This is a genomic window from Caballeronia temeraria, from assembly GCF_001544795.2.
GTDB classification, from domain to species: domain Bacteria; phylum Pseudomonadota; class Gammaproteobacteria; order Burkholderiales; family Burkholderiaceae; genus Caballeronia; species Caballeronia temeraria.
In genome coordinates this window covers 392,857-447,978 of record NZ_FCOI02000004.1, presented here as the reverse complement: position 1 = coordinate 447,978, position 55,122 = coordinate 392,857, and the positions used below count along the sequence as shown (strand labels likewise).

Here is a 55,122-nt window from a genome sequence, read left to right as displayed (position 1 = left end):
CGGCGCCGCCCGTGTTCGAATCGGCGACGCGTACGCTCGATCCGGCTCAATGGAAATGCGTGCTGGAATCCGTCGAGCGGGCCGAGTACTCGTTCGCTGCACACCGCGACAAATTGGCTCTGCTTCTCGCTTACGCCACCGGCTTGCGTCGCGCGGAACTTGCCGCCGCAACCACCGACGCGCTCAGCGCCGGGCGTCTTTCCGGCGTCGACGGCGTGGTCTGGCGTCTCGCCGTCGCGCAAGGCCGCGGCGAAGTGCGTACGGTGCTTTTGCCGCCCGTCGTCGCTGAGACCCTGCAGGAAAACCTCGCATTGCGCGGCCTGCCGCCCGCGCTGGATTGCCCCGACGGCACGCCGGTTCTCGCGCAGGCGCGCGGCGGGCAAGCGCTGTCCCCGGACGGTGTTGGGAAACTCTTCAAACGGATTTTCTCCAACGCGGCTGCGCTCATGGAATCGCGCTCCGCCGGGAGCGGCCGCCATTTGACACGCGCCAGCACGCATTGGCTGCGCCACACGCACTCGATGCACGCGCTCGGGCACGGTGCGGAATTAGGCGAGGTCAGCGCCGGACTCGGTCATGCCGACCTTTCGACGACCGCGCTCTATCTGAAAAACGAGGACGCGGGCCGTTTTCTGGGCATCGAAAAGCTGATCCGCACTGCCTCGTTAACGCGAAACTCGTCAGAGCCGTCCTAATTTTGCGTTTACACAAGCGGCCGGCGTTGTAAAAATGTCCGTCGCGGGCACTCAAGTACTTCAGAGTTTACTTGAGGTTTACCGGTTCGACGTTTATTCTTCGGTTTGCAGCTTGTTTTCCACAAACCGAAGAATTATTTGCTTACCCAGGCCCGCCAGTGACTGCGAATTCCATGCTAAGCGCTCGGCTTCCCGAAGTCGACCAATCCGTTTCGATCGAAACGCTCTTGGGGGTGGCCGCCCAAGCCACTGACATTCTCAATCAGATCCGCGACGCAATGTTGGAGCCGTATCCGCGCAAAAGCGCGCCGACATTCACGAGCGCGCAAGTCGCGTCGCTGTGCGGCATCGACAAGCAGCGGTTCCAGTATCTGACCACCAAGGGCGATCTCCCCGCGGGAACCTCCAAGGGTGCGGGCCGGAGCAAGGAATTCACGCTCGAGGAAGCGCTCACCTGGATTCGAGCGACTAAGGAGCGGCCACGCAGGCCGGAAGGCAGGCGTGGGCGAATCGTGACGGTCGCGAACTTCAAGGGCGGTGTCGCCAAGACGACGACAGCGGTCTCGGCCGCGCAGGCGTTGACGCTGCTCGGTCGCCGGGTGCTCGTGATCGACTGCGATCCGCAAGGCACGACGACGCAGTTGTGTGGTTGGGCGCCGGATGCCGAGATTTCGGACGATCAGACCCTTCTTCCGCTCGTCTACGGCGACCAGCAGACGCTGCACTATGCCGTGCAGGAAACGTACTGGCACAACCTCGATCTCATTCCGGCGTCGTCGTCCCTCTTCGACGCTGAATTCGAAATTCCCGCCAAAGTTCTGAACGACAGTACGTTCGAATTCTGGGAGATCGTTCGCAAGGGCCTCATGCCGCTCGCAGACGAATACGACGCGATCGTGATCGACACACCACCGGCACTCAGCTATCTGACCATCAACGCGCTGTTAGCGTCCGATGCAATTTTGCTGCCCTGCCCGCCCGAGGCACTCGACTTCGCAAGCTCGACACAGTTCTGGCATCTCTTCGCGGATATCGCCAAGAAGCTGCCGGGCGTGCTTGAGCAGAAGCGCTTCGACTTCGTGAACGTAATCATGACGAAAGCTAAATCCGATGACGTTTCGCGCGTCGTGCGCGGGTGGCTTCAGAAGGCGTATGGCGATCGCGTGTTGCCGTTCGAGATTCCGGAGTCAACGGTGCCGAAGGGCGCCTCGGCGCAGCTTTCGACCGTCTATGACCTGTCGAAGCCGGACGGCAGCACGGCTGCATACAACCGATTCAAAGAGCCGCTCGATCGGCTCGCTGAGCATCTCGACGCGCAGTTTGCCCGCGCGTGGAATCAGAGGGAGGATTAAATGGGCATCGGGGACAGACTCCTCGCCAAGACAGCGAACATCGGCAGCAAGCCAGCGGATCCGGCGCAGCCGCGTCCGGTCAACACTGAGCCGAAAACGTCGCCTGGGCGCTTGATGGATGCACAGCATCGCATCAATACCGCGCAGGCGCGGATCAAGGAACTCGAGTCGCAACTCGAGGAGCGGGCGGCGCTTGAAGTGCCGCTCAATGCATTGGTGGAAGTGACTGGGCGGCGTCGCAAACTCACCGCTGAACAGTTTCAGGAGCTGAAGAGCAATCTGGCTCAGCACGCCCTCGCCACGCCGATTCTGGTGCGGACGCTGCCGGAAGGCCGCTATGAGATCGTCGCAGGACACAACCGTGTGGCGGCGTACCGAGAACTCGGGCGATCGACGATTCGCGCGAATGTCGCATCCATCGAGGAAGGCGAGATCGAATTCGCCGCGTTCTTTTCGAACCTGCTGTCGCCGTCTCTTACGGACTTCGAGAAGTACTGGAACTTCAAGCGGCTTCAGGAGTTGAGCGGACTGTCGCGCACCGAGATTTCGGAGAACGCGGGTTTGAGCAAGAGCCACGTCACCCGAATCTTTTCGTTCGATGCCCTGCCGGAAGCCGCCAAGATCGCTCTGGCAGAAAAGCCCGAACGGCTCGGCAGTAATGCGGCGCAGAAGCTTGCCGCGTTGACCGAAGCAGGGAAGTCGGAGAAGGTCGTCGAGGCAGTTCGCCGCCTGATCGACGACGAGAATTTCACGCAAGACAGGGCAGTTGCGCTCGCCGCGGAAAAGCCGCGAGCGGCAGCGCCAAGCGCGACCGTGGTTCGATCAGGGCGGCGAAAAGTCTGCGAAGTCTCTACCAGAAACGGCGTGGTTGGCGTTCGGTTTTTCGAGAAAGACGCGACAGATGCCGAGCAGTGGGGCCAAAGAATTGTCGACTTCATCAACAAGACATTGAGCGAGTCGGAGCAGGACTGAAACTCTACTAGAGTTTCCTTTGAAATCAACGACTTAAAGAATTGAAGTAAAGGCCGGCTCAGCGAGCCTAGTAGAACTTCCTTATAAATCAACGGCTTGTTGATTCGGCACCGAAGAGGATGCTATGTAACGAACATGCTTCAAAAAGACAAAAGCCTTCGGCGCCAACCGAAGGCTTTTGAATATCGGGCTTAACTGCTTATTGCCCGTTCCGCTTCCCGACGCCAATCGGGTCACGAGTACGCACCTCGAAGTTTAGCGGAACGCGATCGGCAGTCAAGCGTTTGTCTTCCATTTTTCGAAATGGACGTATTTGACATGCATATCGCGCAACATTCCGTTGCAGGCGAGGCTGTATCTCGCCCTGAAAACTTCAAGTCTTTGCCTGCGGCAGAGGATCAACAGGCTCTCGATGATTACGCCTGCGATCGAACTAACCTGCCTTGGGTGATCTTTCGGGCCGCGCATCGCGCCACACACACGGCCGCCCTGCCCGCTCGCGCACGCGCTTTGTTCGCTGCCTTGGCTCGGACAGTCGACGCCGCTCGTCCCTTCGCGGCCATCTTTGCGCGCCGCGAGTTGCTTACGGGACGCGCACAACAATCGATGCGCACGTTCTATCGCAGCATGGACGATCTTGAAGCGGCGGGTTTCATCACGCGGCCGCCGCAGACGCGTTATGGTGCTGCCGGGCTGTTCGGTCGTGCCTATATCCACCTGACGAAGAAAGCCGCCGAATTGCTCGGTCTCGTCGAGCCAACCGCAGACGCCAGCGAGCAACCCCCTTCGCCAACGGAACAGCCCGCTGAGGCCGACGCGGCGCCTTCTTTCGTCCCTCCGTCTGTCACCGTGGCAGACGGCGCTATATATAAGGATCTAATCCCTGATACTCAAAAGAGACAACCAGGGCGACTCCCCGCGGATCTTCGCCGCCTGCTGTCTCTGGGATTTCGTGAATTTCTGATCTTCAAGCTGATGCGCGAGGCGAAGGCTCACGGCAAGCTTCTGTCCGACGTCGTTGAGGCGAGCTGGGCTCCATTGCGGCAGGCGACGCATCCCATCAGCTATCTCCGCACACTGCTGCGCGCGCCGGTCGATTTTGCCTACCGTGCGCGTACTCAGCGGGACGCACAAGTCCATGCGCAAATCGAGCGCGCTCGTTCAGAACGTACCGACACGGTCATCGCCGGGCTCGCGGGTCAGTCGTTCGTCAGCCGAGACGGATTGCGTCGCTATCGCGTATCCGACGATGCGCGCACCATCCTCATTCATCATCGCGACGAAGTGCAGCCTCGCGTCCACGCCGGCGCGTGGGCACCGGATTTTGTCGCTGCGCTCGAGGCTGGGCATATTCAGCCCGCGAGTACCGACATGCATCAAGACGCAGAGAGTCATTCCTTGCAAGACTCACTTGCGCGTCCGCCTGAGCTTCGGCGTAAGTCTGAAACGCACCTGAGCGACTTGAAGGCGCTTCTGCGCTTGAAGACAGCCGATATCATCCCATCTGCTACATCGAGGGAAGTTCCAAAACCGCTGCACCACGGCGCGTCAGGTTCGTCGCCTCTGAGTTCGCTCTTGGAGACGATATCGCGAGTGGCCGCATCGAAGGAACTTCGCAATTTGCCGGGACTAAAGGCGTGAGTGCACGGCTGAGTATCTCGGCAGGTAAACATCAGACGAATACCAGACGCTTGCGCTGTCGAGAAAACTTTTTTGAAACAGGCTGCTGCGTCGCAGCATATTCTGGTATACTCTAAGGTTGCGCCTTATTGGGCGATTGGAAAACGCAATAACCGCGTGCATGCGGTTTGCGTGCTTTGCTCGATGCGATTTTCAGCAAGCCGTCCGTGGTCGAAGCTGTCATCGAAATCATCGCGAGCCGTTACGCTCGCTACCGGGGATCTGTCGTCGCCGAGCAAACCTGTCGAGGAGAAAGTATGGCAAGTTTTGATCGGGAAGATTCGGAGCTGGATATCGTCGCGCCGGCGCGTAAGGCACCGGGCCGGCGGGCGAACAAAGGGAAGGGCCAGGCCGGCACGATACAGCCCGATGTCGCAATGACCGCCGAACAGAATGAAGAGCGTCAGCGTCAGATGCGCGCGCTCATCCAGTTGGGCAAAGAGCGCGGCTACCTCACGCACGCCGAGATCAACGACCACCTTCCGGATAATTTCGCGGAAACGGCGGCGATGGAAACCATCGTCAGCACGTTCCACGACATGGGTGTCGCGGTCTACGAGCAGGCGCCGGACGCCGAAACGCTGCTGCTGAGCGATAACGCGCCGAGCGTCGTCGCGGACGAGCAATCCGAGGAAGAAGCGGAAAACGCGCTCTCGACCGTCGATTCCGAATTCGGCCGTACGACCGATCCCGTTCGCATGTATATGCGCGAAATGGGCGCGACCGAGTTGCTCACGCGCGCGGGCGAAATCGCCATTGCGAAGCGCATCGAAGACGGGCTGCACGAGATGATTCAGGCGATCGCGGCCTGTCCGTCGACCGTCGCGACCATTCTCGCGGATGCTGCGCAAGTCGAATCGGGCGAGCTGAAAATCGACGAACTGGTCGATGGCCTCAAGGAAGAGGACACGGCTGACGAAGAGATTTCGGCTCCGGATACGACCGATTCCGCCGACATCGAGACGGATACCGATGAATCCGACAGCGACGAAGATGACGACGACGATCTCGACGGCAGCGGCGACGCCGGCGCATCGAACGAAGCGCGTCTGAAGCAGCTCAAGGCCGATTGCCTCGAGATCTTCGCCCGCGTGCGCGAACTCGCGGAACAAGCGAGCACTGCTAAGGGTTCGGGCGCGGCTGCGACGAAGGCTGTCGAAAAGGCGCGCACGGAAATTCAGCGCGAGCTCGGTTCGATCCGCTTCACGGCCAAGACCATCGACCGTTTGTGCGCCGACGTTCAGCAACAAGTCGCGCAAGTGCGTGAATTCGAGCGTCGCGTGTTGCAGATCGCGGTGGATCGTTGCGGCATGCCGCGTGAGAAGTTCGTCGAATCGTTCGTCGGTCATGAGACCGATCTCGAATGGACCGCGCGCGCGGCGGCGTCGTCGAAGCAATACGGCGCGTCGCTCGAGCGCAGCCTGCCGGCGATTCAGGCGGAGCAGCAGAAGCTCATCGACATCGAAGGCGTCGTGCAGATGCCGCTTCAGCAACTGAAGAAGATCAACCGTCAGATGACGGCTGCCGAGCTGAAGATGCGTCAGGCGAAGCGCGAAATGATCGAGGCAAATCTGCGTCTCGTGATTTCGATCGCGAAGAAGTACGTGAACCGCGGCATGCAGTTCCTCGACCTGATTCAGGAAGGCAACATCGGCCTGATGAAGGCAGTGGACAAGTTCGAATATCGCCGTGGCTGGAAGTTCTCGACGTATGCCACGTGGTGGGTTCGTCAGGCTGTGACGCGTTCGCTCGCCGACCAGGCGCGCACGATCCGCGTGCCGGTTCACATGATCGAAACGATCAACAAGCTGAACCGCATTTCGCGCGAGATCCTGCAGCAGACCGGTCAGGAAGCGCATCCGTCGGTGCTGGCCGAGCGTATGGAAATGCCGGAAGAGAAAATCCGCGGCATTCTCAAGATCGCGAAGCAGCCGGTGTCGCTCGAAACGCCGGTCGGTGAAGATGCCGATGCGACGCTCGGCGACATGATCGAAGATCAGGGCGCCGCGTCTCCGGCCGATGCCGCCGTGCACGCGAACATGCGCGCCGCGATCGACGATGCGCTCAACGCGCTGTCGCCGCGCGAGGCGAAGGTGCTGCGCATGCGCTTCGGTATCGACACGGCTTCGGACTACACGCTCGAAGAGCTGGGCAAGCAGTTCGACGTGACGCGCGAGCGTATTCGCCAGATCGAAAGCAAGGCGATGCGCAAGCTCATGCATCCGAGCCGCGCCGACAAGCTGCGTCCGTTCCTGGATCGCTGATCCGCCGGGCCGCCTGAACTCACGTTCGGGCGAACTCGAAAGCGCGTGCCGCCAGAGATGGCGGCACGCGCTTTTTTATTTCCGCGATAGCTTCAGCCGTGCGTCGTTCCCTTAGGCATGCTTGATGATGCGCATGCCTGTAGTGCGACGATCGCCTTGTTTGCCAGCGTGAGCGTTTCCTCGCAGGCGAGACGGTCGCGGAAGATCGAACATCCGCCGCCGGCGTTGACTTTCGCCACCGCGTTGCGCAATTTATCGAGCGCGGATTGCGGCGATCCTGCATCGCGGATAGCCGATGCGAGATCGAACGCGCTGCCGGCATCGGTTTCGACGTAACCGGGACATTGAGTCTGCGCGTGGGCCGCTGCGCAGATCATGCCGATCGCGGCGATCAAAGAAAAACGCCGCGCGCGAAAGGAACGAGGAGGGGAGTCGAAGAGAACCATGAGCGTCACCATCGTCAGAAATCGCATCGAAGAACTATGTGTCCGGCGAATTCGTGGCGGCTCGAAACGACGAATGCTTGTCCACAGAAACAGTGGGCAAGCATGTGGATATCCTGAGCATCGCCGGGCCAAGCTCTTGATGTGTAACGCTTTTAACCCGGCGGACGAAATTCGCGCGTTGCTTCGCTTTCCATTCTGAACCCGTTGGAAAAATCGCGCCGGGCGCGTGAAAGCGACGGCTAAACCTGGAACGCCTGAACCGTCTGTCCGAGTCCGCGCGCCTGCGCATCGAGCGAGAGCGCGGCCGTCGCCGCCTCGTTCACGAGGGCCGCGTTCTTTTGCATCAGACGATCCATCTGCGATACGGCATCGTTCACTTCGTCGATGCCGCTGCTTTGCTCGCGCGACGCCGTCGCGATCGCTTCGATGAGTGCCGATACATCGTCGACGGAATTGAGCAGATCGGCGAGCGTCGTGCCCGCGCGTTTGACGGTCGAGCCGCTGGATTCGACGTGCGCATTCACTTCGCGCGTCAATTGCGAGATTTCCTTCGCCGCACCGGACGAACGGCGCGCGAGTGCGCGCACTTCTTCCGCGACGACCGCAAAGCCGCGTCCCAGCGATCCCGCGCGCGCCGCTTCGACCGCGGCGTTCAATGCGAGCAGATTGGTCTGAAACGCAATCGATTCGATCACGCTCGTAATTTGCCCGATCTGCGCCGAACGCGACGACAAATCGGTCATGCGCGCAATCGCATCGGCGACGGCGCGTTCACCGTCCTTTGCCCGTTCCGATGCCTCCTTCGCAAGCTCGCGCGCACGATTCGCGTGATCGGCGTTCGCGCGCACCGTCGATGCAATCTGCTCCATGCTCGCCGACGTCTGCTGCAGACTCGCCGCGTGTTCCTCGGTGCGCGCCGACAGCGCGTGATTGCCTTCGGTGATGTCCGCCGCCGCGATGCCGATGGTCTGCGTCGAACGCTTGATGTCGCCGACCATCGACGCGAGCTGGCTGCGCATCAAACTCATCGCGTGCATGACGCTTTGCGTGTCGCCGCGCGCGACGGGCACCTCCGTCAGAAGATCGCCTTGCGACACGCGCCGCGCGACGCTTGCCGCGAGTTCCGGCTCGCCGCCGAGCTGGCGCATGAGCGAGCGCGCCATCGAAAAACACAGCCAGCCGACGAGCGCCACGCCCGCGACGATGCACGCGCCCACCGTCCATTGCACGATGCGGCTCACGCGCTGCGCGTCGTCGTATTCCTGCTGCGCGGCGGTGAGCTGAAACGCGCGCAGATCGGTGCTTTCCTTTTTGACCCGTTTGGCTTGCGGCTCGATTTGCTGCGTCACGATCCACTGCGCTTCGGAGAGATTGCTGGCGCCGAGCAGATCCGTCGACGGGCGGAAGCCTTTGTCGCGCAGCGTCGCCCAATCCGTGGCGAGGCGGTTTGCGAGCGGCGCTTCGCTCGAATCGAGCGGATAGCGCAGATAGCGGCCGAGCAGGGCATCGATATTCGCGATGCGTTCCTTCGTCGACGCGACCACGGCCTGAGTCTTTTGCGCCGATGGATCGAGCACGGCGTCGCTGATCGCGAACTGACTTTGCGTGATCAGTTCGTCGATGCTCGAGATGGTCTGCAGCGCCTGCGCGCGGCCTTCGAACACGTGACGCAGCGCGGCGTTGCCTTGCTGGACGCCGAATAATCCGACGCTGCCGACGGCGACGAGCACGGCGGCGACCGCGCCCGTGACGATCGCGAGGCGCGCCTTGACTGTGAGCTTTGACATTTTCGGTAGAAGAGAGAAGTGCGCGGGGACGTCCGGCGGCCCCGGGTCGCCGCGTTGCACGGCGCGAAGTGGCAATCGTCAGACATTTGTGGAGAGCGCAATCTACCGGTCGTTCGAGACGGTTTCGTGACAAGCGTCGGCCGGTACGCGCCGCAACCGTTTGCGTGCGCGTTTCCAACAGCAAGGCACGACACGGGCGCGATCAGTCGCGCTTCGGAATCTCCAGGCCGCGCTTCACGGCGGGGCGCGCGAGGAACGCATCGAGCACGCGCTCGACGTTCTTGAACTCGTGAAAATCGACCAGCTCGCGCGCTTCGTAAAAGCCGATCAGATTGCGCACCCACGGAAACGTCGACATATCGGCGATGCTGTATTCGTCGCCCATGATCCAGTCTCGGCCTTCGAGCCGTTTGTCGAGCACGGCGAGCAGCCGCTTCGATTCCGCGACGTAGCGCGCACGCGGACGCTTGTCCTCGTATTCCTTGCCCGCGAACTTATGAAAGAAGCCGACCTGACCGAACATCGGGCCGACGCCGCCCATCTGGAACATCAGCCATTGCAGCGTCTCGTAGCGCTTCGCCACATCGTCCGGCATGAATTGGCCGCTTTTCGCTGCGAGATAGACGAGAATCGCGCCGGATTCGAAGAGCGGCATCGGCTCGCCGTTCGGCCCGTCGGGATCGATGATCGCGGGAATCTTGTTGTTCGGATTCAGCGACAGAAACTCATCCGACATCTGATCGTTCTTGTCGAAACGCACGAGATGCGGCTCGTAGGCCAGGCCGGTTTCCTCGAGCATGATCGAGACTTTCACGCCATTGGGTGTCGGCAGCGAGTAAAGCTGGATGCACTCGGGATGTTGAGCGGGCCATTTGCGGGTGATGGGGAAATCGGCAAGCGCGGTCATGTAGGGTCCTCGAGGGTCGAATCGCCGAATATAACGACTTCACGGAATTCGTGCCCGAAGACACCACGGCGCGCGTTGTCATCGGCTCGACGCATCGAAGAGAAAAGATTGAGGGATCTCGTACAGACGACTTTTGTCGAAGCGCAGAATCTGTCCTTACCTCGACTACAAAAGCGATTGTAGGAATCGCTGCACGAATACGAGGATTGCGCGTAGCGCCTCAGGTCAAGAAGTCAACCAACAACGAAGAAACCAGGCCCCTTCCGGGAACGATGCAGCGCTAACGCGGCGTGCGGGCCGGCTCACTGGCTCGCTTATTGCATCGATTCGGATGCCCGTGCATCCGTGTCGGTCTGACGAACCGTTGGTTACTGCTGCCATGAAAACCGCTCCTCTCGCAAAGCTCACCGCATTCGCTGCCGTGGTCGGGGGACTGCTGCCCAGCCTGTGCGCCGCGACACCGCTCGAAAGCCAGCTCGACTGCAAATCCAGTGCGCACAGCTTCATCGCGCCGCTCGTCGCGGATAAGTCCATCGATGCGCACCCGATGCGAGTCGAGGCGAACTCCGTCAACGCGTTCAAGCCGACGAAGGACAGCGGCCTCACCGCCTACGGCTTTCGCGTCTACGCCGTGCTCGGCTACGAGCAGGGCGACGACCTGTTCAAGCGCGGCAGCGGCCAGCCGGTCAACGATTCCGCATACGGCGTCGTCGTGCTCGGGGCATCGGAGACGGTGGAGGCGAAAGTGCGCGAGTCGGGCAGTACGGCCGTCGTGAAACAGGTGATACCGATGCTGATGACCGCCGTGTTCTGCGATGGCAGCGGCGTGCGCAATACCGCGACGGCGGGCCCGGTCACGACAGAGGCATCGCGTAATCGCTGATTCATCGTCGATAATGTTCTCCCGATTTCAGCGCGCGGCAGGTGTCGCGCGCACCACGACAGGAGAACGCCGATATGTCTGACGCAGCCAACCAGTCTCAACGAATCGCCATCGTCACCGGAGCGGGTAGCGGCATCGGCCGCGCGGCGGCGCTGGCTCTGCTCGGCGACGGCTGGTCGGTCGTGCTGGCGGGACGGCGTCCCGCGCCGCTCGAAGCGGTGATCGGCGAATCGAACGCGGGCGAGCGCGCGCTCGCCGTGCCGACCGACGTGTCCGATCCGCAATCGGTCGAAAAGCTCTTCAAGGCGGCGGTCGAGCGTTTCGGCCGCGTCGATCTGCTGTTCAACAACGCGGGCGTGACGAATCCGCCCGGGCCGTTCGAGGACTGGACGCCGGAGCAATGGCGCAATGTCGTCGATATCAATCTGAACGGCATGTTCTTCTGCCTGCAGCAGGCGTTCCGCACGATGAAGGCGCAAACGCCGATGGGCGGCCGCATCATCAACAACGGCTCGATTTCCGCCAGCGCGCCGCGCCCGAACTCGGCGGCCTACACGGCGACGAAGCACGCGGTGCAGGGCCTCACGAAAACCGCATCGCTCGATGGCCGCAAGTACGACATCGCGGTCGGCCAGATCGATATCGGCAATGCGTTCACCGAGCTGTCCGAGCGCATGTCGAAGGGCGTGCCGCAAGCGAACGGCGAGATCGCCATCGAACCGATGATGGACGTGAAGATCGTCGGCCAGTCGGTGCTCTACATGGCGAATCTGCCGCTCGAAGCCAACGTGCTGTTTCACACCGTGATGGCGACCAAGATGCCGTTCGTCGGCCGCGGCTGACTTTCCTGCTACGCGGTGCGATACCAGACGCGAATCCCCGAATACCAGTGACTCACGCTGGTATCGTCGCCGGCGCCGAACGTCGAGAGGCTCTCGACGTTCAGCACGTCGACATCATTCTCCGCAATCCACCTGTTCGCGCGCTCGACCAGCGCCGTGCCGTTCTCGTACACATTGCCCTTGATGAGGTGATGCTGCACGATCTGTCGCTCGAAGTCTTCGTAAGCGATCTTCGCCATCCGCTGTCTCCTGTGTTTTCATTTTTGATGCGCCGAGTATCGGCAGCCGTTTATGTTGCGGCGCAGCGCTATCGCCGCATGACGCATCCTGCCGATTCGAGCATCATATGGCCTGAGACACGCTCGTGCGAATTGGTGAATTCCGCGTGCGGGCGGCATAGGAACGCCAAGGAGAGCGCGATGGACATGCGGCAACGCGAGCACATCGAGGCAGTGGTGGCGGCGACGACGCGGGCGGACGCGCTCGGTTCCGCGCGCACGCACGACAGCATCATCCAGTCTTCGTGGCGGCGTTGCGTGCATCAGTACGGGCTCGATCCGTCGCGCATGCAGGAAGCGCGCATCCTGCCGCAGACGCGTTTGCGGGAGCATCAGCAGCGCATCGACGATTTCGCGCGTATCGCGCGTCACGGGCTCGAAACGCTGTACGAGCAGGTCGCGGGCATGGGTTACGTCGTGTTGCTCACCGACGCGCTCGGCGTGACGGTCGACTATATCGGCGATGCGAACACGGATTCCTCGCTGCGTCGCGCCGGGCTCTATCTCGGCGCGGAGTGGAGCGAGGCGGGCGCGGGCACGTGCGCGGTCGGCACGGCGCTCACGACGGGCCAGGCGCTCACGGTCCATCAGATCGATCATTTCGATGCGACGCACATTCCGCTCACCTGCACCGCCGCGCCGCTCTACGACTCGCGCGGCGCGCTGTCCGCGATCCTCGACATCTCCGCGCTCGTGTCGCCGCAAGCGCGCGACAGCCAGAATCTCGCGCTGCAGCTCGTGCGCATCTACGCGGGACACATCGAGAATGCGAACTTCCTGCGCACGCATCGGCAGGACTGGATTCTGAAGCTGAACACATCGCCGGAATTCGTCGATGTGAATCCCGAATATCTGATCGCGCTCGATGCGGGCGGCCGCATCGTCGGGCACAATCGGCGCGCGCACGCGATGCTCGCGGCGGAAATCGGCCGGCCGATCGCGCCGGGCGAGACGGCGGCGTCGCTGATCGGCGTGCCCTTCGATGCACTGTTCGATGCGCGCATCGAAGAGCTGGGCCGTTTCGTGTATTCGCGGCCGAGCGAATTGCGTGCGGTGCCGCTCGCGAAATCGGGCGCGTTGCTCTATCTGAGCGTGATGCCGCCCGCGCCGTGCGTGACGCCGGCCACGCACGCGGATGCGCCGCGCAGCGTGCAAGTGCCCGCGCCGCTCGCTGCGCTATGCGGTGGCGATGCCGCGCTCGCGCGTCAACTGGAACGCGCCGCGAAGCTCGCCGATTCGCCGATCAATCTGCTCGTCAACGGCGAAACCGGCAGCGGCAAGGAATATTTCGCGAAGGCGCTGCATCGCGCGAGCGCGCGGCGCGCGGGGCCGTTCGTCGCGGTGAATTGCGCGGCGATTCCGGAGACGCTCATCGAAAGCGAATTGTTCGGGCATTTGCCGAACAGCTTCTCGGGCGCGGGCCCGAAAGCCAAACGCGGACTGATTCAGGAAGCCGACGGCGGCACGCTCTTTCTCGATGAAATCGGCGACATGCCGCGTGAGCTGCAATCGCGTCTGCTGCGCGTGCTGGCCGAGGGCGAAGTGCTCGCGATCGGCGCGTCGCGGCCCGTATCGGTCGATGTGCGCGTCATTTCCGCGACCCATCACTCGCTCGACGCGCTCATGCACGACGGACGTTTTCGCGAGGATCTCTACTATCGGCTGAACGGCGCGCGCTTCACGCTGCCGCCGTTGCGCGAGCGAAGCGACCTCGACTGGCTCATCGACAAGTTCCTCGAAGGCGCGGTTACGTTGTCGCCGGGCGTGCGCGAACGGCTGCATCGGCATGAATGGCCGGGCAATCTGCGCGAGCTTTGCAACGTGCTGCGCTATGCGCGCGCGGTGTGCTCGAACGGTTCGATCGACATCGACGATCTCCCGGAAGGATTCGGCGGCGTGCCCGCGCCGGCCGAAGCGCCGCGCGTGGTCATCGAGGATTTCGATCCGCATCGGCTGCCGCCCGAAGGCATGCTGCTGATGCAGTATCTGCGCGCGGCGAGCTGGAACCTGAGCGCGGTGGCGCGGCAAATCGGCGTGAGCCGCATGACGCTGTATCGGCGCATGGCGCGCTATGGCATCAAGTCGCCGAATCAGCGCGACGCCAGCGGCCACTGAAACACGCGATACGCCTGTCCCCCCGCCGATACACCTGCCGCTGTGACACCTGTCACGGCGGCGCCCCGTACACCCCAGAAAGCGCCCGTTTTCTGCGGGTAATCCCTCGCTTTTTCGCGCTTGTGAGCGGCTTTCCGATTGGCATAGCGCTTGCCTTTATCCGCCGCACAAAACACACAACGGAGACACAGGCATGCGTGACAGCGCGGCGCCGCTCGTCGGCATCATCGCCAATCCTGTTTCGGCGCGCGACATCCGGCGCGTCATCGCGAATGCGAACAGCCTGCAGCTCGCGGATCGCGTGAATATCGTGTTGCGGCTGCTGTCGTCGCTCGCGTCGTGCGGCGTGAAGCGCGTCTCGATGATGCCGGATCGCGAAGGCCTCAAAGTCATGCTCCAGCGCCATCTTTCGCGCAAGCAAGGTCCGGACGCCGCGCTCGCCAAAGTCGATTTCCTCGATATGCCCGTGACCGCGCGCGTCGACGACACCTTTCGCGCCGCGCACATGATGCGCGAAGCGGGCGTCGATGCGCTCATCGTGCTCGGCGGCGACGGCACGCATCGCGCGGTCGTGCGCGAGTGCGGCCAGGTGCCGATCGCCGGGCTTTCGACGGGCACGAACAACGCCTATCCGGAAATGCGCGAGCCGACCATCTCGGGACTCGCCACGGGTCTCTACGCAACCGGCCGCGTGCCGTCGAACGAAGCACTCGCATCGAACAAGCTGCTCGAAATCGAGATTCGCGATGCGAAGGGCGGCGTGCGCCGCGACATCGCGCTCGTCGATGCCGTGATCTCGCACGAGCATTTCATCGGCGCGCGGGCGCTGTGGAAGATCGATACGCTCGCCGCCGTCTACGTCTCTTACGCCGATCCGCAGGCGATCGGCATGTCGGCGATCGCGGGTTTGCTGGAGCCGCTCGGCCGGCATGACAAGGGCGGACTCGCGATCGAGCTCGGCAGGAAAAGCGCATGCGAATTCGAACTGCATGCGCCGATCGCGCCGGGCCTCGTCGAAGCCGTGCCGATCGCGAACTGGGCGCGTCTCGCCGATGGCGTGCCGCATCGCGTGAAGCAGACGAGCGGCATCGTCGCACTCGACGGCGAACGCGAGCTCGCATTCGGCCCCGGCGACGAAGTGACCGTCACGCTGAGGGAAAACGCCTTTCGCAGCATCGATGTTGCCGCGTGCATGCGCTACGCGGCGGCGTCCGGACTGATGCGTCAGTCCAGCAGCAACATCCGCTAGACCCACCAAAGGAGACAGAGATGACAGCGACGCAACATGCGGGCGGCTTGCCGCTCTCCAAGGACGAACTGTTGAGCGCGTATCGCAAGATGCGCACGATCCGCGATTTCGAAGAGCGCCTGCACGTCGATTTCGGGCGCGGCGACATTCCCGGCTTCGTGCATTTGTACGCGGGCGAGGAGGCGGCGGGCGTCGGCATCATGACGCATCTGAACGATGGCGACCGCATCGCGAGCACGCATCGCGGACATGGACATTGCATCGCGAAGGGCGTCGATCCCGTCGCGATGATGAAGGAGATCTACGGCAAGAAAGGCGGCTCGTGCAACGGCAAGGGCGGCTCGATGCATATCGCCGATCTGTCGAAAGGGATGATGGGCGCGAACGGCATTCTCGGCGCGGGCGCGCCGCTGATCTGCGGCGCGGCGCTCGCGGCGAAGTTTCGCGGCAAGGGCGAAGTCGGCATCACGTTCGCGGGCGATGGCGCGTCGAATCAGGGCACTTTTCTCGAAAGCCTGAATCTCGCGGCGGTATGGAATCTGCCGGTGATCTTCGTGATCGAGAACAACGGTTACGCGGAGTCGACCGCGCGCGATTACGGCACGGCGGTCGATAGCTACGTCGATCGCGCGGCGGGCTTCGGCATTCCGGGCGTGACTGTGGACGGCACCGATTTCTTCGCCGTGTACGAAGCGGCGGGCGAGGTCATCAAGCGCGCGCGCGAAGGCGGCGGTCCGGCGCTGCTCGAATGCAAGATGATCCGCTTCTACGGCCACTTCGAAGGCGATGCGCAGACGTATCGCGCGCCGGGCGAAATCGACGATATCCGCTCGAACAAGGATTGCCTGAAGAAGTTCGCGGCCGCCGTCACGCAAGCCGATGTGATCTCTCCGGGAGAACTCGACGCGATCGACCGCGAGGTCGCCGCGCTGATCGACCGCGCGGTGCAGGAAGCGAAGGACGCGCCTTTGCCGACCGCCGCCGATCTGCTCACCGATGTCTACGTCAAATACTAAATCGAGGAGACAAGCATCATGGCCCGCAAACTGAGCATGAAGATGGCGATCAACGAAGCCATCGATCAGGAAATGACGCGCGATCCGAGTGTGATCGTGCTGGGTGAGGATATCGTCGGCGGCGCAGGCGCGGACGGCGAGAAGGACGCGTGGGGCGGCGTGCTCGGCGTCACCAAAGGTTTGTACGCGAAGCACGGCGATCGTCTGCTCGACACGCCGCTCTCGGAGTCCGCCTATGTGGGCGCGGCGATCGGCGCGGCGGCGTGCGGCATGCGGCCCGTCGCGGAACTGATGTTCATCGACTTCATGGGCGTGTGCTTCGACCAGATCTTCAATCAGGCGGCGAAGTTCCGCTACATGTTCGGCGGCAAGGCGGAAACGCCCGTCGTGATCCGCGCGATGGTCGGCGCGGGCTTTCGCGCGGCGGCGCAGCACAGCCAGATGCTGACGTCGCTCTTTACGCACATTCCGGGGCTGAAGGTCGTGTGTCCATCGACGCCGTACGACACGAAAGGACTGCTGATCCAGGCGATCCGCGACAACGATCCGGTCATCTTCTGCGAGCACAAGAATCTCTACGGCTTCGAAGGGGAAGTGCCCGAGAACTCGTACGCGATTCCGTTCGGCGAGGCGAACGTCGTGCGCGACGGCAAGGACGTGTCGATCGTCACGTACGGATTGATGGTGCATCGCGCGCTGGAGGCGGCCGCGACGCTCGCGAAGGAAGGCATCGAAGCGGAAGTCGTCGATCTGCGCACGCTGTCGCCGCTCGATATCGACACGGTGATCGAGACAGTCGAGAACACGGGACGGCTCGTCGTCGTCGATGAAGCGAATCCGCGCTGCAACATCGCCACGGACATTTCGGCGCAGGTCGCGCAGCAGGCGTTCGGCGCGCTGAAGTCAGGCATCCAGATGGTCTGCGCGCCGCATACGCCGGTGCCGTTCTCGCCGACGCTCGAAGATTTGTACATCCCGAGCGCCGCGCAGATCGCCGACGCCGCACGAAAAACCATGAAGGGAGGAAAGCACTGATGTCCGCAATCACACCGATCGTGATGCCCAAATGGGGCTTGTCGATGAAGGAAGGCACGGTGAACGAATGGCTCGTGGAGGAGGGCACGGAGATCACCGTCGGCATGCCGATTCTCGATGTCGAAACCGACAAGATCGCCAATGCCGTCGAAGCACCCGACGCGGGTTTGCTCAGGCGCCGGGTCGCGTCGGCGGGCGATACGCTGCCGGTGAAGGCGCTGCTCGGCGTGCTCGCGCCGTCCGAGGTCAGCGACGCCGATATCGACGCCTACGTGTCGTCCTACGTGACGCCCGCCGACGACGAAAAGGAGGGTGAGGAAGCGGCGGCGTATCACTTCGTCGATGTCGACGGCATCCGCGTGCGCTACGCATCGCGCGGCGGCGACGATGCGAGCAGAGCCGCGGTGCTGTTCATCCACGGCTTCGGCGGCGATCTCGACAACTGGCTCTTCAATCTCGATGCGCTCGCCGAGAAGAACCGCGTGTTCGCGCTGGATTTGCCCGGCCACGGGCAGTCGACGCCGACAGTGCCGGGGACTTCTTTGGCGGACTTGGCGGGGTTCGTCGGCAAGTTCATGGACGCGGTCGGTCTGGACAAGGCGCATCTCGTCGGGCATTCGATGGGCGGCGGCATCGCGGCGCAGATGGCCGTCGATCAGCCGGCGCGCGTGCAGTCGGTATCGCTGATATCGCCGGCCGGTTTCGGCGATGAAGTGAACAACGCGTACACCGAAGGCTTCGTCACGGCCGAATCGCGGCGCGAACTGAAACCGGTCGTCGAACTGCTGTTCGCGAATCCCGAACTCGTGAGCCGCCAGATGCTCGACGATCTGCTGAAGTACAAGCGGCTCGACGGCGTGAGCGACGCGCTGACATCGCTGAACGGCGGCTTGTTCGCGGGCGGGAAGCAGAGCGCGCAGCCGGGCGGCAAGCTGGGCGCGTCGGGCAAGCCGGTGCTCGTGATCTGGGGCGGGAAGGACCAGATCATTCCCGCCGCGCACGCGAAAAATGCACCGGAAGGTGCGACCGTTCGTGTGTTCGACGACGCCGGGCATATGAGCCAGATGGAGAAGGCGAACGAAGTGAATGCGTTGTTGAAGGAGCAGGTGGGCAAGGGCGGCTGATCGCTTTTCGCCCGCACGCGCCCCGCCGGAGAAGGCCGCCGACGGGGCGCGTCGCATTTCGCGGTTCATTTCGGCGATATTGGCTACCATGCTGGGATGGCGTCGTTCGCGACGCGTCCGGACATCGATTCCATGCCCTTCCAACTGATCGATCCCGCCTCGCTTTCCGGCGATCCGCTCGACGCCGAAGAAGCGCTGCTCGCGCGCGCCGCCGCGGGCGATGCCGTCGCGCACGTCTGGGAAGCGCCCGCATCGCTCGTCGTGCCGCGCAGCTATCAGCGTTACGCTGCGCTCGCCGATGCGCGCGAGGCCTTCGCACAACGCGGCTGTCCCGTGTGGCTGCGTCTGTCGGGCGGCGGCCTCGTTCCGCAAGGTCCGGGCATTCTCAACCTGAGTCTCGCGTACCCGGTGCACGCGCCGATGGGCGCGCTGTCCGAAACCGTCTACGTTCATCTGTGCAGGATTCTCGCGGATGCGCTCAACTCGCTCGGCGTGCTGACGCATTGGCAAGCCGTCGAAGGGTCTTTCTGCGATGGCCGCTTCAATCTCGCCTGGGGCCCCGGCGACGACGCCCGCAAGATCGCGGGCACCGCGCAATACTGGCGGCGCGTGCCGCACGCCGACAAGGACGCGCCGCTCTACGCGGTGCTCGTGCATGCCGTCCTGCTCGTCGATGCCGATCCGATCGAGATCAACGAGCGCGCCAACGCGTTCGAAGCGATGATCGAAAGCGGACGCCGTTACGAGGAAATGCGCATCGTGACGGTCGCGCAGGCGCTCGCCTACGAATGTTTTTCGATGCCCGCCGACTTGCGCGAGCGCGTGCGCGCCGAATTGATCGAACGCGTGAAGGAAGCGTCGCCGCCGGAACAATAGAAATCGCATCGAGGTGGCCATGCCGCTCAGAAGTGCTTCGAACGGGTTCTTCTTCGCGCTGTGGGTGGCCGTGTGCGCGGCCGCGCCGGAATTTCTGTGGCAAGGCCTTTTCTCCCTCTTCGGCCATTTCTCCCCGACCGATGCCGCCGCCGCGCTTCTCATCGGCGCGATTCTGGCGTTTTTCGTCGAACCGGTGCTGGAACGCCTGCGCGGCCTGTCCGACGCGCACGCGCATGCGGAGAAATCCCCGGCCTTCGCCGCGTGCGAGGCGTTGAGCTTCGCGATCGTCGCCGTCTGCGTGCACGAGGCGATCACCGTGTATGTCGCGGCCAGTCATTCGAACGAGCAGGCGAGCGAAAACCTCGTGAAAGCCGTGGCGCAGGCGCTGCAATGGGCGATCACGCCGTTCTTCATCACGATTGCGTGGATGGCGGCGCGCGCGCAGCCGTGGATCGCGTGGCCGGTCGCGGCGCTGTCGATCATCGTCGGCTTGTTCGTCGGCGTGATGTTCGGCTGGAGCGCGCACGTGCTCGCGACGAGCGCGATTCCCACGATAGCCGTGCTGATCGCGGGATGCATCATCGTGCGGGAACAATGGGATGCGCGCACGTTCAGGCGCTGCGCCCGCGCGACCGGTGTGATCGCGCTCGCCTGGCTCGTGCTGACGGGCGCGCTGCAACTCGTGCTATGGCTCGCGCACGTGCAGGCGTTTCGCGTCTACGAGCGATCGGAGTTCTGGAGCGACCTGCGGTTTTACATCGGCTGGGTGACGGGCTTGCTGGTCGCGCCGTCGTTCGTGCCCGATGCGCCATTGAGCGCCGGCGGCGATGACCGGCACGCGCGGCGCTGACTCAGTTTCTCAATACGTTCCGGGCGGCGGCTGCCAGCCCGGCGGCGGAGGCGGCGGTGGAGGCGTGGTGGAATAAGCGCCGCCGGATGGCTGCACCATTCGCGTGGCGCCGCGCACCGGCACCTTGTCACCCGCGGCATACATGCATTGCAGATACGAATAGTCGTAACGTTGCTGCACGTTATAGCCCGATGCCTGCGATGCCCCGACGCCGAACGCGCTGCCGGTCAACAGACCGGCGCCCGCGCCGATAGCCGCGCCCGAGCCGCCGCCGAACGCCGCGCCCGCCGCCGCGCCGAGCGCAGTGCCGACGACCGCGCTGCCGACTGCGCTGTTGGTCGCCGCCTGATTCGCGTCCACGCCGCCGACCTGCTGAAGGGCGAACTGGCGGCACGAGGCATCGTCGGCGCGGAACTGGTCGAACGTCTTGGTGCTGCCGGGCAGCGCCATCACGCTCGGGCCGGTAGGCATCACGGTGCAGGCAGAAAGGCCGATTGCGCCGATTGCCGCCAGTAAAACGCCAAGCCTTGAGTAGTTCATGGATTTCTGCAAATTCGCTTCGTTATCGGATTTCTGAGTGCCGAAAGCATCAGTTCGACGGCGGCGGCGTCGCCGGAACCGGACGCCATGCGTTGGCGCATTGCTTCACGTACGGGTAGTAGGCCCTGGCGGAGTCGCAGTAGTACCACATGCCCGGTTCCTGCGCGGGCGCGCCCGGATCGGCGGCGGGCTGGCCCTGCTCGACATACTGAGTCGGCGCGGCAGGCTGGACGACCACGGGCGGCGGCGGATAGTAGTAATACGGCGCCGGTGCGGGCGCGACGGGATACGGGTAATACACGGGTCCGCCGACCCACACGCCAACGTGCGACCAGGCGTACGCGTTGGCGGCCACGCCCGCGCTCGCGACCAGCGATAGCGCGACAAAAGCCTTGAGGCGATTCACGTCCTTCTCCAGAAGAAATTGTTTGCGATGTCGACGCCCATAACGGAATTCCGGCCTCCGCTGTTGACTGGACATGGCGCATCTTTCAACGCTATTCCCTTTGCTGGAGAAATTCAATTACACGAGCCGACGCGTATTTTTCGGCGCGTTACCCGGTAACAAAGTGTCGCTGATTCAGGCGCGCAGCACGGTTATTCCGGCTCGCTCGATCGGCTCGGTGAGCGTCGCGTCGGCGGCATCTTCGACGATGATCGTCTGCGCCAGTTCGATCCCGCCGATCCTGTACGCCGACGCCGCATTGAGCTTCGCCGCCGATGCGAGCACGACGGTTTCAGCCGCGCGCGCCGCGAGCGCCCGCTTGATGTGCGCTTCCTCGAAATCGCCGGTGGTGAGGCCGGCCGTCGGATGAACGCCCGTGACGCCCATGAAATAGATGTCGGCGTGGATGTGCGACATGGCTTCGACGGCGGCCGCGCCCACGGAGACGATCGAATGCTTGTAGAGCTTGCCGCCGATCAGCACGACGTCGACCGAAGCATGTTCCGCCAGCGCAACCGCGACGCTCGGGCTATGCGTGACGATCGTCGCGGACAGGTTGTCCGGAAGCTGACGCACGAGCAGCGCGGACGTCGTGCCGCCATCGACGATCACGACTTGCCCCGGCGCGATCATCTCCGCCGCTTTCTTCGCGATGCGCCGCTTCGCGTCCGACTCCATTGCTTCGCGCCGCGCGAAAGAGGCGAGCGCCGGCGAGGCGGGCAGCGCGCCGCCATGTACACGCTGCAACAGCCCTTCGGCGGCGAGTTCGCGCAGATCGCGCCGTACCGTGTCCTCGGAGATGCCGAAGCGCGCGCTCAGCTCAGTGGCGAGCACTTGCCCGTCGCGCTTGAGGGCATCGAGGATCGCTTTCTTGCGTTGGCTCGTCAACATTGTTTTGCACGAATTTTCTTGATATTGCACGAAACTGCACGCTACCATGAGTTCAACGACTTGTCGAACAGGTGAACCGATGGAAACGAAAGAGCGCGTGCGCATTCTCAAGACCGAAGTGCTGTCCGACGACTGGTACGTCCTCAGAAAAGTGACCTTCGATTTCCAGCGCCGCGACGGCGCCTGGCAGCGTCAAAGCCGCGAAACGTACGATCGCGGCAACGGCGCGACCATCCTGCTGCGCGATCGCAAGACGGGCAACGTACTGCTTACACGCCAGTTCCGCATGCCCGCTTTCGTCAACGGACATGACGGCATGCTGATCGAGACGCCCGGCGGCCTGCTCGACGACGCAACGCCGGAAGAGCGCATCCGCGCGGAGGTCGAGGAGGAAACGGGTTATCGCGTGCATCACGTCGAGAAGATCTTCGAGGCGTTCATGAGCCCGGGATCGGTGACGGAGAAGCTCTATTTCTATATCGGCGATTACGACGGCTCGATGCGCGTGTCGGACGGCGGCGGCGTCGAGGAAGAGGGCGAGGAAATCGAGACGATCGAAGTGCCGTTGCAGACGGCCATGCAGATGATCGAGCGCGGCGAAATCATGGATGGCAAGACCATCATGCTGCTGCAATACGCCGCGCTGAACGCACGCTCAGGCGAGTAGCGAGACCGCCTTCACCTGCGCCCACAGTTGCATGCCTTCGACGATGCTCAACCGGTCCAGCGAGTAACGCGTGACGCGCGCGAGCAGCGGCGAGCCGCCGACATCGAGCCGCACCACGGCCTGCGACGGATTCGCGTCCTTCGCCATGCCGACGACCGTCGCGGGCAGCACGTTGAGCACGCTGCTGCGCTCGTGTTCGTGCGTGCCGGTGATGAGACTCACGTCGCGCGCTTTCACGGCGACGCGCATCGTTTTGCCTTCGGCCATCGGCGCATGCACGACGGCGAGCTTCGCGCCGGAGCCGGGCAACGCCAGCGTGAGCAGGCCGTAGTCGCTGTCGTATCCGTCGACGGTACCTTCGAACACGACCGATGCATCGTCGGCGATCGCGAGCGGCAGATCGAGCCGCGCGAGCGTATCGGCGATCGGGCCGCTCGCGAGCGCGCGGCCGCCTTCGAGCAGCACGAGATGATCCGCGAGGCGCGCGACTTCTTCCGGCGCGTGGCTCACGTAGAGCACGGGGATATCGAGCTCGTCGTGCAGACGTTCGAGATACGGCAGGATTTCGAGCTTGCGTTTCTGATCGAGCGATGCGAGCGGTTCATCGAGCAGGAGCAGGCGCGGACTCGTCAGAAGCGCCCGCGCGATGCCCACGCGTTGCCGCTCGCCGCCCGACAATCCGGCGGGCATGCGGTCCAGCAGATGCCCGATGCCGAGCAGTTCCGCCGCCTGCGACAGGTCCACGCGCCGCTCCGCCGCCTTCACGCGCTCCAGCCCGAAGCGCAGATTCTTCTTCACGCTCAGATGTGCAAAGAGGCTCGCTTCCTGAAAGACGTAGCCGAGCGGGCGCTTGTGTGTCGGCAAAAAAATGTTGCGTTCGGTATCGAGCCAGATTTCGCCATTGACGACGAGCCGTCCGGCGCGCGGCCGCGCGAGTCCGGCGAGACAGCGCAGAAGCGTGGTTTTGCCTGAACCGGAGTGGCCGAAGATCGCGGTGACGCCGCGTCCTGGCAGCGCGAGATCGATATCGAACGTGAAGCCTTGGTGCTCGACGAGAAAGCGCGCCTCGATGGCTTGCCCGGTTCGGCTGTGCGCGCGGCCGAGCGTCAGACGGTTTGAAATGAGTTCAGACATGAGCCGTGACGGAGCGTCGGCCGGAATAGAGCAGCAGAAGAACGATGAACGAGAATATCACCATGCCGCCCGCGAGCCAGTGCGCCTGCGCGTATTCGAGCGCCTCGACGTGATCGAAGATCTGCACGGACACGACGCGCGTGCGCCCCGGAATATTGCCGCCGATCATCAGCACGACGCCGAATTCGCCGACGGTATGCGCGAAGCCGAGAATCGTCGCGGTGATGATGCCCGGCCGCGCGAGCGGCAGCGCCACCGTGAAGAACGTGTCCCACGGACCGGCGCGCAGCGTCGCGGCGGCTTCGAGCGGACGTCGGCCGATGGCTTCGAAGGCGTTCTGCAGCGGCTGCACGACGAACGGCAGCGAATAGATCAACGAGCCGACGACGAGCCCCGCGAACGTGAACGGCAGCAAGCCGATGCCGAGCGCCTGCGTGAATTTGCCGACATAACCGTTCGGCCCCATCAGCACGAGCAGATAGAAGCCGATGACCGTCGGCGGCAGCACGAGCGGCAACGCCACCACCGCGCCGACGATGCCCTTCAGCTTCGAATGCGTGTGCGCGAGCCACCACGCGATCGGCGTGCCGACGACGAGCAGCAGCGCTGTCGTCAGCGACGCCAGTTCGAGCGTCAGCGTGATGGCCTGGAGGTCGGGGCTATCGAGCGGCATCGGCGCAGTTAGAGTTGATAGCCGTAGGACTTGATGACTTCGGCGGCCTTTGGACCCTTCAGGTACTCGATGAACTGCTTCGCGACCGGATTGTCCTTGCCCTTGCTCAGGATAACGGCGTCCTGTTTGATCGGCTCATGAAGATTCGCCGGCACGATCCACGCCGAGCCGCTCGTGATCTTGCCGTTCTTGTAGATCTGCGACAGCGCGACGAAGCCGAGTTCCGCGTTGCCCGTCGCGACGAACTGCTGCGTCTGGGAAATGTTCTGACCTTCGACGACCTTCGGCTTGATTTCGTTGGTCAGGCCGAGCTTGTCGAGCGTCTGATAGCCGGCGAGCCCGTACGGCGCGGCCTTCGGATTCGCGATCGCGATGTGCCTGAAGTCGTTCTTCTTCAGTACTTCGCCCTTGTCGTCGACGTAGCCGTCCTTCGCCGACCACAGCGCGAGCGCGCCCGTCGCGTAGGTGAAGCGGCTGCCGGGCACGGTCGCGCCTTCGCTGTCGAGCTTGGCGGGCGTGGAGTCGTCGGCGGCGAGGAACACTTCGAACGGCGCGCCGTTCTTGATCTGCGCGTAGAACTGACCCGTTGCGCCGAACGATGCGACGACCTTGTTGCCGGTGTCCTTCTCGAAGTCGGCGGCGATGGCCTGCACGGGCGCCGTGAAGTTGGCCGCGACCGCGACCTGCACTTCACCGGCCAGCGCCGACGTGGCAGCGATGCCCGCGGCCAACGGAACGAACGCGGAAAGCAAAGCGCGCAAAATACGAGTCTTCACGTAAAGCTCCTTGAATCGAGTTGACATTCTTGTTATGGATCGACCTCGGGCGGCAACTGGAGGCCGCGAGCGTGTGGCCGTGCGGTTCGGCGAGCACCGTAATATATACGACTATATTACGTTGCCGCATGTCTGCTTAACGACATGTCGGACATAGCTCCCGTCGGATGATTGTCGTATGGCGAATTTGTGAGTGTTGCTCAAATGATTGAGTTGACCGTCTGTACCTTTTTCGACGACACTAACCAGCGAAGCACAGATTGCTAGACAATATAAATTGAGCGCTGCTCAATTCGAGTACCAGGGAGACGACACCATGACCGACGCGTCGAATCTGCAACGGCTGAAGCTCGGCATCGAAGGACACGTGGCGCGCGTGACGCTCGATCGCCCGGATGTGCGCAATGCTTTCGACGACGCGACCATCGTCGAGCTGACCGCCGCCTTCCGCGCGCTCGACGACGACACCACCGTGCGCGCCATCATTCTCGCCGCAAGCGGCCCGGCCTTCTGCGCGGGCGCGGACCTCAACTGGATGAAGCGCATGGCGGGCTATTCGGAAGCGGAAAATCGCGCCGATGCGCTCGCCCTGGCCACCATGCTCAACACGATCTACGCCTGCTCGAAGCCGGTCATCGCGCGCGTGCAGGGCGATGCGTACGCGGGCGGCATGGGGCTCGTCGCGGTGTGCGACATCGCGGTTGCGGCGGATTCCGCGCACTTTTGTCTCTCCGAAGCGAAGCTCGGCCTGATGCCCGCAACAATCGCGCCGTACGTGATCCGCGCGATGGGCGCGCGCGCGGCGCATCGCTATTTCGTGACGGCGGAGCGCTTCGATGCCGCCGAAGCGCTGCGTCTCGGTTTCGTGCACGAGGCCGTCGCCGCCGATCAGCTCGATGCGCGCGTCGAGGCGATCGCCGCGAGCATCGTCGCGAACAGTCCGAACGCCGTGCGCGAATGCAAGTCGCTGGTCGCGGATTTCGCGGGCAAGGACATCGACGAATCGTTGATCGGGGAGACCGCGGAGCGCATCGCGCGCATTCGCGCGTCGGACGAAGGGCGCGAAGGCGTGCGCAGTTTCCTGGAGAAACGCAAGCCGTCCTGGCTCGGTTGAGGCGACGGAGGCATCGACGTGATTACGCTGCATCACTGCGTGAGCGCGCGCTCGTTCCGGCCGCTGTGGGCGCTGGAAGAGATCGGCGTGCCGTATGACCTGAAGATGATGCCGTTTCCGCCGCGCGTGTTCGCGCGCGGTTTCAAGGACGTGAATCCGCTCGGCACGATTCCGGCGCTGACCGACGATTCCGACGATGCGGTCTTCATGACCGAGTCGTCGGCGATCTGCCAGTATCTGGCGGCGCGCTATTCGCCCGGCGCGCTCGATGTCGCGCCGCACGAGGCCGATTTCGCCCGCTATCTCAATTTCCTCCATTTCGGCGAAGCGACGCTGACGTTTCCGCAGACGCTCGTGCTGCGCTATGCGCATCTGGAGCCGCCGGAGCGTTTGCAGCCCCAAATCGTCGAGGATTACGCGCGCTGGTTCCACGCGCGCCTGCGCACGCTCGCGCCGCTTCTCGATGCGCAGCCGTATTTGTGCGCGGGGCGCTTCACGGCGGCGGACATTTCCGTCGGCTATGCGCTGATGCTCGCGGAACTGCTGGGTCAGAGCGAAGGCTTCGCGCCGTCGATCGCGGACTATTGGCTGCGTCTGCGGGAGCGCGAGGGCTTCGTCCGTGCGATGCAGGCGCAGGAAGCCGCCGCGCTCGCGCAGGGTGTATCGACCGTTCCCGCGCCGAAGTTGCGTCCGTAGACGTTACCCTCCTTCACGTCCCCCCGTCCGTAGGGCTGTGCGAAGCGCCGCGCAGCCGTACTCTTCACATCACGCGCTGACGTTCACGCGCGCCGATTCAGAGAGACTTTTCTTGACGAGGTTGGCGATGGTCGTTCTTTCCTGGTTCCTGTCGGTGGTCGTTGCGCTGCTCGCGACCGCCACCATTGCGATGGCGCTGCCGCGCTCCGCCGCGGACGAGTTGAACGCCACCGCGCCGCAGTCGATTTTCAGTATCGAGATGAATCGCATCGACGCGGTGCTCGCCGCCTGCACGCCGAATGCGGACTGATTCCGGCGCGCGAACGGGGCGTATTGCTGGGCGTCGGGTGTAAGTGTTTTCGAATCAATGCATTGCGGAAGAAAACGAAACGATATCCACAGGCTTGTGCACGATTTCTGTGGACAACATAAAGCATCGAGGCCTGAGAGCCTGGGAAGGTAACCCCAAGCCTTGCGCGAGGGGCGCGTCAGGAGACCACCGCAGACGCTGGAGCAAGCAAGACGGCTGCGCCTTAACGGGGAGGCGCAGTCGTCTTGCCTTTCGTGTTCCCCTTTGCCGTCTGTTTGTAGCCTGCTGGCTACCAAATCAACGATCTCGACCATTTTTGTATCCTGAAGGATACGTTTCCGAATAGCCAAGTTGTAGCAGCCGGGCTACAATTAAACCGGTTTGGGCGATTTCAGACGCCCCGGGGCTACACATGACGACATTGGCCGATATCGGAGAGATGCTGAAAGATGCCCGCCGCGCGGCGGGGCTTTCACAGAAAGAACTCGCGGAACGCGCGGGTGTCGCGCGTACGACGCTCGCGCGCATGGAAACGCTCGCGCGCGGCGACATGAGCGTGTCCGCGCTCGTTCGGCTTCTCGAAGCAGCCGGCTACGATCTGCGGGCCGTCAAGCGCGGCCACGCGCGCACCCTCGACGACGTCCTGACCGAACAACGCAACGCAGGAGGCCGATAGCATGCGCCTTCACGTGTACGTCAAGGGCAAACTCGTCGGGCATCTCTACCGTCAGGCAGACGATTACGCGCTGCGTTACAACGCCGACGCCACAACCGAAGACTTCGTCAGCCTCGCCATGCCCGTTCGCGAAGAAGCCTGGGTCTGGCCCCGCGACCTGCATCCCTTTTTTCGCCAGAACCTGCCCGAGGGTTTTCTCCTTCAGGTGATCCGCGAGGAGTTTGGCCCCTATCTCGACGGCACGGACCTTTCGCTGCTGGCCGTCATCGGTGGTTCGGGCATCGGCCGGGTGACCGTCGCGCCCGAAGGCGGCGAGCAGGGCGGCGAACTCGAGCCGCTCGACCTGAAGAGCCTGCTGCACGAAGACATCACGACCGAACACTTCGCCGAACTCGTGCGGTACTACGCGCGGGCCGCGATTTCCGGCGCGGTGCCCAAGTTTCTCGCGCCGGAACGCCCGTCGGCTCAGGCGCCGGTTGGAAAGCAGACGCTGCGCACGAGCCGGCACATCATCAAGGGCTCCGACGAGCAAACGCCTTACCTCGGATTCAACGAACATTATTCGATGCAAGTGCTCGCCAGACTCGGCGTTGCGCGCGTCGCGAAAACCACGATGTCCGACGATGGCCGCGTGCTCGTCGTCGACCGGTTCGACGTCGACGAGGAGGGCAAACCGGCATACGGCGTCGAAGATGCCTGCAGCCTGCTCGGTCTGCCTCCGCATGAAAAGTACCGCCCGTCGACGGAACAGGTGCTCAACGCAACGAAACCGTATATCGCCGCCGCGAACTGGCGGCGCGAGGCCGAGCAGCTCGGCTGGCTGCTCATCGCGAATTACGTCGTGCGTAACGCGGATTGTCACGCCAAGAACATCGCGCTGCTGTACTCGAACATCGACGATGTGCTCTACACGCCCGCCTACGACATCGTCACCACCGAGGCCTACCCGCGCTTTGCGAACAATCCGCCGGGGTTGAGCGTCGACGGCCGCAAGACGTGGGCGCCCGGACGGACGCTCGAACGCTTCTTCAACACGCGGCTCGGCATTGCGCCGAAGCGATATCGGGAGATGGTCGAAGCATTGTGCGATGCAGCCGTGTCGACCGGGAAAGACGTCGTCGAAGCGGCGAAGAACGAAACGCGATGGCACTGGATCGCCAGGCAGATGCTGCACGCGTGGAACGAAGGCATGGCGTCGTTGCGCAGCGCAAAACCACAGGTCGCGCTCAGGGCGCTCACGCCGGTCATCGAGGCGGCCGGTTTCTCGGATGCGGACAAGGCCGACACGGCGAAACAGGTGATCGGACGCTCGGAATTGCTCGCGAATCCCGGCAAGGAAAACTGACCGCGGAATCGTTTCGACGGGCGAAAAAAAAGCCCGCTTCAGTTGAGCGGGCTTGAATCCACATCGGTTGAGACATGGAGGAGACAGGTGTAAGTATAAACCCTTAAGCCTCCACGTCAACACCTAAAACAAAAAAAATCGCAATCGGGAATCGACCGCAGCAAATTTGCAACACATCGGCCGATGTCACTGTTTGCCCAGGCTGTGGTAATAGGCCGCCAGATTGGCGACATCCGCGTCGGACAAGGTTTTCGCCATCATCGACATCATTTCGTTCTTGCGCTCGCCCGTGCGGAAATCGTTGAGCGCCTTCACGAGATATTCCTCCGTCTGACCCGCGAGATTCGGGGCTTCCGGCAACTTCGACATACCGTCGATGCCATGACACGCCGCGCACGCCGTCGCCTTCGCGCGCCCCGCCTTGATGTCGCCGGCGGCGAACGACGCGTGCGGCGCCGCCGACAGCACGCCGGCCAGCATCATCGCCGTCAGCGCGCGCTTCACTTGGCCCCCGTATACGAGATGCGGTAGATCGCGCCCGCGTAGTCGTCGGAGACAAGCAGCGAGCCGTCCTGCAGCATCTGCACGTCGACGGGACGGCCCATATACTCGCCGCTGCCCGTGAGCCAGCCTTCCGCGAACACTTCCGTCTCGCCCGCCGTGCCGTCGTCCTTGATCGGCGTGAACATGATCCGCGCGCCGATCGGCTTCGTGCGGTTCCACGAGCCGTGCTCCGCATCGAAAATCCCGCCCTGATATTTCTGCGGGAACATCTTGCCGTTATAGAACGAAATGCCGAGATCGGCGGCGTGCGCGGCGAACTCGACCTGCGGGAACACGACGCCCGCAGGCGGATTCTGGTCCTTGTACTCGACCGTGCGCACCTTGCCGCCGCCGTACCACGGGAAGCCGAAGTTCTCGCCGCCCTTCGTCGCGTGATTCAGCTCGCCGGGCGGAATGTCGTCGCCCATGCCGTCGACCTGGTTATCCGTGAACCAGAGCGTCTTGTCTTTCGGATTGAAATCCAGACCGACCGAGTTGCGCACGCCATGCGCATAGACTTCGCGATTCTTGCCGTCCTGATCCAGCCGGATAATGCCGGCGAGCCCGTTTTTGTCGAGCTCGGCGAGTTTGTCCTTCGGCGGCACGTTCCACGGCTGGCCGAGCGCGATGTACAACTTTTTGTCCGGCCCGATGCGGCAGTAGCGCGCGCCGTGATTGAAGCTTTCGAACTGCGTCGGAATCAGCTTGCCCTGCGGCACGACGACCGCCGCCGCGACGTCCGGGCCGCCTTCGCCGAAAAACTGCGCCGCCGGAAAGCCGAGCACGCGATTCTGCTCGACCACGTAGAGCACGCCGTCCGGCGAGAAGCACACGCCGTTGGGCACCTTGAACGGCACCGATGACGCGAACTGCACCACATCGCTCGCGACGCGCTGCTTGGTCCGGTCCGTCACCTGCCACACGCGATTCTTGCGGGTGCCGACGAACACGACGCCCGTCGACGGCTCGATCGTCATGGCGCGCGCTTCGGGCACCACCGCATACAACTCGATCTTGAAGCCCGGCGGCAGCTTGATCTCGCTGAGATTCTTGCGCAGCGCGTCGGCGGTCTGGCCGGTTTGCGGGATGGTCTCCGGCGGCGTGGCGTTGCCGGTCTGACGGAAATTCGAAAGCGTGCTGACATTGTCCTGCGCGGCGTTCGCATACGGCAGGCAGGCGAACATCGCACTGGCTGCCAACGGCAAAAGCTTGAGCGTTGCGTTCATCTAGGTTGTCTCCTGTTGTTGTCGGCCGGATCGGGCGTGCGGTCGCCGTCGTCCGAACCCATGCAAACAAGACTGCTCTCGGAAATTGCACTGAACAACACACGACTACTTTCGCCGAAGCGCACAGCCAGGAAAGCAACCGACGCCAACGCCACGACGCTGCCTGCAGTGAAAGAATCTTAGGATAGAAAACGCTTATGTAAGCAATGGATGACTAATTTTCGCAGCGCCGCGCGGCCGCATGCGGCATCTATTTCCGGCCATCGAAAAGAAAGACATCCGAACGGTCCGGGCTCGGCAGGGCGACGAGCAAGCGCGCGCCGTCGAGCACCGCGTTACCGGTCACGGTTTTGTCGGGAAGCGGGCAGGGCGCGGGGCCGAAGGTCACCGAGACGTCGTAGGCGTTCGCGCCTTCGTGCGGCGCCGCCGTGCCCTTGAAGATGCAGCCGGATGTCGTCGTGCCGGCGAGATAGCCGTCGCCGGCGAGCGTGATGTGCGTCTGCGTCGTTCCGCCGAGCGCCATGCCGCGTCCGTTGTAAAGGCCGCCCGCGTTGGGGCGGGTCGGCGCGATGTCGAGCATCGGTGCGGCGCTGCCGGAGAACGCGAGACCGGCGCTGCCGTCCTTGTTCGCGACGGTTCCGTCGACCGCGGGCGCATGCGCGAAATTCACGCTGAACACAGCCGCCGATGCAGGCGCCTTGCCGATCCGATAGTCGAACGCGGAATCGCTGGCGAAGCGGCCGTCGCTCGACTGCGCGCCGTTCTTCGCGACCGCGACGCCCGCGAGTCCCGTGCCGCCCGTGCCTCCGTAGAACAGATAGGCGGTGCCGTCGAAGAGCATGAGAAGCGTGGCTTCGGCCGAGCTGCCGTTGAGCGTGCCTTTGTAGACGCCGCCCGAAGGCAGGGTCGTGGTGACGGTGCCGGGCGGCGGCGCGCTGCCGGGGCCACCGGTTGAACACGCAGCGAGAGCGATGGCGCAAACCACGATGGAAATCGCGTTTCTTGTCATTCGGGACTCCGGTCACGAGCGGTGAGTGATCTGTATAAGCGCTTCATTCATGCAGGTCAAGCGCGCCGCGCCCCCTCATTCGGCGCTCATTCAGCCTCTTTACGATGCGTCTCATGGCATCGCGATACACGAAACGCGAGCCGGGCCCAACAAGACAATCGTCCGACCTGAGGAGCAAGAACATGAACAAGTCGACCATCGCCGTATGCGCATTGGCCGTTGCCTGCACGCTCGGCATGAGCGGTTGCGCGTCGATGGGCAGTTCCGCCGACGTCTACGACAGCATGCAGACGCAGCACGAAGAAACCGTGCGCATGGCGACGGTCGAAAGCGTGCGCGGCGTGACGATCGAGAACAACGACGGCCACCCGGCTCCGTTCGGCGCGATCGGCGGTGGCCTGCTCGGCGCGGTCGCGGGCAGCGCCGTCGGAGAAGGGCACGGCTCCTTGCTTGCCGGTGTGATCGGCGGAATCGCGGGCGCGGTAGCGGGCGATCAGGTTCAGGATCATCTCGAACGGCAGAAGGGCCTCGAAATCACCGTGCGTCTCGACAACGGCGATCTGCGCGCGATCACGCAGGCCGCCGATGGCCAGATGTTCTATGCGGGCCAGCGCGTGCGTCTGCTGTCGAGCGGCGGGATCACGCGCGTGACGGCCTGACGTGAATCCGGGCGCGATTCGAGCGCCCGTTCTTCGTAGCGCATCGGTTCGAAAGAGGCGGCCGTGTCGACGGTCCTTTCTTCGGTCGATGCATCGTTCTTCGCGTCCGCCGCGATCAGCCATGCGGCGACGATGTGCGTCGGTTCGATCTTCATCTTTCCCTCCCGCGTGCGGCGTGTGAGGGAAGTCTGATGGGGCAGAGTTAGCGCATCGTGAGAGCGAGTTGCGGCGTCACGCTTTGTCTTCGAGCCAGTTTTCGACGGTCACGCCGGGGTAGTGTTCGAAGTCCTTGACGTTGTTCGTGACGATCGGCACGCCCAGCGCGACCGCGTGCGCGGCGATCAGCTTGTCGAGCGCGCCTCGGTTCCGTTCTCGCGACGCGTGTCTGATCGGGCCATACGCGGCGGCGGCATCTTCGCCGAACGGCGCGACCTCGATCAGCTCGACGAGCGACGCCAGATTGACACGCTCGCGCGCGGGGCTCGCGCTCGTCGCGACGCCGAATTGCAGTTCGGCGTAGGTGATCGAAGACATGACGACGTCGCCGACGTAGCATTGCGCGAAGCGCCGCGCCACCTGCTCGGGCTGATGCTTCATCAGATAAATGCACATGTTCGTGTCGAGCAGATAACGCGGCATCAGAAGAACTCCCGGTCGTCTTGTTGCGGCTCGTTGCGGCCGGACGCCATGAAATCGGAGTCGAAGCGCTTGAAGCGTTCGAGCGCGCCGGCAAGCGAACGACGCACCGGATGGATACGAAGCTCGTCGCCTACGCGTTCTATTTCGACTTCGGTTTCCGTGTCGGGGTACGCGAGTTCGGCGGGAATGCGGATCGCTTGCGAGTTGCCGTTGCGGAAAATTCGGGTGATGGGCATGACGGGTTTCCGTGTGTACGCTGGAGTGTACTTTAACAGAACGCCATTCACGGTGTGCAAGCTCAACATGTGTTCGACTCCAAATTCAGAATTTGAGGGTTCCTTACGAAGGACCCGTCCATGCTGCCGGATGACGCGTCGCGCGAACAGGTGGCCGTTTGGCTAACGCTGCTGAGTCGGCGAAGCGCCGGATCATCGTCTTCGGCGCGTTCGACCGCCACAACTTCGGCGACATGTTGTTCGCGCATGTCGTCGCGGCGCTGCTCGCGGAGCATCGGCCCGAGGTCAAGTTGCAATTCGCCGGATGCGCGCGACGAGACCTGCGCGCGCTCGGCGGGCATGACATCGCCGCGATTTCGCAAATGAGCGAGCGCTGGCGCGAAGAACCCGTGGCCCTGATTCACGCGGGCGGCGAGTTGCTCACGTGCGACGCGTGGGAAGCCGCCGTGATGCTGACCACGCCCGACGAAGCGCAAGCGTGCATCGCCCGATACGGCTCGCGCGCGACGGATCGCCACGCCTGGGCGCGCGCCGAACTCGGCACCGACGCGCTCGCGCCTTATATCGCCGGACGCGAGACGTTTCCGCAAGCGGCGTCGATCTGCTTCAACGCGATCGGCGGCGCGACGCTCGACGCCCTCGACGACGCCTTCCGCGCCGAAGTGCTGGCCAAACTTCGATCAGCCGATGAACTCAGCGTGAGAGACACGCACACGCAGTCCATCCTGAAGCGCGCCGGCATCGATGCGCGGCTCGCGCCCGATCCGGCATCGATGGTCGCCGAACTGTTCGATGCGCGCATCCGCGAGCGCCCCGACACGCGCCGCGCGTTTCCGCACGGCTATCTGGCGGTTCAGTTCAGCGCGGATTTCGGCGATGACGCGACGCTCGCGCACGTCGCGCATCAGCTGGATCTGATCGGGCAATGGACCGGCCTGGGCATCGCGCTCTTTCGCGCGGGCGCCGCGCCGTGGCACGACGACATCGCGGTTTATCGGCGTCTCGCGGCGCGCATGCGTCACGCTGGCGTGCGGATCGTCGAGTCGCTCGACGTCTGGGATATCTGCGCGCTGATCGCGAGGAGCGCGGGCTTCGCGGGCAGCAGCCTGCACGGCCGGATCATCGCGATGGCGTACGGCTTGCCGCGTGTGAATTTCCAGCACGCGGATGCCGCGAAGCAGCGCGCGTATGCATCGACATGGGAAATCGCGGGTGCGCCGGGCGTGGTGTCCATCGGAGAACTGCACGTGGCGATGCGCGAAGCCTTGTCGATGGGCCGCGCGGCGCTGCGCGACAAGGCATCGGCGCTTGCGAGAGCGCATCGCGCGGGATTCGAGCCGATCGCGCGATCCGCGCTTCGGTCATGAAGCCGCGAAATCCAGATACGCCTTGACCGCCGCCGCGCGCTCGAACCGGCGATACACCATCGCCACTTCCGACGGCACCGCTTTCCCCGCGATCTCCCGATACTCGACGCCCGGCACCGTCACGCATTGCGCGAGCGAACGCGGCACGACGGCGACATCGCCGCCGAGCGACACATGCGCGAGCACATCCGAGAGCGTGCCCGGCTGCGCGACGACCCGCGCCTTGAAGCGCCCGCGCCGCGCCACTTCGAGCGTGCCGGATTCCTGCTCGGGCACGACGAAGGACTGATCGCGCAACTGCGCCGGCGTGATGACGCGCGACGCCGCCAGCGGAGAATCGGCGGGCAGCGCGACGATGAATTCATCGCGATGCACGGTGCGCGCCTCGACGCCATCCGGAGACGGCACGGGCGGACGCACATATGCGATATCGATGCGGCCTTCCATCAACAGCGCGCCGGCTTCGCGCATCACGATTTCCTCGATGCCGATCTCGACTTGCGGATAGCGCGCCCGAAAGCCGCGCACCGTCGCCTGAAGCACGCCGGAATACACCGCCGACCCGACATACCCGATGACGATCTTCCCGAGCTCCCCGCGTTCGGCCAGCGCCGCGCGCTCCGCACCGCGCGCGAGATGATCGAGCGCGCCGACGGCCTCGGTCAGATAAGCCTCGCCCGCCGCCGTCAACGCGACCGAACGCTTCGTCCGATGAAACAGCCGCACGCCGAGCAGCCGTTCGGCTTCCTGAATCTGCCTGGTGAGCGCGGGCGGCGCGATGCCGAGTTCTTCGGCCGCGCGCGCGAAGTGCAGATGCCGTGCGACGCTCAGAAAACAGCGCACGTGACGGAGTTCGACGGGCATTTCCGTATTTACGAATTCGATAATTATTCCGCAATTCTATGCCAATGACAGGCAAGACGAGCGCCACTAGCATCGGGAGACCGTTCCGTCTTTTCCGCGCATCGATATGTCGAACACATCCGAAAGCCGCTTTGTCCTGCTCACCGCATCCGCGACGTGCGCGCTCATCACGCTCGATACGAACGTCGTCGCGGTCGCGCTGCCGTCCATCGCGCGCGACTTTCACGCCGGTTTCGCCGATGTCGAATGGGTCGTGAGCGCGTACATGGTCGCGTTCGCCGCGTGTCTGCTGCCCGCGGGCGCGCTCGCCGATCGCGTCGGCCGCAAGAAGATGCTGATCGCGGGGCTCGCGGCGTTCTTCCTCGCGTCGCTCGGTTGCGGGCTCGCGCCGTCGGCGCTGGCGCTGAACTTGGCGCGCGCGGCGAAGGGCGTCGGCGCGGCGATGCTGCTCACATCGGCGCTCGCGATCATCGCGAACACGTTCCACGAAGGCGCGGCGCGCGCCCGCGCGTGGGCGGTGTGGGGCACGTGCATGGGCGTCTCGACGACGATCGCGCCGCTCGTGGGCGGCGTCATCACGCAATGGGCCGGCTGGCGCTGGATCTTTCTGATGAATCTGCCGATCTGCGCGGTGCTCGCCGCGTGCGCCTGGCGCGGCATGCGCGAGTCGCGCAACCCCGACGCCGGATCGCTCGATCTCGCGGGCAGCGCGCTCTTCGCCGCCGCGCTCGCGCTCGGCGTCTGGGCGCTGATCGACGCGCAAGCCAGCGGCTGGACCGACTGGCGCACCGTCGCGCGGCTCGGCGCGTGCGCGGTACTTTTCATCGCGTTCGTGCGGGTGCAGCGTTCGCGCGAGCACGCGATGATCGATCTCGCGCTCTTTCGCCAACCGCGCTTCGTCGCCGCCGTGCTCGCGATGTTCGGCTACGCCGCCTGCGCGCAAGTCATGATGACGTTCCTGCCGCTCTATCTGCAAAACGCGTTCGGCCTGCCGGCGGTGCGCGCGGGCATCGGGATGCTGCCGTTCGCGATCGCGATGGTCGTGGGGCCGCGCATCGGCGCGTCGCTCGGCAGGCGCGTGCCCGGCATGACGCTGCTGACGCTCGGTCTTGCGACCATCGGCGTGGGGAATCTGCTGACGGCGCTCTTCGCGGGCACGGCGAATTACGCGCTGATCGCGGCGGGCATGATCGTCACGGGCCTCGGCGCGGGCGTGCTCAACGGCGACACGCAAAAGGCGATCATGGCGTGCGTGCCGGCGAATCGCACCGGCATGGCATCGGGGATCAGCACGACGACGCGTTTCACCGCGATCGTCACATCGGTCGGTGTGCTGGGCGCCGTGCTCGCGACGCGCACGCATGCCGCGCTCGATGCCCGCGCTTCCAGTCTCGCCGATGCCGCGAACGTACTCGACGCGTCGTTTCTCTCGCGCCTGCTCGCGGGCGATCTCGCGCATGCGGGCGAGCGCCTGTCCGGCGCGCAAGGCGCGGCGATCGTGGGAATCGCGCGCGAGAGCTTCGCGAGCGGCTTCGGCGCTGCGCTCGGCGTCGCGGGTTTGTGCGCGCTGACGATCGCGGCGGCGGTCTGGCTGCTCGCGGGCCGCGGCGCGGTCGAAGGCGGCGCGAAGGCATCGGGCGAGGCGTTGGCTGAATAAAGCAGGCGGATGCGCGCCGCGTTCCGTCCTATGCTTGAGCTGACGTCATCGAACGGAGCGACAACGCAATGGATAGCCTCGAAGGAAAGATCGTCGCCATCACGGGCGGCTTCGGCAGTCTGGGACTCGCGACCGCGCGCGTGCTCGCCGGGCGCGGCGCGCGCGTGGCGATGATCGGCCACGGCGCGGCATCGGAAGCATTGCCTGCGCCGCTCGACGATGCGTGCTTCGTGACCGGCATCGATCTGACGGATGCGAACTCGGCGCAAAAGGCCATCGATACGATCGTCGGGCAGACCGGCGGACTCGATGCGCTCGTGAACGTGGCCGGCGCATTCACGTGGGAAACGATCGCGGACGGCAGCGTCGACGCCTGGCAGTCCATGTTCGACGTCAACGTGAAAACCGCGCTGAACGCGTCGAAGGCGGCGCTCGCGCACTTGAGCGCGAAGGAAGGCGGGCGCATCGTCAATATCGGTGCGCTTGCGGCGATGAAAGCGGGAACGGGCATGGGCGCTTACGCGGCATCGAAGGCCGCGCTGCTGCGGCTGACCGAAGCGCTCGCCGAAGAACTGAAGGACAAGGGCGTGACGGTGAACGCGGTGTTGCCGTCGATCATCGATACCGCGCCGAACCGCCGCGACATGCCCACCGCCGATTTCTCGCGCTGGGTGCCCCCGGACGCGCTCGGCGCGGTGATCGCGTTCCTGCTGTCGCCGGATGCGCAATGCATCACGGGCGCGGCGATTCCGGTGACGGGCCGCGTCTGACGATCAGCGCGTCTGGGCCTTGAACGCCTCGCCGCGCATGCCCGCGCGATCCACGGCCGCGATGCGGTTGCGGCCGTTGTCCTTCGCCTGATACAACTGCGCGTCGGTCAGATTGATGAACGTCGTCACGTCGAGGCGCTCGCCCGGCACGACGGTGCCTACGCCGAAGCTCGCCGTCACCTGTTGATCGTGCGGCGAGCGCACGTGGGGAATCGCTTCGTCGGCGATCAGCGCGCGGCAACGTTCGGCGATGCGCATCGCGGCTTCGGCGTCGGTATCGGCGAGAATCAGCGCGAATTCCTCGCCGCCGAAGCGCCCGAGAAAGTGTTGCGGACCCGCCGCCTCGCCGAGCACGCGCGCGATGCGCTTCAGACATTCGTCGCCCTGAACGTGGCCGTAGTAATCGTTGTACGACTTGAAGAAGTCGATATCGATCATCACGAGCGACAGCGGCTTGCCCGATTCGCTGGCGGCGTGCCATTCGCGCGCCATCACGTCGTCGAAACGGCGGCGGTTGCCGACGCCCGTCAGGCTGTCGCTGAACGACAGGCGCTCGAGTTCCCGCTGCATCTGCGCGAGCTTTTCCTCGGTGCGCTTGCGTTCGCTGATATCGAACATGAAGCCGATGAGCGCCTCGACCTCGCCTTTCTCGTTACGCTCGACATGCACGACATCGCGCAGCCAGACGTAGCCGCCGTCGCGGGTGAGCGCGCGGTAATCGGCTTCGTGATCGGTGCCCGCCTGCGATTGCGAGACGCAGAAGTTGACTACCGCCTCGCGGTCCTCCGGATGCATGCGCTCGGCCCAGTCGTTCACCGTCTTCCACGACGACGGCGCCCAGCCGAGCAGCGCCTCGATCTGAGGACCGATGTAGGCGAATTCCATCGTGGCCCAGTCGATCTTCCAGGGAATCGCCTTGGTCGATTCGAGCAGCGTGCGATAGACGGCGTGATCGTCCTCGCCGAGCGCGCGTTCGGGCGGCGCGAGCGAGTCTTCATGCCGGAGGAAAGCGGCTTCGAGCGAACTTTGGGATGGGTCGCGATTCATCGTGTCGGGTGGCGATGCCTGGTTGATGTTTGCGTTTGTTATCGGCAATGCCCGGCGATTCTGAAGGCGCGCGCGATGTTTCGGACTTTACTGGTTTGAAGCGCGCGTGCAGTTGCCTATGCTCGCCGGGTAGCTCCATCGCTACACAAGGTGGTCTCGTACCCTTCGCCCCGGCTTGGTCGGGGCGTTTTTTATCGATTCACGCGCCGATAAAACTCGTCCGTTACCCTACGCCGCTTGAAGATCGCCCCCGCCGGCATGCCGACGAACAGAAGGAAAACGGCGACGCCAATCACGCTCAACGACCAGGCTGGACCGGCATCCAGTTCGATGGCGCAGAGCATGAGCAGGCAGGTGAGGCAACCGACTCCGGCAGAAATGGACCCTTCCCAAAAGTCGATTTCCGGCTCCTTGGCGTTCTCGACCGGCGCGTATTCGTTTCCAACGAGATTGAGGCGCAGGCCGTCCGCGTCAGGCATGCCGACGAGTTGTGGTCCTTGTCCATTGAACACGGCCTGCGCGGCGAGTGCTTGCAGCAGCATTGAACTGGCCGGCCCCGAGACGCCCAGCGCCTGATCGAGATCGAGCACGGTCAGTGCTGGCTCGCTGTCCTTCGCGATCGCTCTCACGACATGCCCATCGCGCTTGGCCAGATTGCTGAGCCACAGATTGCGCAGCCGCTTGAGAGGCGTCGGCTCCGCGGCGATCAGCGTTTTGAGCGCATCGGGAATCTCATCCGTCGCCGTGGGAATGGGGCGAAACAAGCGGGCCTTGGGCTTGAGCTTCGCGTCCTCGAGAAAGTGCCATGACCCGAACAGCAAGGCCACGGCCGCCTCGGAGGCGGGCGATGGCGTGGCGTGCTCATTGAGTTGGCAAGCGAGCACGAGACACAAATCCGGCATCATCGTTTGCCGTCGGTAGCCGTAACCGGGCCGCACCTTCTGATTGGCCATCCAATCATCGAGAAGGTTCGGAAGCGCTTTCGCTTCGAAGCGCGACATGGCGATGCTCGCGTGCGCGATGTCCAGTCGTTGCAGCACGCCGCGCAAAATTGCCAGATGTGTCTCGTTACCGGATTGAATCGCAATGTGGATGGTTCGCTTGCCGGCAAAGCGCCCAAGCGTGCCCGCGAGCGGCGTCACGAGTTGCGTGAGTATGTCGTCGATGCCGTTGCGAGGTAACGTCAGGATCTTGCCTGCGTTTGCGGGCGGCGTCCCCTCCAGCCCGAGCATGCGTTCGGCGAGTTCGGTTTCGGGCGCGAGCGTCACGACATCGAGAATCGACAGGTTCCACTGCGCCCAGCCGCGCCAATCGTTGAAGTGATCCTGGCGAAGGAAATTCCACCATGCCACGCGGTTATTCCAGTCTTCGGAGTGCAGGTAGAGAAAGCCACAGAACACGCCCCAAATCAGCACCGGAACGGCGAGCGCACAGGCAAAGAACCTGGCCGAGACGATGGATGTCCCTTGTTTCCAGTTGAGGAAGGTGAGGATGAAGCCCGCAATCAGGGCGATGAACAACGCGGCCGCGGCGATCCAGACCGAAGGCGGCTCGGTGGGTTCGCGCTCGGGCACGTCGGGGATGCGCCAGTCCATGCTCATGCGATGTCCATGCCCGTCGCCGTGGCTTTGACGGCGCTGCCGCATTGCGTGCGGCAGCCGTTCGCGACGAGCTTGCGGCCGTGCTCTTCGTAGCCGTCACCGCATTCGATGATCGGGTTGTCGCCGTGCATGGGACAGGTGACGATGTCATGCAGCAACGCGACATTGCGCCCGTCGATGTCGAACGAGGATGAGGCGGTCTTGACGACGCCGCCGTGCGAGGTGGGATCGCCTTTGCGGACAGGCTGTTTCATGTTTGCTTTCTTCGACGATGAACGGGATTGCCGGGGAAATACCCCCCGGTGTGGTCGGAATCAGGCGCTCAACCATTCCCAATAGAGTTTCGAGGCGGCTTCGTTCGACACTTCGAAAGCCGGAAGTGGATCGCCGATCTGAAAGCGCCGTTCGTACTGCGCGTGGGTCTGGTCGTCGGGATTCGGACTCCACTGCATCGTGCGCAGCACCCAGCGCCCGTCACGCGAGCACGCTTCGCCTGGTTTGCAGATCGTCGGCAGTGCGAGATCGGCTTCCCATTGCCACTGGTCCCACTTTGCATAGTCGAGCTTGGGCGCGGCTTGGCCGTCTTCGAGTTTGGTGACGAACGGGCTGCGGGTGCCGAATGCCGAGGTCATGCGGTAGTAGCCGGGCTCGGCGACGGTCGCGCCCGCAGGCAGCGCCGATACTTCCTTGGCCTTGTGCGCTTCGAACGCCTTCCACTCCTGCGGGGTTGAGGGGTAGTCGTGGTCGAAGGTGACTTTCGTGGGGTTCTTATAGTCGGAGTGGAAATCGACCAAGCCCATCGTATTGACTGGAAATTCTTTCGAACTGATGCCCATGACTACCGAAGCGGTCAAACTGTAGGTTCCTGCTTTTAGTTTGTTTTTTGGTACGACCAAAATCGTGAACGTGATCGCGCTCCGAGCGGGAATATTCGTCCACTCGTTAGGAAATTCTGATTTATTCTGAAGCCTCGAGCCGGAGAGCATGGCTACCCATTCATCGTCCTTCTCTTGTCCTTTGGCATTGATCCAAATTCCGTTAGGTAAATGCAAATTTTCTGGTGTTTTGATGCCAATATCATAGTCGCCGCTGTTGATGAATTTCACAGCGACAAGAAGATCTGCCTTTTGTCGAACGATGCTGTCCACAACTATGTCGAGCTTAACGTCTGCACGTGCTCCATCCAAATACGTGCTATACATGCGTCGATAAAATCGATACGCCGCATCGCGGAGGTCGGCAGGAAGGTCGTCAATCGAACCACGAAAATCAACTTCGTCGTTTCCATGCAAGCACGTCACCGAATAAACAGTTGCCGATTCTACGTGTTGCGTACCTGCATTGTCTTTTCGCTCCCCGATTTCACATAAGAGATGATGAATTTTGCGAGCTTCGTTTAAATCATCCGGAGACAATCGATTGACGAAGCTTCCTGCGCCACTAATTTCATCCTCGGTTATTGAGTGAGAGATTCCGATCCGAACCTTGCCATTCATACGAACGCCGATGCCATTCGTACCAAAAGTATGGCCGTCTAGAGCGCTAATTGCGAAGCCTTCAATGGCTTCTTTTGTCTCGGTCGCCTGTGCTGCTGGCATGTTAAGCAATCCTATAAAAATCAAGATTAATATGCTGATTATCTTTGAGACGTTCCTCATTCCAGTTCCTGTCAAAGTCTTGGTCTAGACTTCCCCTTCATATCCAATCTTCCAGTGCTTTCTTGTCATCTCGTAAAAGCTCTGTCGTACGTACTCAAGATAGTAAGGACGAACGGTTGCACTTGTACTGTTTGCGCCATAGCCCATGAGGTCGTTAGCCGAGTACATTTGCCAGGTGAGTTCACCGGACATTGCTTTCCCTCTTTCGAAATCAAGCTCTTCTCCGGTGATGTATTGCTTATGTACGAAACCGCCTCGTTGCCAATACTCATCGGGGCCACCGAAGAGATGCATACATTCATGCACAAGTACACTCGTCTGAAGTGCGCTTACATATCCCACGCCTATTTCTGTCGTTGTCGCGACTTCTTCACCCCATGCTCCTGATGTGGCGCGATGAGCTTTGGGGAACAAAAGCGTTTTGGGATCCACCGAGACTCCGCCCATCTCGCCGTTAATGTCCTTCTCAAGCTGAACTTCAAATCGCACTCTTACACGCCATCCGCATGCTGCGCCCCTGGTGCAGCCATCAAGGATTAGCATTCCCTTGTGGCTATTTAATTTCCCTTCAATTTCGCTTTTAAGCGCGGCCAGATCGAGTTTCGTATCCTCACGATGTTTAATCACCAGTCCGTTGTAGGGCTTATTCACTCCAAGCTTCAGAATTGTGGAGTGAGCAATTGCATCGTACGGCACAGATTGCGTCTGGCCATCTTTGATGACTGGATTACCCGAAGAATCTGCGATCAGGAGATCCACGGGTACGATCTTCACGCGAAGCGTTGCCGTTAAACATTTAGCTTCGGAATCAAGTTTGAGCCGGAACGCATAGTCAAGTTTGCCTCCCCCCATAAAGGCTTTCCCATTCGCATCTACCCAAGGATTCTTGTTTTCGTCTAGCCACTTATATTCGCCGGTTTCCGTCCAGCCTGAGCATATTTGTTCAGCCGCTGAAAGTTTCCAGCTACATGAGGAGGGCGATTCAAGTTTAATCACTGCAGGCGTCTGACCATCGGGCGTCACCGGGAGTGTAGGCTCCTGCTTTGGATTTTGATCGGCGTCCAATCCATCACCTGACGATGGGAGACCACGCGCATCCGGTGCAGGTGCTTGGGACGGCGAGTGCTGCCAATTCACCATCTTCGCTCCCGCCGGCGTGGTCGCGTCGGCGAAACTATCGCCGTGCATCCACGCATCACACGCCGTCTTGAACGGCACCACGTTCGGCGCGAACGATGGCCCCGCCAGGTGCATGATCTCCGGCGCCTGCCTGGTCATGCCCGGCAGCTTCAGTTGCAGCGGACTGGCGCTGCCCAGCGTGATCGTGCCGTCCTTCAGCTCGACATACGCGCCGCCGCATTCGAGCACCAGTTCCTTGTCCGCGCGCACATGCACCGCGCCGTTCGCGCTGGTGACGATGACATCCTTCTGCGCGGCCAGCGCCAGCACATCCGATTGCGCCTGAATCTCGACCGGCCCTTTGGCCGCGATCAGCTTGGCCCCGAGCGTGTTGGCGAAGAGCGACAGCTTGGCCCGCGCCGCAATCGCCACGTTCCTGAACGCACTGACGTTGAAGCCCTGCGAGGTCGCGACGCTCGGATCGTCATTCAGCGAGTTATGGAAAACATGCGCGACGTACAGGAGTTCGGGATTGCCGAGATGTCCCGCGATACCCACTTCCGTGCCGTCATGCAGGCCGTAATGAAAGCCGGTCCGATGCGAGCCCGCGAAGGGCTTGGCCAGACGCAGCAGACAGCTCTCCATGCCTTTCACGCGCGTATCGCGGTCGGCGTGAATGCGGGCGACATATTCGCCGTCCTTCGTGACGAACGGCTGGGCATATTGATTGGGCGAGGCGATTACCGCGCTGATATCGCCTTGCATGCGGGGCCACGTGTGCTCCAGCAAGGGCATGCGATAGAGGCGATCGGATGGAATCGCCCTGTATTCCACCTTGAAGGGCTGCTTGCGTGCGGCGCTGAACTTCGCGCAGACGATCACCATGCCCCATTTCGCGTCCGCGAGGGCGCGGTTCGACGGCTTCACCACGTTGCCCGGCATGGCGTCCAGCATATCGGTGGTGCCGTGATACTGGACCTGCTGCGAGAGCGCCTCTTCTTGCCGCAGCAGCGCCTCGGCCTGCGCGTCCTCTTTGGTGAGCACGGGCAGGCCGTAGGTGTAGCTTTCGCCGTAGGTGGTGCTGTCGTTGTGAATGACGCTCGTCGCTTCGATTGCATCCGGCGCTTTGCGATAGTTATAGCCGCGCACCGTGTAGGAGCGGGGAATCGACCGGGTGTGCGTTTCCAGCGAAAAGATCGACTCGGCGCCGTCGGAGTTCATTCCGCCTTCGGACAGCATGGGCGCGCTCAGGCGGTCATCGTGCCGGTAGTGCGTGAAGTCGTCGTGGAAATAGATCATCTCGCAATCGACGACCGTGTCGCTCTCGCCGCAGATGAACCAGATGCCCGCGCGGCGGCACAGCCGCTGGATGAACGTCAGATCGTCCTCTTCCCACTGCGCGATCACGGCGCGTTTCGCGTAGTCGCGATAGAGCTGCACCTTGACATCGGCGCGCAGCTGGTCAAAGCCATGCTCTTTCAGAACCGCGACGATCACATCGACAAAACTCTTGTCCCAGAACCAGCGGACCTTCGGTGCGTTTCTTAGTAACGCCAGGCGCGATTCCAGGACGAGTTCGTAACTGCTTTCGTCGCGGTTGGTGCTCAGGTGCGTGAAGCCTGTGACGATGCCGTGCATGCCGCGCGCCTTCTCGGGTTCGAGGCTGCGATTCGGGTCGTGCGGCGGCTGGATAAGGAACTTCGCCATCTTGCCGACGTAGTCGAGGCGCGTGAGTGCGGGCGAAGGGTGCGTGAAGCGAATCCTGATGTGCGTCGGCTCGCCAATAGCGCGGGTGCCTTCGACGCTGAATATGTCCGCGAAAACCGAACTGGGCTCTTGCGGCATGTCGAGGGAATAGTGTTGATGCGGTGACAGATGCCTGATGCGCTCGATCTCGTAGTCGGATCGTCTGGACAAGGGGGCCTCGGCGAGAGAAGATGAAAGCCCTGAACCTTATCCTACGCAAAGCCAAATTTGAACGTTTGTATTCCTAATTGCATAAAGTCAGCGACCATTTTTTGACGATTGCCAGATTTCGAGGGCGACGCCGGCGCCATCGCCGTATGCCGGACGACCGACTGAATTTCTCCTTAAGCGTGAGTCATCGCCGTCACCACGAAGTGCATGACATCCGTACGCGCTTCGTCGAAGCCCGCTTCGCAATACGCCAGATACAACCGCCATATCCGCACGAAGCTCTCATCGAAACCCAGCGCACGAACGGCATCGACACGCGCTTCGAAGGCATTGCGCCAATATCGCAGCGTCCGGGCATAGTCCGCGCCGAACGCGAGCGTCGCGTGTGCATCGAGGCCCGAGCGCCGCGCGGCGCGCGTGAAGCGCTCCGGACTCGGCAGCATGCCGCCCGGAAAGATGCTCTCGCGGATGAAATCGCTCGACGCGCGATACGCGGCAAAGTGCGCATCGTCGATCGTGATCGACTGCACGAGCGCCGTCGCGCCCGGCGCAAGACAGCGGCGCAGCACGCGGAAATACATCGGCCAGAAGCGCTCGCCCACGGCCTCGAACATTTCGATCGACACCACCGCGTCGTACTGGCCGCGCAGATCGCGATAATCGCGCAGCTCGATATCGACGAGCCCGCTCAAACCCTCCCGCGCCACGCGCTCGACAGCGAACGCGTGCTGCGCGGGCGATATCGTCACGCCGTGCACGCGTATGCCGAGTCGCGCCGCGTGCCGCGCGAAGCCGCCCCAGCCGCAGCCGATTTCCAGCACGCGCATGCCGGCCGTCAGCCCGAGCGTATCGACGATGCGCTGATACTTGCGATCCTGCGCCGCTTCGAGCGGGAGATCGGCGTCGCCGTCGAACCATGCGCTCGAATACGTCCAGGTCGGATCGAGCCACAGTCCGTAGAACGCGTTGCCGATATCGTAATGCGCGTGGATATTGCGACGGCTGCCCGCGCGCGTGTTCAACCGCAGCCGATGCCGCACGTTGTGCCAGCACTGCGCGACGAAGCCGCCCGCGACGGTGCGCGCGAGCGCCGCCTCGTTGCGGAGCGCGAGCCGCAGCAGGGCGCACGGATCGGACGTGTCGAGCCATTGCATCCGATACGCCTGCGCAAAGCCGATATCGCCCGCGCGCAGAATCGCACGGCACGCGCGCCAGTCGTGGATGAAAAGACGCGCGGCCGGCTGCTTGAGCGGATCGCCGAACACGCAGCGCCCGCCGTCCGGCGTGACGAGCACCAGATGCCCGACGCTGATTCGACGCAGAAGGCCGAGAAAGATCCGCGCGGACAGCGGCATCGCCGATGTCGCGGAGAAGGATCGCAGCAGGTTCATGTTTCGTTCGTTTCCCTGTTCGGTGGATATTTGCCGTGAAAGGGCACGCGCTTCATCCACAGCCGCAGCGCCTGCCAGTGAATGCGCATGAGGACGCCCGTGGCGAAGAGCGGCGCACAAAGCAGCGTGCGCAACGCGAGCGCGCCGGTGAGCGGCCGCGCGGCGAGGCCGATCGCGGTGCGGATCAGCAGACCGTCGCGGTCGCGATAATCGATCGAGATGCTCAGACGATCCTCGCGACGCCGCACGCGAAACGCGTAGTCGCCGGCGACATCGCAAAAAGGCGACACGTGCAGCGTCTTGCGGCAGACGAGCACGGTGTCATCGGTGATCGGTGCGTGATCCTTCGCGCTCAGCAAATAGCCGCGATGCTCGCCGAAGGTATTGCGCACATCCGCGTAAAGCGCGCGCAACGCGCCCGCGCGGTCGTGGCAGAACCAGAAGCTCACCGGATTGAACGCATAGCCGAACACGCGCGGGATCGTCAGCAGATGGATTTCGCCGTCGGCGGGAATGCGTGCTTCAGCGAGACACGCGCGCATCCAGAGATCGAGATCGCAGTCGTCGCGCGGGCCGTAATCGCGCCTGAAGAGCGCAAGCGGCCGAATACGGTCGATGCCGAACCACGCGCAGCGCAGCGCGTCGAGGCGCGCGACATCGCAACAGACGTAGCGCACCGAATACTCGAACCGATGCCGCTTGGGGCGCAGCCGCTCGTGCATCACGCGGCCCGTCAGCCATTGCGCCGTGCTCATGGTTTCGCCCACGCCGGTTGCACGCCGAAATCGCGCGCGACGCGCAACGCCGACTTCAGGCCGTCTTCGTGAAAGCCGTAACCGGTCCACGCGCCCGCGTGCCACGTGCGGCGCACGCCCTGTACGCGCGGCAGATGCGCCTGAGCATCGATGGCCGCGAGATCGAGAAGCGGATGCTCGTATTCGTAGCGGCCGAGTTGCGTGCCGGGCGCGGGTTCATCGACGGGATTGAGCGTGACGATCACCGGCGTCGTGAAAGGCAAGGGCTGAAGCTGATTGAGCAGATAGCTCACGCAGACTGGCGTGGCGGCATCGCGCGCCAAGCCCGCCCGCGCGCCGATGTAATTCCACGCGGACCACACGCGGCGGCGGCGCGGCAGCAGCGCGCAATCCGTATGCAGCACCGCGAGATTGCGCTGATAGCGCACGGCGCCGAGCAAGGCGCGCTCGTCGGCGGAAGCGTCGTCCAGCAGACGAAGGCTCGCCGGTGCGTGCGTCGCGAGCACGACGGCATCGAAGCGCTCGGGGCCGGCGTCGTCGGTCATGACGGTGACGCCGTCGTCGTCGCGGCGAATGCGTCGCACGGGCGCGCGCGTGCGCACGTCGTCGAGCGTGGCCGCGATGCGTCGCACATACTCGCGCGCGCCGCCCGAGACGGTTCTCCACGGCGGCCGGTCGTTCACCTGCAAGAGCGCGTGATTCAGGCAGAAGCGCAGAAACGTGGCGGCGGGAAAATGCAGGATGTCGTTCGCGGCGCTCGACCAGATCGCGGCGGCCATCGGCAGAAGATAGCGGCGCTGAAACGGCGCGCCGTATCCGCCCTCGGCGAGCAGTTCGCCGACCGAACAGCGATTCACGCTCACACGTTCGAGATGCGTGTGCGCCGATGCATTGAAGCGAAGAATATCGCGCAACATGCCGATGAACGACGGCGAAAACAGATTGCGCCGCTGCGCGAACACGGTATTGAGATTCGTGCCGGCCCATTCAAAGCGGCCGCCATCGAGCGAAACGGAAAACGACATGTCGCTGCGATGCGAGGCGACGCCGAGTTCATCGAAGAGCGCGATGAGATTCGGATACGTGCGGTCGTTGAACACCAGAAAGCCGGTATCGACGGGATGCGTCATGCCATCGAGCGTGACGTCGACGGTATGCGTATGTCCGCCGAGGTAATCGGCCGCTTCGAACAGCGTCACGCGATGCGCGCGCGAGAGCAGATACGCGCTCGCGAGACCGGCAATCCCCGCGCCGATCACCGCGATGCGCTGCTGTCTTTCTTTTGTCGATGACTCCATGACGGGCGGTCTCCTCGCGCCAAAAGGTCTCCTCGCGCCGCGTGGACGTGACTGTTTCGTTCGCGGCTTTCGACAGATACGAGACAGACGCGCGCGCGGATGCACGCACGCCGCGAATGTCAGTCGCTTTGACCGGGACTTTGAAAGCCGGGCTGGCCGATCTGTTCGGGCGATTGCGGCACGCGCCTGAAGCGCGCGGTGTCGTAGCCCATCGCGTCGAGGCGCGCGAGCATCGAGCGATAGACGTCATCGCTCATCGACGGCTCGCGCGAGAAGATCCAGCCGAGCTTCTTGTTCGGATAGCCGAGAATCGTGTAGCGATAGTCCGGATCGACATAGAGCGTGAGTTGCGTCACGTGAACCGGCCAGAAAGGCTGCACGCTCCACTCGCCGCCGTTGCTGCCGGGCTTCACGGTATCGACGAAATGATGCGTCGTTTCCTTGTTGTCGAAACCGTTCTTGCGGCCGTGAAAGACGTCGTCGATTTTCCCGTCCGCGCGCAGCGACCATTCGACGTGCGTGCCGACGAAATCCCGCTCCGCGAAGTACGGAATATTCGCGATGACATACCAGCGTCCCATGTAGCGCGGCACATCGACCGGCACGGTTTCGAGCGGCCGGTCCGCTCGCGGATTCGGATTCGGCGGACTCGAACAACTCGCCAGCGCCACGACGACGCCGGCGGCCAACAGCGCCACGACGAGCGCCCGATTCGTGTTCTTCATGACTTCACCTCTAGCGAACGCTTTTCGAACAGAGTGTGCGCAACGCCCCATTCGCCGCCGCGCGCATAGCCGAACAATTCGGCCACCGCCATATAAAACATGCGCCAGCGCTGGAACCAGAGCGCGGCGGCATCGCCGTAGACGTGGCGAAACATCGGCATGACGCGATCGCGCGCGGCATCGAGCGACGCAAGCCATTGATTCGCGGTGCGCGCGTAGTGCGTGCCGTTCAGCCACCATTGCCGCGTCACGCGCAGATCGTCCTGAAAGTGCAATAGCAGCGACGCGGAGGGCATCGTGCCGCCGGTGAAGAAATAGCGCGACATCCAGTCGCCGCCATCGCGCGACGTGAAGTGATACGCGAGGGTCTTGTGCGCGAAGAGGTGGACAAAAAGTCGTCCGTCATCGGCGAGCCAGCGCGCGATCTTCGCGAGCAGAAGGCCGTAGTGCTTCATATGCTCGAACATTTCTATCGACACGATGCGATCGAACGGCGCTTCGTCACGCGCGAAATCGAATTCGACGATATCGCCCGTCACGACCCGCAAGTTGTCGAGCTTGCGTTGCGCCGCCCGCGCTTCGATGAACGCGCGCTGCCCGCGTGAATTCGACAGCGCGACCACTTGCGCGCGCGGATAACGCTGCGCCATCCACAACGCGAGCGAGCCCCAGCCGCAACCGAGATCGAGAATGCGCTGGCCGTCCGCGAGTTGCGCGCGTTCCGCGTACAGTTCGAGCATCGCGAGTTCGGCTTGCGCGAGCGTCTCGTCGCCGTGCGGATAAAAGCCGCACGAATACTTGAGCTGCGGGCCGAGATGCGCCTCGAAGAACGCATCGGGCAGTTCGTAATGCTGCGCGTTGGCAGCGGGCGTATCGATCGCGATCGGACTCGCGCGCAGTTCGTCCAGAAAACGTTCGAACGCTTGCGTGCGCAGCGCGTTGTCGTTCGCATGCTCGTCGACGAGACGCTGGCGGATCAGCATGCGCATGCCGGCGCGAACGAGTGTATCGGGCACGAAGCCGCGTTCGCACGCGCGGATGATGCGGCTTTCGTCGCGCACGGGCATGTCGGCGGGTGCGGTCGGCGTTTCATGAGCGGTCGTGTTCATCGGCGTGTCCTGGCTTTGTTCATGCGCGTTTGCGCGGCCACGGAATCAGCGCGCTCGTCGTGCGCATGTAGTCGCGGTAACCGTCGCGCGTATCGGCGAGATGCGCTTCTAGAATCGGAATGCCCGATACCTTCAGCAACAGCCACGCCATCAGCACGGGCGGCGCGAGCGTGGCCCAGTCCCACGGCATGTCGATCGACAGCACCGCATAGGCGACCCAATGCACGCACTCGAAGAAGTAATTCGGATGACGCGAATAGCGCCACCAGCCTTCGCGGCACACTTGTCCGCGATGCTCGGGATCGGCGACGAAGCGTTTCAGCTGCCGATCCGCAGCCGCTTCGCCCGCCACCGCGACGATCCAGACGACGACAAATCCCGCGATGCACAGCGGGCTCGCCTCATCGCGCGCATAGGCGGGAACGAAGAAGGCAATGGCGAGCAGCATCGAAATGAAGGCCTGCAACTGGAAGAAGCCGAACATGTTGCGCGCGGCGTGCTCGCCCCAGCGTTCGCGAAACGCGTGATAGCGCTTGTCTTCCGGCTTGCCGTGATTGCGGCGCCACAGATGCCACGCGAGCCTTGCGCCCCAGAGTGCGCCGCCCGCCGCGACGCACGCGCGATTGACCGTCGCGCCCGTCCCGCAAACGCCGATGAACAGCGCAGCCGCGCCGAGCGACGCGGCCCAGACCGGATCGACCATGCCGGCGTTTTCCGTGCGCAACTGCCAGAGCCACGCGGCGGCAAAGACCAGCACGAATCCAGCGGCAACGATGAAAATGGCGACGACGACAGGCATGGCAGCTCCGCGAACACGCGTTCACCGAGCAATACGGATGCCGAGCGCGAGCGGATGCAGCGAACGAAAAATGGACGGTTGCCGTGAGAAAGGCAAAACGCGATGCCGATGCCGTCGTCGCGTGCCCGGCGATCGACGGCGAACGGCCTGCAAAGACTGCAAACGTCAGGTCGTATGCATCTGACCGGTGGCGAGCACGGCGCCGGTCGGCGCGCCGGTCGGCGAACCGCCAGGCGGCTCGTCGGATACCGCGAGCACGGCCTGCGCGCTCAGTTGCGCGACGATCTCGGGCGGCAGCGTCATCGTCGCGGGACGATCGGCGGGGAAGACGCCGAGCGCGATCGGCTTCGCGTTCGGCGGGATGAGCCACAGTTCCGTCGCGCGGTTGGCGGGCAAGGTCACACGCGCGGCAGGCACGACGACCATGCGCGCGCGCCGCACATCGACGGTCGCGGTCCAGTGCACGAGGCCGTCCTTGCGGGCGATCGATGCGACCATGTATTCGCCGGGCACGGCTGCGGTCGTCGGCGCTTGCGCAGGTTGCCGAAGCAGTGTGAAGGTTACGCCGAGCAGGACGAGCGCGGCGACGCTCGCGCCGATCGTGAACCAGCGCCACATGTTCACGCTGTTCCACCAGCGTTCGCGGCTGCGCTGCGGCGTCAGGAAACCCAGATCGCGGCGGATGCGCGTCCATACGCGCTCGGGCGGCGCGATGGCGCGAATCTCTTCCGCGAGCGGCGCGACCCGTCGCTGCCAGTCATCGAGCGCGCGCTGCAACGCGGGATCGCGCGATACATCGGCTTCGAGCGCCGCGCGTTCGTGCGCGTCGAGCACGCCGAGCGCGTATTCGGCGCAGCGCAGATCGTCGTCGTCGTCGCGAGCGGGCGTGTTCATTGTTCGAGACAGGTCTTGAGTTGCATGAGGCTGCGGCGAATCCAGCTTTTCATCGTGCCGAGCGGCACGGCGAGCCGTTGCGCCAGCTCGTTATACGTCGCGCCCGTGAAGAACGCCTCGCGGATCGCGCTTTTCTGTTGCGGCTCCAGCTGGTCGAGACAGGATTCGAGCCGCCGCTTTTCCTCGCTCGATTCGGCCGCGACGGCGGGCGTCGGCGATTCATCGGCGATCTCGGGTGCATCGTTTTCGCCGAGCAGTTCCTCGCGATGCTGCCGCATGCGGTCGATCGTGCGATTGCGCCCGAGCGTGACGAGCCAGGTGATCGCGCTGCCGCGTGCCGGATCGAACGTATCGGCGCGACGCCATGCAGTGGCGAACACTTCCTGCAGAATGTCTTCGGCCTCGCCGCGATCACGGATCATGCGCACGATCACGCCGAACACGCGCGGCGACGTCTCGCGATACAGTTCGGCGAACGCCTGCTCATCGCCCTTTGCGACGCTCGCCAGCATCCGGTTGACGCGTTCGCGGCGCGCGCGGTCAGCGTCGCCGGAAGAGTCAGGATCGAAGTTTTCGGTGCCGCCGGAGTAGGTGTCCGTCATGGGCAGAAAGCATATCTCGCAAGGTGTCATCGCCGCGCAGCCCCACGTCCTGTACCGATGAAGATACGAACAGCGAGCCCGCGCGGATGCGGCTACGCGCGAACGTTACCTGCGCGACAGCATCGTACCGCGACAACTCGATGCAAGACAACGGCACGCATAGAGTCGCTTGAGCGCCGCGGTGCGCCGGCCATCGACGGTCAAGCAATAGTCGATGAACAACTCCTGGCCTTTCCCGATCGGCCGGATCGCGCGGATGAACACGCGCTCGCCGTCCTGCTCGGCTTCGCAGTTCGGCGCGCAGCTGTGATTCAGCCAGCGCGCGGAATTGCCGCCGCGCGCGCCGTCGATGACAGTGCCGTCGTCGAGACCGAAGAGAAAGGTATGACCATCTTCCGCAGCCGATTTCGCGTGGATGCGCTGCGCTTCCTTCCACGACAGGCGCTCTCCCTTGTACTCGAGCAGCAGCGAACCCGTGGGCAGATCGGCGAGAGCGAAAACGCCCCGGCCATGAACGGGCGAAGTCCGGACAGTGATTCGACGCATGGTGTGGCGAGCCGCAGTGTGGAGGTTGAATATTTGAGGGATGGCGTGAGCATCGTTATGATGTGGCCGTCATAAATCGTTGTCACGTCCATGCCCGCAGTTTCTCCCCGCAAGAGCAGGAAGCGCAAGCCACTACGCGGCTCGCTTGCGCGATATCGCAACAGGATCGTCGAAGTGCTCGGGGAGGCGCGCGGCCAGCGCGTGATGATACGGTCGATTCATGACGACGGCGTGGAGCGGCGCACGGCCGTGAAGTGGGTCAATTTGCTGCCGCTGGAGACAGAACTGTTCTAGCTCGAAGGCGCTATTGAATCCCGCGTTTGCGGACGATGCGCGCAACGACCACGAGACAGATCGCGAGCAGAACAGCGACATAAACCACGACGGCGGGCCAACCGCCGTGCTGCCAGAACGATCCGCCGATCGACCCGAGCACGCTCGATCCGACGTAGTACGCGAGCAGATACAGCGATGCCGCGTGGCCTTTCGCGCTGCCTGCCAGTTGACCGACCCATCCGCTCGCGACCGAGTGCGTGACGAAGAAGCCGATCGTCACGAGCACGATGCCGACGATGACCATCGCGAGCGATGCGCAAAGCGTCAACGCAAGACCGACGGCGAACAGCAGCACGCCGCTGACGAGGACGGGCGCGCGCCCGAGCCGGTCGGCCAGCGCGCCGGCGGTCGACGACGACACCATCCCGAACAGGTACGCCCCGAAAATCAGCCCGCATGCCGTGGCGCTCAGATTGAACGGCGGCGCGATGAGCCGGAATCCCGCGTAGTTGTAGACCGTCACGAATGCGCCCATCGCGAGGAAGCCGATCGCGAAGACGAGCGGCAGCAGACCGTGCAGCAACTGCGCTTTCCAGAGCTGGACATGGTGTCGAAGCGTGAGGTCGGTGCGTTTGACGAAGCGTCGCGATGGCGGCAGCAGCATCACGAATGCGACGGCCGCGATCAGATCGATGACGCCGATCGTCGACATGGCCGCGCGCCACGAGAAATACTCTTCGAGCGCGCTCATGCCGATCCGCCCGATCATGCCGCCGA

The 55,122-nt window shown here is 63.4% G+C and carries 58 protein-coding genes (2 of these 58 cut by a window edge); 25 read left to right on the top strand and 33 right to left on the bottom strand.

The window, feature by feature from the left end:
• The 4 genes from AWB76_RS09260 to AWB76_RS09245 form a co-directional block, all read left to right on the top strand.
• Positions 1-695, top strand: partial view of a site-specific integrase gene (locus tag AWB76_RS09260; protein ID WP_244173279.1) — the end only. The gene continues 1,213 nt to the left of window position 1, outside the view; 695 of the gene's 1,908 nt are visible here — the last part of the coding sequence; its start codon lies beyond the left edge, outside the window; its stop codon occupies positions 693-695.
• 173 nt (positions 696-868) lie between these two features.
• Positions 869-2,047 (top strand): ParA family protein, encoded by a 1,179-nt coding sequence (locus tag AWB76_RS09255; protein WP_061159808.1) that lies wholly within the window; start codon positions 869-871, stop codon positions 2,045-2,047.
• Complete coding sequence (locus AWB76_RS09250; RefSeq protein ID WP_061159807.1) at positions 2,048-3,019, top strand: ParB/RepB/Spo0J family partition protein; 972 nt, start codon at positions 2,048-2,050, stop codon at positions 3,017-3,019.
• 318 nt (positions 3,020-3,337) lie between these two features.
• Positions 3,338-4,660 (top strand): replication protein O, encoded by a 1,323-nt coding sequence (locus AWB76_RS09245; RefSeq protein WP_244173278.1) that lies wholly within the window; start codon positions 3,338-3,340, stop codon positions 4,658-4,660.
• A gap of 125 nt (positions 4,661-4,785) precedes the next feature.
• Here the strand turns inward: AWB76_RS09245 and AWB76_RS42060 are convergent, their stop codons facing one another.
• On the bottom strand, positions 4,786-5,235 hold the full coding sequence (locus AWB76_RS42060; RefSeq protein WP_244173285.1) for a hypothetical protein: 450 nt from the start codon (positions 5,233-5,235) through the stop codon (positions 4,786-4,788).
• Here AWB76_RS42060 and rpoD point away from each other — a divergent pair.
• On the top strand, positions 5,125-6,963 hold the full coding sequence (gene rpoD / locus AWB76_RS09240) for an RNA polymerase sigma factor RpoD (protein ID WP_244173284.1): 1,839 nt from the start codon (positions 5,125-5,127) through the stop codon (positions 6,961-6,963). The two genes, AWB76_RS42060 and rpoD, sit on opposite strands and share 111 nt — an antisense overlap.
• 92 nt (positions 6,964-7,055) lie before the next feature.
• Here the strand turns inward: rpoD and AWB76_RS09235 are convergent, their stop codons facing one another.
• From AWB76_RS09235 to AWB76_RS09225, 3 genes are all read right to left on the bottom strand, one after another.
• Positions 7,056-7,358, bottom strand: a complete 303-nt coding sequence (locus AWB76_RS09235) for a hypothetical protein (RefSeq protein WP_244173277.1) — start codon at positions 7,356-7,358, stop codon at positions 7,056-7,058.
• Between the two features lie 290 nt (positions 7,359-7,648).
• Positions 7,649-9,196: a methyl-accepting chemotaxis protein gene (locus AWB76_RS09230; protein ID WP_061159804.1), complete on the bottom strand. Its 1,548-nt coding sequence runs from the start codon at positions 9,194-9,196 to the stop codon at positions 7,649-7,651.
• Between the two features lie 202 nt (positions 9,197-9,398).
• Positions 9,399-10,103 carry a glutathione S-transferase N-terminal domain-containing protein gene (locus AWB76_RS09225; protein ID WP_061159803.1) on the bottom strand — a complete coding sequence of 235 codons (705 nt, stop codon included), beginning with the start codon at positions 10,101-10,103 and terminating at the stop codon, positions 9,399-9,401.
• 379 nt (positions 10,104-10,482) lie between these two features.
• Here AWB76_RS09225 and AWB76_RS09220 point away from each other — a divergent pair, with 379 nt between their 5' ends.
• Positions 10,483-10,986 carry a hypothetical protein gene (locus AWB76_RS09220; RefSeq protein WP_061159802.1) on the top strand — a complete coding sequence of 168 codons (504 nt, stop codon included), beginning with the start codon at positions 10,483-10,485 and terminating at the stop codon, positions 10,984-10,986.
• Positions 10,987-11,060: 74 nt separating this feature from the next.
• Complete coding sequence (locus AWB76_RS09215) at positions 11,061-11,828, top strand: SDR family oxidoreductase (RefSeq protein WP_061159801.1); 768 nt, start codon at positions 11,061-11,063, stop codon at positions 11,826-11,828.
• 8 nt (positions 11,829-11,836) lie between these two features.
• Here AWB76_RS09215 and AWB76_RS09210 read toward each other — a convergent pair whose 3' ends face one another.
• Positions 11,837-12,067 carry a hypothetical protein gene (locus tag AWB76_RS09210; RefSeq protein ID WP_061159800.1) on the bottom strand — a complete coding sequence of 77 codons (231 nt, stop codon included), beginning with the start codon at positions 12,065-12,067 and terminating at the stop codon, positions 11,837-11,839.
• A gap of 180 nt (positions 12,068-12,247) precedes the next feature.
• Between AWB76_RS09210 and AWB76_RS09205 the strand changes: the two genes are divergently transcribed.
• The 7 genes from AWB76_RS09205 (at position 12,248) to AWB76_RS09175 (ending at position 20,371) form a co-directional block, all read left to right on the top strand.
• Positions 12,248-14,221: a sigma-54-dependent Fis family transcriptional regulator gene (locus AWB76_RS09205; RefSeq protein WP_061159869.1), complete on the top strand. Its 1,974-nt coding sequence runs from the start codon at positions 12,248-12,250 to the stop codon at positions 14,219-14,221.
• A 193-nt stretch (positions 14,222-14,414) separates the two neighbouring features.
• Positions 14,415-15,470, top strand: a complete 1,056-nt coding sequence (locus AWB76_RS09200; RefSeq protein WP_061159799.1) for an ATP-NAD kinase family protein — start codon at positions 14,415-14,417, stop codon at positions 15,468-15,470.
• 20 nt (positions 15,471-15,490) lie between these two features.
• Positions 15,491-16,486, top strand: a complete 996-nt coding sequence (locus AWB76_RS09195) for a thiamine pyrophosphate-dependent dehydrogenase E1 component subunit alpha (RefSeq protein ID WP_061159798.1) — start codon at positions 15,491-15,493, stop codon at positions 16,484-16,486.
• 18 nt (positions 16,487-16,504) lie between these two features.
• Entirely contained in the window at positions 16,505-17,521 is a 1,017-nt protein-coding gene (locus AWB76_RS09190) for an alpha-ketoacid dehydrogenase subunit beta (RefSeq protein ID WP_061159797.1), read from the top strand.
• Complete coding sequence (locus AWB76_RS09185) at positions 17,521-18,645, top strand: acetoin dehydrogenase dihydrolipoyllysine-residue acetyltransferase subunit (protein WP_061159796.1); 1,125 nt, start codon at positions 17,521-17,523, stop codon at positions 18,643-18,645. Before AWB76_RS09190 ends, AWB76_RS09185 begins: the two co-directional genes overlap by 1 nt.
• A gap of 132 nt (positions 18,646-18,777) precedes the next feature.
• A complete protein-coding gene (locus tag AWB76_RS09180) occupies positions 18,778-19,521 on the top strand; it encodes a lipoyl protein ligase domain-containing protein (protein WP_061159868.1) in 744 nt (247 codons plus the stop codon).
• 19 nt (positions 19,522-19,540) lie between these two features.
• Positions 19,541-20,371: a hypothetical protein gene (locus AWB76_RS09175; protein ID WP_061159795.1), complete on the top strand. Its 831-nt coding sequence runs from the start codon at positions 19,541-19,543 to the stop codon at positions 20,369-20,371.
• Between the two features lie 9 nt (positions 20,372-20,380).
• On the opposite strand, the gene AWB76_RS09170 is transcribed toward AWB76_RS09175, so the two are convergent.
• The 3 genes from AWB76_RS09170 to AWB76_RS09160 form a co-directional block, all read right to left on the bottom strand.
• A complete protein-coding gene (locus tag AWB76_RS09170) occupies positions 20,381-20,911 on the bottom strand; it encodes a YMGG-like glycine zipper-containing protein (protein WP_082864388.1) in 531 nt (176 codons plus the stop codon).
• Between the two features lie 49 nt (positions 20,912-20,960).
• Positions 20,961-21,317 (bottom strand): hypothetical protein, encoded by a 357-nt coding sequence (locus tag AWB76_RS09165; protein ID WP_061159793.1) that lies wholly within the window; start codon positions 21,315-21,317, stop codon positions 20,961-20,963.
• A 174-nt stretch (positions 21,318-21,491) separates the two neighbouring features.
• A complete protein-coding gene (locus AWB76_RS09160) occupies positions 21,492-22,295 on the bottom strand; it encodes a DeoR/GlpR family DNA-binding transcription regulator (RefSeq protein WP_061159792.1) in 804 nt (267 codons plus the stop codon).
• A 31-nt stretch (positions 22,296-22,326) separates the two neighbouring features.
• Here AWB76_RS09160 and AWB76_RS09155 point away from each other — a divergent pair, with 31 nt between their 5' ends.
• Complete coding sequence (locus AWB76_RS09155; RefSeq protein WP_061159791.1) at positions 22,327-22,914, top strand: NUDIX domain-containing protein; 588 nt, start codon at positions 22,327-22,329, stop codon at positions 22,912-22,914.
• On the opposite strand, the gene modC is transcribed toward AWB76_RS09155, so the two are convergent.
• The 3 genes from modC to modA are packed head-to-tail and all read right to left on the bottom strand — an operon-like array spanning position 22,903 to position 25,497.
• Positions 22,903-24,048: a molybdenum ABC transporter ATP-binding protein gene (modC, locus tag AWB76_RS09150; protein ID WP_061159790.1), complete on the bottom strand. Its 1,146-nt coding sequence runs from the start codon at positions 24,046-24,048 to the stop codon at positions 22,903-22,905. The two genes, AWB76_RS09155 and modC, sit on opposite strands and share 12 nt — an antisense overlap.
• Positions 24,041-24,721: a molybdate ABC transporter permease subunit gene (gene modB, locus AWB76_RS09145; protein WP_061159789.1), complete on the bottom strand. Its 681-nt coding sequence runs from the start codon at positions 24,719-24,721 to the stop codon at positions 24,041-24,043. The genes modC and modB overlap by 8 nt, the downstream gene beginning before the upstream one ends.
• A gap of 8 nt (positions 24,722-24,729) precedes the next feature.
• The gene (gene modA / locus AWB76_RS09140) at positions 24,730-25,497 is read right to left on the bottom strand and encodes a molybdate ABC transporter substrate-binding protein (protein WP_208606551.1); all 768 of its coding nucleotides are present in this window, start codon (positions 25,495-25,497) and stop codon (positions 24,730-24,732) included.
• 316 nt (positions 25,498-25,813) lie between these two features.
• Here modA and AWB76_RS09135 point away from each other — a divergent pair, with 316 nt between their 5' ends.
• The 5 genes from AWB76_RS09135 (at position 25,814) to AWB76_RS09115 (ending at position 29,638) form a co-directional block, all read left to right on the top strand.
• Positions 25,814-26,611 (top strand): enoyl-CoA hydratase/isomerase family protein, encoded by a 798-nt coding sequence (locus tag AWB76_RS09135; protein ID WP_061159787.1) that lies wholly within the window; start codon positions 25,814-25,816, stop codon positions 26,609-26,611.
• 18 nt (positions 26,612-26,629) lie between these two features.
• A complete protein-coding gene (locus AWB76_RS09130) occupies positions 26,630-27,307 on the top strand; it encodes a glutathione S-transferase family protein (RefSeq protein ID WP_061159786.1) in 678 nt (225 codons plus the stop codon).
• A 127-nt stretch (positions 27,308-27,434) separates the two neighbouring features.
• Positions 27,435-27,617 (top strand): hypothetical protein, encoded by a 183-nt coding sequence (locus tag AWB76_RS09125; protein ID WP_061159785.1) that lies wholly within the window; start codon positions 27,435-27,437, stop codon positions 27,615-27,617.
• 412 nt (positions 27,618-28,029) lie between these two features.
• On the top strand, positions 28,030-28,293 hold the full coding sequence (locus AWB76_RS09120) for a helix-turn-helix domain-containing protein (protein WP_061159784.1): 264 nt from the start codon (positions 28,030-28,032) through the stop codon (positions 28,291-28,293).
• 1 nt (position 28,294) lies between these two features.
• Positions 28,295-29,638 carry a type II toxin-antitoxin system HipA family toxin gene (locus AWB76_RS09115; protein WP_061159783.1) on the top strand — a complete coding sequence of 448 codons (1,344 nt, stop codon included), beginning with the start codon at positions 28,295-28,297 and terminating at the stop codon, positions 29,636-29,638.
• Positions 29,639-29,824: 186 nt separating this feature from the next.
• On the opposite strand, the gene AWB76_RS09110 is transcribed toward AWB76_RS09115, so the two are convergent.
• The 3 genes from AWB76_RS09110 to AWB76_RS09100 all read right to left on the bottom strand — a co-directional run bounded on the left by AWB76_RS09110 (position 29,825) and on the right by AWB76_RS09100 (position 32,416).
• On the bottom strand, positions 29,825-30,142 hold the full coding sequence (locus AWB76_RS09110; RefSeq protein WP_208606550.1) for a c-type cytochrome: 318 nt from the start codon (positions 30,140-30,142) through the stop codon (positions 29,825-29,827).
• Entirely contained in the window at positions 30,139-31,407 is a 1,269-nt protein-coding gene (locus tag AWB76_RS09105; protein ID WP_061159782.1) for a PQQ-dependent sugar dehydrogenase, read from the bottom strand. The genes AWB76_RS09110 and AWB76_RS09105 overlap by 4 nt, the downstream gene beginning before the upstream one ends.
• A gap of 250 nt (positions 31,408-31,657) precedes the next feature.
• Positions 31,658-32,416, bottom strand: coding sequence for a hypothetical protein (locus AWB76_RS09100; RefSeq protein WP_061159781.1), 759 nt, complete (start codon positions 32,414-32,416; stop codon positions 31,658-31,660).
• Positions 32,417-32,598: 182 nt separating this feature from the next.
• Between AWB76_RS09100 and AWB76_RS09095 the strand changes: the two genes are divergently transcribed.
• A complete protein-coding gene (locus AWB76_RS09095) occupies positions 32,599-33,075 on the top strand; it encodes an outer membrane lipoprotein (RefSeq protein ID WP_061159780.1) in 477 nt (158 codons plus the stop codon).
• Here AWB76_RS09095 and AWB76_RS09090 read toward each other — a convergent pair.
• The 3 genes from AWB76_RS09090 to vapB all read right to left on the bottom strand — a co-directional run bounded on the left by AWB76_RS09090 (position 33,015) and on the right by vapB (position 33,950).
• Entirely contained in the window at positions 33,015-33,230 is a 216-nt protein-coding gene (locus tag AWB76_RS09090) for a hypothetical protein (protein ID WP_061159779.1), read from the bottom strand. The two genes, AWB76_RS09095 and AWB76_RS09090, sit on opposite strands and share 61 nt — an antisense overlap.
• 76 nt (positions 33,231-33,306) lie before the next feature.
• Positions 33,307-33,714, bottom strand: a complete 408-nt coding sequence (locus AWB76_RS09085; RefSeq protein ID WP_061159778.1) for a type II toxin-antitoxin system VapC family toxin — start codon at positions 33,712-33,714, stop codon at positions 33,307-33,309.
• A complete protein-coding gene (gene vapB, locus AWB76_RS09080; protein ID WP_061159777.1) occupies positions 33,714-33,950 on the bottom strand; it encodes a type II toxin-antitoxin system VapB family antitoxin in 237 nt (78 codons plus the stop codon). Before vapB ends, AWB76_RS09085 begins: the two co-directional genes overlap by 1 nt.
• Positions 33,951-34,108: 158 nt before the next feature.
• Between vapB and AWB76_RS09075 the strand changes: the two genes are divergently transcribed.
• Positions 34,109-35,317: a polysaccharide pyruvyl transferase family protein gene (locus tag AWB76_RS09075; RefSeq protein WP_374729919.1), complete on the top strand. Its 1,209-nt coding sequence runs from the start codon at positions 34,109-34,111 to the stop codon at positions 35,315-35,317.
• Here the strand turns inward: AWB76_RS09075 and AWB76_RS09070 are convergent.
• Positions 35,312-36,181, bottom strand: coding sequence for a LysR family transcriptional regulator (locus AWB76_RS09070; RefSeq protein WP_061159776.1), 870 nt, complete (start codon positions 36,179-36,181; stop codon positions 35,312-35,314). The genes AWB76_RS09075 and AWB76_RS09070 overlap by 6 nt on opposite strands.
• Positions 36,182-36,287: 106 nt before the next feature.
• On the opposite strand from AWB76_RS09070, the gene AWB76_RS09065 reads away from it, so the two are divergent.
• Entirely contained in the window at positions 36,288-37,838 is a 1,551-nt protein-coding gene (locus tag AWB76_RS09065) for an MFS transporter (RefSeq protein WP_061159775.1), read from the top strand.
• A 68-nt stretch (positions 37,839-37,906) separates the two neighbouring features.
• Positions 37,907-38,608: an SDR family NAD(P)-dependent oxidoreductase gene (locus tag AWB76_RS09060; protein ID WP_061159774.1), complete on the top strand. Its 702-nt coding sequence runs from the start codon at positions 37,907-37,909 to the stop codon at positions 38,606-38,608.
• A gap of 3 nt (positions 38,609-38,611) precedes the next feature.
• On the opposite strand, the gene AWB76_RS09055 is transcribed toward AWB76_RS09060, so the two are convergent.
• From AWB76_RS09055 to AWB76_RS08985, 14 genes are all read right to left on the bottom strand, one after another.
• On the bottom strand, positions 38,612-39,655 hold the full coding sequence (locus AWB76_RS09055; protein ID WP_061159773.1) for a sensor domain-containing diguanylate cyclase: 1,044 nt from the start codon (positions 39,653-39,655) through the stop codon (positions 38,612-38,614).
• 191 nt (positions 39,656-39,846) lie between these two features.
• Entirely contained in the window at positions 39,847-41,256 is a 1,410-nt protein-coding gene (locus AWB76_RS09050) for a KPHS_23130 family T6SS system protein (RefSeq protein WP_157696085.1), read from the bottom strand.
• A complete protein-coding gene (locus tag AWB76_RS09045) occupies positions 41,253-41,510 on the bottom strand; it encodes a PAAR domain-containing protein (protein ID WP_061159771.1) in 258 nt (85 codons plus the stop codon). The genes AWB76_RS09050 and AWB76_RS09045 overlap by 4 nt, the downstream gene beginning before the upstream one ends.
• A gap of 60 nt (positions 41,511-41,570) precedes the next feature.
• On the bottom strand, positions 41,571-42,854 hold the full coding sequence (locus tag AWB76_RS40775; protein ID WP_157696084.1) for a hypothetical protein: 1,284 nt from the start codon (positions 42,852-42,854) through the stop codon (positions 41,571-41,573).
• A gap of 84 nt (positions 42,855-42,938) precedes the next feature.
• Entirely contained in the window at positions 42,939-45,950 is a 3,012-nt protein-coding gene (locus AWB76_RS09030) for a type VI secretion system Vgr family protein (RefSeq protein ID WP_157696083.1), read from the bottom strand.
• Positions 45,951-46,123: 173 nt separating this feature from the next.
• Positions 46,124-47,341 carry an SAM-dependent methyltransferase gene (locus AWB76_RS09025; protein ID WP_061159767.1) on the bottom strand — a complete coding sequence of 406 codons (1,218 nt, stop codon included), beginning with the start codon at positions 47,339-47,341 and terminating at the stop codon, positions 46,124-46,126.
• Positions 47,338-48,096 (bottom strand): DUF1365 domain-containing protein, encoded by a 759-nt coding sequence (locus AWB76_RS09020; RefSeq protein WP_061159766.1) that lies wholly within the window; start codon positions 48,094-48,096, stop codon positions 47,338-47,340. The genes AWB76_RS09025 and AWB76_RS09020 overlap by 4 nt, the downstream gene beginning before the upstream one ends.
• Positions 48,093-49,394 carry an NAD(P)/FAD-dependent oxidoreductase gene (locus AWB76_RS09015; protein WP_061159765.1) on the bottom strand — a complete coding sequence of 434 codons (1,302 nt, stop codon included), beginning with the start codon at positions 49,392-49,394 and terminating at the stop codon, positions 48,093-48,095. Before AWB76_RS09015 ends, AWB76_RS09020 begins: the two co-directional genes overlap by 4 nt.
• A gap of 119 nt (positions 49,395-49,513) precedes the next feature.
• Positions 49,514-50,119, bottom strand: coding sequence for a lipocalin family protein (locus tag AWB76_RS09010; protein WP_061159764.1), 606 nt, complete (start codon positions 50,117-50,119; stop codon positions 49,514-49,516).
• The gene (locus AWB76_RS09005; RefSeq protein ID WP_061159763.1) at positions 50,116-51,228 is read right to left on the bottom strand and encodes an SAM-dependent methyltransferase; all 1,113 of its coding nucleotides are present in this window, start codon (positions 51,226-51,228) and stop codon (positions 50,116-50,118) included. Before AWB76_RS09005 ends, AWB76_RS09010 begins: the two co-directional genes overlap by 4 nt.
• Positions 51,229-51,247: 19 nt before the next feature.
• The gene (locus AWB76_RS09000) at positions 51,248-52,027 is read right to left on the bottom strand and encodes a DUF1295 domain-containing protein (RefSeq protein WP_061159762.1); all 780 of its coding nucleotides are present in this window, start codon (positions 52,025-52,027) and stop codon (positions 51,248-51,250) included.
• A gap of 165 nt (positions 52,028-52,192) precedes the next feature.
• Positions 52,193-52,921: an anti-sigma factor gene (locus AWB76_RS08995; protein WP_061159761.1), complete on the bottom strand. Its 729-nt coding sequence runs from the start codon at positions 52,919-52,921 to the stop codon at positions 52,193-52,195.
• A complete protein-coding gene (locus AWB76_RS08990; RefSeq protein WP_061159760.1) occupies positions 52,918-53,523 on the bottom strand; it encodes a sigma-70 family RNA polymerase sigma factor in 606 nt (201 codons plus the stop codon). The genes AWB76_RS08995 and AWB76_RS08990 overlap by 4 nt, the downstream gene beginning before the upstream one ends.
• 105 nt (positions 53,524-53,628) lie before the next feature.
• Positions 53,629-54,069 carry an SET domain-containing protein gene (locus tag AWB76_RS08985; protein WP_061159759.1) on the bottom strand — a complete coding sequence of 147 codons (441 nt, stop codon included), beginning with the start codon at positions 54,067-54,069 and terminating at the stop codon, positions 53,629-53,631.
• Between the two features lie 90 nt (positions 54,070-54,159).
• On the opposite strand from AWB76_RS08985, the gene AWB76_RS08980 reads away from it, so the two are divergent.
• Positions 54,160-54,363, top strand: coding sequence for a hypothetical protein (locus tag AWB76_RS08980; protein WP_061159758.1), 204 nt, complete (start codon positions 54,160-54,162; stop codon positions 54,361-54,363).
• 10 nt (positions 54,364-54,373) lie between these two features.
• Here AWB76_RS08980 and AWB76_RS08975 read toward each other — a convergent pair whose 3' ends face one another.
• On the bottom strand, positions 54,374-55,122 hold the 3' portion of the coding sequence (locus AWB76_RS08975; RefSeq protein WP_061159757.1) for an MFS transporter. 505 nt of this gene lie beyond the right edge of the window; the window shows 749 of its 1,254 coding nt (coding positions 506-1,254); its start codon lies beyond the right edge, outside the window — the gene reads right to left on this strand; its stop codon occupies positions 54,374-54,376.

What these genes read in the sequence shown, in the direction of transcription:
- AWB76_RS09255 (WP_061159808.1), top strand. Translation starts at nt 869, where the DNA reads ATGCTAAGCGCTCGGCTTCCCGAAGTCGACCAATCCGTTTCGATCGAA.
- AWB76_RS09250 (WP_061159807.1), top strand. Translation starts at nt 2,048, where the DNA reads ATGGGCATCGGGGACAGACTCCTCGCCAAGACAGCGAACATCGGCAGC.
- AWB76_RS09245 (WP_244173278.1), top strand. Translation starts at nt 3,338, where the DNA reads ATGCATATCGCGCAACATTCCGTTGCAGGCGAGGCTGTATCTCGCCCT.
- AWB76_RS09230 (WP_061159804.1), bottom strand. Translation starts at nt 9,196, where the DNA reads ATGTCAAAGCTCACAGTCAAGGCGCGCCTCGCGATCGTCACGGGCGCG.
- AWB76_RS09225 (WP_061159803.1), bottom strand. Translation starts at nt 10,103, where the DNA reads ATGACCGCGCTTGCCGATTTCCCCATCACCCGCAAATGGCCCGCTCAA.
- AWB76_RS09220 (WP_061159802.1), top strand. Translation starts at nt 10,483, where the DNA reads ATGAAAACCGCTCCTCTCGCAAAGCTCACCGCATTCGCTGCCGTGGTC.
- AWB76_RS09215 (WP_061159801.1), top strand. Translation starts at nt 11,061, where the DNA reads ATGTCTGACGCAGCCAACCAGTCTCAACGAATCGCCATCGTCACCGGA.
- AWB76_RS09210 (WP_061159800.1), bottom strand. Translation starts at nt 12,067, where the DNA reads ATGGCGAAGATCGCTTACGAAGACTTCGAGCGACAGATCGTGCAGCAT.
- AWB76_RS09205 (WP_061159869.1), top strand. Translation starts at nt 12,248, where the DNA reads ATGGACATGCGGCAACGCGAGCACATCGAGGCAGTGGTGGCGGCGACG.
- AWB76_RS09200 (WP_061159799.1), top strand. Translation starts at nt 14,415, where the DNA reads ATGCGTGACAGCGCGGCGCCGCTCGTCGGCATCATCGCCAATCCTGTT.
- AWB76_RS09195 (WP_061159798.1), top strand. Translation starts at nt 15,491, where the DNA reads ATGACAGCGACGCAACATGCGGGCGGCTTGCCGCTCTCCAAGGACGAA.
- AWB76_RS09190 (WP_061159797.1), top strand. Translation starts at nt 16,505, where the DNA reads ATGGCCCGCAAACTGAGCATGAAGATGGCGATCAACGAAGCCATCGAT.
- AWB76_RS09185 (WP_061159796.1), top strand. Translation starts at nt 17,521, where the DNA reads ATGTCCGCAATCACACCGATCGTGATGCCCAAATGGGGCTTGTCGATG.
- AWB76_RS09180 (WP_061159868.1), top strand. Translation starts at nt 18,778, where the DNA reads ATGCCCTTCCAACTGATCGATCCCGCCTCGCTTTCCGGCGATCCGCTC.
- AWB76_RS09175 (WP_061159795.1), top strand. Translation starts at nt 19,541, where the DNA reads ATGCCGCTCAGAAGTGCTTCGAACGGGTTCTTCTTCGCGCTGTGGGTG.
- AWB76_RS09170 (WP_082864388.1), bottom strand. Translation starts at nt 20,911, where the DNA reads ATGAACTACTCAAGGCTTGGCGTTTTACTGGCGGCAATCGGCGCAATC.
- AWB76_RS09160 (WP_061159792.1), bottom strand. Translation starts at nt 22,295, where the DNA reads ATGGTAGCGTGCAGTTTCGTGCAATATCAAGAAAATTCGTGCAAAACA.
- AWB76_RS09155 (WP_061159791.1), top strand. Translation starts at nt 22,327, where the DNA reads ATGGAAACGAAAGAGCGCGTGCGCATTCTCAAGACCGAAGTGCTGTCC.
- modC (WP_061159790.1), bottom strand. Translation starts at nt 24,048, where the DNA reads ATGTCTGAACTCATTTCAAACCGTCTGACGCTCGGCCGCGCGCACAGC.
- modB (WP_061159789.1), bottom strand. Translation starts at nt 24,721, where the DNA reads ATGCCGCTCGATAGCCCCGACCTCCAGGCCATCACGCTGACGCTCGAA.
- AWB76_RS09135 (WP_061159787.1), top strand. Translation starts at nt 25,814, where the DNA reads ATGACCGACGCGTCGAATCTGCAACGGCTGAAGCTCGGCATCGAAGGA.
- AWB76_RS09125 (WP_061159785.1), top strand. Translation starts at nt 27,435, where the DNA reads ATGGTCGTTCTTTCCTGGTTCCTGTCGGTGGTCGTTGCGCTGCTCGCG.
- AWB76_RS09120 (WP_061159784.1), top strand. Translation starts at nt 28,030, where the DNA reads ATGACGACATTGGCCGATATCGGAGAGATGCTGAAAGATGCCCGCCGC.
- AWB76_RS09115 (WP_061159783.1), top strand. Translation starts at nt 28,295, where the DNA reads ATGCGCCTTCACGTGTACGTCAAGGGCAAACTCGTCGGGCATCTCTAC.
- AWB76_RS09105 (WP_061159782.1), bottom strand. Translation starts at nt 31,407, where the DNA reads ATGAACGCAACGCTCAAGCTTTTGCCGTTGGCAGCCAGTGCGATGTTC.
- AWB76_RS09100 (WP_061159781.1), bottom strand. Translation starts at nt 32,416, where the DNA reads ATGACAAGAAACGCGATTTCCATCGTGGTTTGCGCCATCGCTCTCGCT.
- AWB76_RS09095 (WP_061159780.1), top strand. Translation starts at nt 32,599, where the DNA reads ATGAACAAGTCGACCATCGCCGTATGCGCATTGGCCGTTGCCTGCACG.
- AWB76_RS09090 (WP_061159779.1), bottom strand. Translation starts at nt 33,230, where the DNA reads ATGAAGATCGAACCGACGCACATCGTCGCCGCATGGCTGATCGCGGCG.
- AWB76_RS09085 (WP_061159778.1), bottom strand. Translation starts at nt 33,714, where the DNA reads ATGCCGCGTTATCTGCTCGACACGAACATGTGCATTTATCTGATGAAG.
- vapB (WP_061159777.1), bottom strand. Translation starts at nt 33,950, where the DNA reads ATGCCCATCACCCGAATTTTCCGCAACGGCAACTCGCAAGCGATCCGC.
- AWB76_RS09070 (WP_061159776.1), bottom strand. Translation starts at nt 36,181, where the DNA reads ATGCCCGTCGAACTCCGTCACGTGCGCTGTTTTCTGAGCGTCGCACGG.
- AWB76_RS09065 (WP_061159775.1), top strand. Translation starts at nt 36,288, where the DNA reads ATGTCGAACACATCCGAAAGCCGCTTTGTCCTGCTCACCGCATCCGCG.
- AWB76_RS09060 (WP_061159774.1), top strand. Translation starts at nt 37,907, where the DNA reads ATGGATAGCCTCGAAGGAAAGATCGTCGCCATCACGGGCGGCTTCGGC.
- AWB76_RS09055 (WP_061159773.1), bottom strand. Translation starts at nt 39,655, where the DNA reads ATGAATCGCGACCCATCCCAAAGTTCGCTCGAAGCCGCTTTCCTCCGG.
- AWB76_RS09050 (WP_157696085.1), bottom strand. Translation starts at nt 41,256, where the DNA reads ATGAGCATGGACTGGCGCATCCCCGACGTGCCCGAGCGCGAACCCACC.
- AWB76_RS09045 (WP_061159771.1), bottom strand. Translation starts at nt 41,510, where the DNA reads ATGAAACAGCCTGTCCGCAAAGGCGATCCCACCTCGCACGGCGGCGTC.
- AWB76_RS40775 (WP_157696084.1), bottom strand. Translation starts at nt 42,854, where the DNA reads ATGCCAGCAGCACAGGCGACCGAGACAAAAGAAGCCATTGAAGGCTTC.
- AWB76_RS09025 (WP_061159767.1), bottom strand. Translation starts at nt 47,341, where the DNA reads ATGAACCTGCTGCGATCCTTCTCCGCGACATCGGCGATGCCGCTGTCC.
- AWB76_RS09020 (WP_061159766.1), bottom strand. Translation starts at nt 48,096, where the DNA reads ATGAGCACGGCGCAATGGCTGACGGGCCGCGTGATGCACGAGCGGCTG.
- AWB76_RS09015 (WP_061159765.1), bottom strand. Translation starts at nt 49,394, where the DNA reads ATGGAGTCATCGACAAAAGAAAGACAGCAGCGCATCGCGGTGATCGGC.
- AWB76_RS09010 (WP_061159764.1), bottom strand. Translation starts at nt 50,119, where the DNA reads ATGAAGAACACGAATCGGGCGCTCGTCGTGGCGCTGTTGGCCGCCGGC.
- AWB76_RS09005 (WP_061159763.1), bottom strand. Translation starts at nt 51,228, where the DNA reads ATGAACACGACCGCTCATGAAACGCCGACCGCACCCGCCGACATGCCC.
- AWB76_RS09000 (WP_061159762.1), bottom strand. Translation starts at nt 52,027, where the DNA reads ATGCCTGTCGTCGTCGCCATTTTCATCGTTGCCGCTGGATTCGTGCTG.
- AWB76_RS08995 (WP_061159761.1), bottom strand. Translation starts at nt 52,921, where the DNA reads ATGAACACGCCCGCTCGCGACGACGACGACGATCTGCGCTGCGCCGAA.
- AWB76_RS08990 (WP_061159760.1), bottom strand. Translation starts at nt 53,523, where the DNA reads ATGACGGACACCTACTCCGGCGGCACCGAAAACTTCGATCCTGACTCT.
- AWB76_RS08985 (WP_061159759.1), bottom strand. Translation starts at nt 54,069, where the DNA reads ATGCGTCGAATCACTGTCCGGACTTCGCCCGTTCATGGCCGGGGCGTT.
- AWB76_RS08980 (WP_061159758.1), top strand. Translation starts at nt 54,160, where the DNA reads ATGCCCGCAGTTTCTCCCCGCAAGAGCAGGAAGCGCAAGCCACTACGC.